The sequence below is a fragment of the Acidovorax sp. 35-64-16 genome (genome assembly GCF_002281195.1).
Lineage (GTDB): Bacteria > Pseudomonadota > Gammaproteobacteria > Burkholderiales > Burkholderiaceae_C > Acidovorax > Acidovorax defluvii.
Genome location: NZ_NCFM01000025.1, coordinates 1 through 43,893, shown reverse-complemented (window position 1 = coordinate 43,893; position 43,893 = coordinate 1). Strand labels below are relative to the sequence as shown.

Annotated in this window: 34 protein-coding genes; 23 read left to right on the top strand and 11 right to left on the bottom strand. The window is 59.8% G+C overall.

Translation table 11 applies throughout. The features are described from left to right. Positions 1–157 precede the first annotated feature (157 nt). The 16 genes from B7Y64_RS14135 to B7Y64_RS14060 all read left to right on the top strand — a co-directional run bounded on the left by B7Y64_RS14135 (position 158) and on the right by B7Y64_RS14060 (position 22,173). Entirely contained in the window at positions 158–1,408 is a 1,251-nt protein-coding gene (locus B7Y64_RS14135; protein WP_235516236.1) for a site-specific integrase, read from the top strand. After that, positions 1,405–2,406 (top strand): tyrosine-type recombinase/integrase, encoded by a 1,002-nt coding sequence (locus B7Y64_RS14130; RefSeq protein WP_092699375.1) that lies wholly within the window; start codon positions 1,405–1,407, stop codon positions 2,404–2,406. Before B7Y64_RS14135 ends, B7Y64_RS14130 begins: the two co-directional genes overlap by 4 nt. Beyond that, positions 2,399–3,409, top strand: a complete 1,011-nt coding sequence (locus B7Y64_RS14125) for a tyrosine-type recombinase/integrase (protein ID WP_291329194.1) — start codon at positions 2,399–2,401, stop codon at positions 3,407–3,409. The genes B7Y64_RS14130 and B7Y64_RS14125 overlap by 8 nt, the downstream gene beginning before the upstream one ends. 508 nt (positions 3,410–3,917) lie before the next feature. Beyond that, positions 3,918–5,450, top strand: coding sequence for an RNA repair transcriptional activator RtcR family protein (locus B7Y64_RS14120; RefSeq protein ID WP_114655577.1), 1,533 nt, complete (start codon positions 3,918–3,920; stop codon positions 5,448–5,450). Positions 5,451–5,865: 415 nt separating this feature from the next. Further along, the gene (locus B7Y64_RS14115; protein ID WP_114655578.1) at positions 5,866–6,363 is read left to right on the top strand and encodes a TIR domain-containing protein; all 498 of its coding nucleotides are present in this window, start codon (positions 5,866–5,868) and stop codon (positions 6,361–6,363) included. A 30-nt stretch (positions 6,364–6,393) separates the two neighbouring features. After that, a complete protein-coding gene (locus B7Y64_RS14110; RefSeq protein WP_114655579.1) occupies positions 6,394–7,836 on the top strand; it encodes an SIR2 family protein in 1,443 nt (480 codons plus the stop codon). Positions 7,837–8,010: 174 nt separating this feature from the next. Beyond that, on the top strand, positions 8,011–8,805 hold the full coding sequence (locus B7Y64_RS14105) for a VWA domain-containing protein (protein ID WP_291324711.1): 795 nt from the start codon (positions 8,011–8,013) through the stop codon (positions 8,803–8,805). Next, positions 8,806–9,510, top strand: coding sequence for a PP2C family serine/threonine-protein phosphatase (locus B7Y64_RS14100; protein ID WP_114655581.1), 705 nt, complete (start codon positions 8,806–8,808; stop codon positions 9,508–9,510). A 1-nt stretch (position 9,511) separates the two neighbouring features. Further along, complete coding sequence (locus tag B7Y64_RS14095) at positions 9,512–10,942, top strand: lipopolysaccharide kinase InaA family protein (protein ID WP_291324712.1); 1,431 nt, start codon at positions 9,512–9,514, stop codon at positions 10,940–10,942. A 4-nt stretch (positions 10,943–10,946) separates the two neighbouring features. After that, positions 10,947–14,282, top strand: a complete 3,336-nt coding sequence (locus B7Y64_RS14090; protein ID WP_161555632.1) for an AAA domain-containing protein — start codon at positions 10,947–10,949, stop codon at positions 14,280–14,282. Beyond that, positions 14,275–15,696, top strand: coding sequence for a hypothetical protein (locus tag B7Y64_RS14085; RefSeq protein ID WP_147277639.1), 1,422 nt, complete (start codon positions 14,275–14,277; stop codon positions 15,694–15,696). The genes B7Y64_RS14090 and B7Y64_RS14085 overlap by 8 nt, the downstream gene beginning before the upstream one ends. Positions 15,697–15,706: 10 nt before the next feature. Further along, positions 15,707–18,124: an AAA family ATPase gene (locus tag B7Y64_RS14080; RefSeq protein WP_114655585.1), complete on the top strand. Its 2,418-nt coding sequence runs from the start codon at positions 15,707–15,709 to the stop codon at positions 18,122–18,124. Positions 18,125–18,459: 335 nt separating this feature from the next. Further along, on the top strand, positions 18,460–19,665 hold the full coding sequence (locus B7Y64_RS14075) for a hypothetical protein (RefSeq protein WP_291324713.1): 1,206 nt from the start codon (positions 18,460–18,462) through the stop codon (positions 19,663–19,665). Positions 19,666–19,706: 41 nt separating this feature from the next. Next, positions 19,707–20,150 carry a transposase gene (locus B7Y64_RS14070; protein WP_008903080.1) on the top strand — a complete coding sequence of 148 codons (444 nt, stop codon included), beginning with the start codon at positions 19,707–19,709 and terminating at the stop codon, positions 20,148–20,150. Then, positions 20,126–20,476 carry an IS66 family insertion sequence element accessory protein TnpB gene (gene tnpB / locus B7Y64_RS14065; RefSeq protein ID WP_008903079.1) on the top strand — a complete coding sequence of 117 codons (351 nt, stop codon included), beginning with the start codon at positions 20,126–20,128 and terminating at the stop codon, positions 20,474–20,476. Before B7Y64_RS14070 ends, tnpB begins: the two co-directional genes overlap by 25 nt. 101 nt (positions 20,477–20,577) lie before the next feature. Beyond that, the gene (locus B7Y64_RS14060) at positions 20,578–22,173 is read left to right on the top strand and encodes an IS66 family transposase (RefSeq protein WP_082759088.1); all 1,596 of its coding nucleotides are present in this window, start codon (positions 20,578–20,580) and stop codon (positions 22,171–22,173) included. A gap of 33 nt (positions 22,174–22,206) precedes the next feature. Here the strand turns inward: B7Y64_RS14060 and B7Y64_RS14055 are convergent, their stop codons facing one another. The 7 genes from B7Y64_RS14055 to B7Y64_RS14025 all read right to left on the bottom strand — a co-directional run bounded on the left by B7Y64_RS14055 (position 22,207) and on the right by B7Y64_RS14025 (position 31,471). Beyond that, positions 22,207–22,995 carry a UPF0149 family protein gene (locus B7Y64_RS14055; protein WP_008903077.1) on the bottom strand — a complete coding sequence of 263 codons (789 nt, stop codon included), beginning with the start codon at positions 22,993–22,995 and terminating at the stop codon, positions 22,207–22,209. 643 nt (positions 22,996–23,638) lie between these two features. After that, the gene (locus B7Y64_RS14050; protein ID WP_291329187.1) at positions 23,639–26,803 is read right to left on the bottom strand and encodes a DEAD/DEAH box helicase family protein; all 3,165 of its coding nucleotides are present in this window, start codon (positions 26,801–26,803) and stop codon (positions 23,639–23,641) included. Between the two features lie 83 nt (positions 26,804–26,886). After that, on the bottom strand, positions 26,887–27,417 hold the full coding sequence (locus B7Y64_RS14045) for a DUF6036 family nucleotidyltransferase (RefSeq protein ID WP_291329185.1): 531 nt from the start codon (positions 27,415–27,417) through the stop codon (positions 26,887–26,889). Then, a complete protein-coding gene (locus tag B7Y64_RS14040) occupies positions 27,414–27,713 on the bottom strand; it encodes a hypothetical protein (protein ID WP_139285382.1) in 300 nt (99 codons plus the stop codon). The genes B7Y64_RS14045 and B7Y64_RS14040 overlap by 4 nt, the downstream gene beginning before the upstream one ends. A gap of 362 nt (positions 27,714–28,075) precedes the next feature. After that, positions 28,076–29,293 (bottom strand): restriction endonuclease subunit S, encoded by a 1,218-nt coding sequence (locus B7Y64_RS14035; protein ID WP_291329183.1) that lies wholly within the window; start codon positions 29,291–29,293, stop codon positions 28,076–28,078. A 152-nt stretch (positions 29,294–29,445) separates the two neighbouring features. Further along, complete coding sequence (locus B7Y64_RS14030) at positions 29,446–31,188, bottom strand: class I SAM-dependent DNA methyltransferase (RefSeq protein WP_291329181.1); 1,743 nt, start codon at positions 31,186–31,188, stop codon at positions 29,446–29,448. A 61-nt stretch (positions 31,189–31,249) separates the two neighbouring features. Continuing rightward, a complete protein-coding gene (locus B7Y64_RS14025; protein WP_086928568.1) occupies positions 31,250–31,471 on the bottom strand; it encodes a helix-turn-helix transcriptional regulator in 222 nt (73 codons plus the stop codon). A 148-nt stretch (positions 31,472–31,619) separates the two neighbouring features. Between B7Y64_RS14025 and B7Y64_RS14020 the strand changes: the two genes are divergently transcribed. The 7 genes from B7Y64_RS14020 (at position 31,620) to B7Y64_RS13990 (ending at position 35,984) form a co-directional block, all read left to right on the top strand. Further along, the gene (locus B7Y64_RS14020) at positions 31,620–31,859 is read left to right on the top strand and encodes a hypothetical protein (RefSeq protein ID WP_026437435.1); all 240 of its coding nucleotides are present in this window, start codon (positions 31,620–31,622) and stop codon (positions 31,857–31,859) included. Next, positions 31,852–33,123: a site-specific integrase gene (locus tag B7Y64_RS14015; protein WP_086926343.1), complete on the top strand. Its 1,272-nt coding sequence runs from the start codon at positions 31,852–31,854 to the stop codon at positions 33,121–33,123. The genes B7Y64_RS14020 and B7Y64_RS14015 overlap by 8 nt, the downstream gene beginning before the upstream one ends. A gap of 122 nt (positions 33,124–33,245) precedes the next feature. Beyond that, a complete protein-coding gene (locus B7Y64_RS14010; protein ID WP_139285381.1) occupies positions 33,246–33,863 on the top strand; it encodes a hypothetical protein in 618 nt (205 codons plus the stop codon). Between the two features lie 21 nt (positions 33,864–33,884). Beyond that, positions 33,885–34,139, top strand: coding sequence for a hypothetical protein (locus B7Y64_RS14005; RefSeq protein ID WP_139285380.1), 255 nt, complete (start codon positions 33,885–33,887; stop codon positions 34,137–34,139). Between the two features lie 13 nt (positions 34,140–34,152). Continuing rightward, complete coding sequence (locus B7Y64_RS14000) at positions 34,153–34,827, top strand: hypothetical protein (protein WP_232476454.1); 675 nt, start codon at positions 34,153–34,155, stop codon at positions 34,825–34,827. Between the two features lie 61 nt (positions 34,828–34,888). Further along, entirely contained in the window at positions 34,889–35,260 is a 372-nt protein-coding gene (locus B7Y64_RS13995) for a hypothetical protein (RefSeq protein ID WP_232476455.1), read from the top strand. A gap of 502 nt (positions 35,261–35,762) precedes the next feature. Continuing rightward, the gene (locus B7Y64_RS13990; RefSeq protein ID WP_066785945.1) at positions 35,763–35,984 is read left to right on the top strand and encodes a type II toxin-antitoxin system HicB family antitoxin; all 222 of its coding nucleotides are present in this window, start codon (positions 35,763–35,765) and stop codon (positions 35,982–35,984) included. A 47-nt stretch (positions 35,985–36,031) separates the two neighbouring features. On the opposite strand, the gene B7Y64_RS13985 is transcribed toward B7Y64_RS13990, so the two are convergent. From B7Y64_RS13985 to B7Y64_RS13970, 4 genes are all read right to left on the bottom strand, one after another. Next, positions 36,032–36,808: a hypothetical protein gene (locus B7Y64_RS13985; RefSeq protein WP_086926340.1), complete on the bottom strand. Its 777-nt coding sequence runs from the start codon at positions 36,806–36,808 to the stop codon at positions 36,032–36,034. Next, the gene (locus tag B7Y64_RS13980; protein ID WP_139285379.1) at positions 36,801–39,527 is read right to left on the bottom strand and encodes a site-specific integrase; all 2,727 of its coding nucleotides are present in this window, start codon (positions 39,525–39,527) and stop codon (positions 36,801–36,803) included. Before B7Y64_RS13980 ends, B7Y64_RS13985 begins: the two co-directional genes overlap by 8 nt. Beyond that, entirely contained in the window at positions 39,524–41,554 is a 2,031-nt protein-coding gene (locus tag B7Y64_RS13975; RefSeq protein ID WP_086926338.1) for a hypothetical protein, read from the bottom strand. The genes B7Y64_RS13980 and B7Y64_RS13975 overlap by 4 nt, the downstream gene beginning before the upstream one ends. Before the next feature lie 624 nt (positions 41,555–42,178). Continuing rightward, on the bottom strand, positions 42,179–43,363 hold the full coding sequence (locus B7Y64_RS13970) for an ATPase (protein WP_066785869.1): 1,185 nt from the start codon (positions 43,361–43,363) through the stop codon (positions 42,179–42,181). Between the last annotated feature and the right edge of the window lie 530 nt (positions 43,364–43,893).

Here is a 43,893-nt window from a genome sequence, read left to right as displayed (position 1 = left end):
GCAGCGTTATGCACAGCACGCAGTTATGGACAGTTGGCCAGTCTGAACGCGCCAGAGGCTGTGATCGCCCTGGTAGATCGCAAGGAGGCGGTGCCGTTGAACTGGACATAAGTTCGCAGTCGGCGCATGAATGGTGATCTCACAACTGGAGATCACCATGGACTTGATTCTTTCGATGCACCCGATGGCCAGGGCATGGCTGCTCGATGGCCCGCTGTCTTCATACGTCGGGGCGTTCCAGGCATTGCTGGAGCGCGGCCGGTACGCCGAAGGCAGCTCGGAGACTGCCCTTCGTGCCTGGTCGCACTTTGCCCACTGGATGGCGAAGTGCCAGGTATCTGCCGAACAGATCGACGAAGCCCTCGTCGAGCAGTTTCTGGATTCGCATCTGCCGCGCTGCGACTGCCATCCCGCGGCTCTGCGTACACGCAGCGGCTTGAGCGCCAGTCTCGGACACCTGCTCGCCTTGTTGCGGGAACAGCATGTCATCGTGGAACTGCCAGGCCCCAGCGGTCCCATTGCAGAAGAACTGAACCGTTACAACGTCCACATGCGCGACGCCCGCGGCCTGGCGATAGGCACGCGCGAGGATCGGCTGGTACTCGTAGGTCGTCTGCTGCAATGCAAGTTCGCGGGCAAGGCCATCGCCATCGGCGAGTTGCAGCCGGAAGACGTTCGCGGCTTCATCGCAACCGAGCTCACGCGGGTCAGCAGCGGGTCGCATTCCAGCGCGGTCACTGCTGCGCTGCGGGCCTACTTCCGATACCGCGGGACCTGCGGTGACGCAGTGAACAGCCTGCTCGGCGCTATCTCGTCGCCGGTGCGATGGAGCCAAGCATCGTTGCCGCGCGCGCTGACGACCGAGGAGGTCCAGCGCCTCGAAGCGCATTGCGCCGAGGCCAAGCGGGCTCCGCTGCGCCTGCTGGCCATGGTGCGCCTGGCCTTGGATCTCGGACTGCGCGTGGGCGAGATCGCCAAGCTGGAGATCGGCGACTTCGATTGGCGTGCCGGAACGGTGACCTTGAAGCGAACAAAGTCCCAGCGCCAGGATGTCCTACCGCTGCCGGTGCTCACCGGGCAGGCTCTGGCGGAGTACATGAGACACGAGCGGCCCGCAACCACGCTGCCATCGCTGTTCGTCCGTCGGTTGGCGCCACACGACAAGCCCATCGGCGTCGATGCAGTGAGCCAGGCAATCGGGCGTGCCCTGCGAGGTGCCGGCATCTCACGCGGTTGCCATTCGTTGCGTCACACGCTGGCCTGTCGCCTGGTCAACAGCGGCAGTTCGATCAAGGAGGTCGCCGATGTGCTTCGGCATCGATCGCTGGACACCTCGTTGATCTACGCCAAGCTCGACTTGCAACTGCTTGCCGAGGTCGCTCTGCCTTGGCCTGGGAGTGCATCATGAGCGCCGCAGCATCGGCGAACATCGACCTCACCGCCAAGGTGGAGCAATACCTGGCTGAACGCCTGCGCCTCGGGTTCAAGCCGTGCTCCTCTGATCTCGCTGTGCGCAGCTTCACTCGCTTCATGGTCGGAGAGGGACGCGACATCGCGTTGACGGTAGACGTGATGGTCCAGTGGGCGCACCAGGTACAGCCTCGGTATCTCGTGGGCGGCCGGGCCAATGTCGACACGGCAGCGCGCCGACTGGCAACGCTGCGCCCCTTCATGCGCTGGCTCCAGCAGTTCGATCCGACTGTCGAAGTTCCTGACGATTCCAGCTTCGGTCCGATCCCGCGCCGCGTGGCGCCTCACATCTACAGCGAAGCCGAGATCGCGGCATTGATCGTCGCTGCCCGCCGACTCGGCCCCTCGGATGGCCTTCGTGCCACCACCTATGCAACGCTGTTCGGTCTGATCGCATCGGCCGGGCTTCGGGTCTCTGAAGCGATCAACCTGGCCGACTCGGATGCAGATCTGGACGGCGGCATCCTGACCATACAGCAGACCAAGTTTGGCAAGTCCCGCATGGTGCCGCTGCACCCCAGCGTGATCGGTCCGATGGCAGCCTACCGGGCCTTGCGCCGCCAGTACGTGCCTGCGAAGCCGCAGATGACATTCTTCGTGGGCTCGCGTGGCGTGCACCGGGGTGAACCGCTGGGAGATCGGCAGGTGCATCGAGTGTTCTGTCAGCTGCGCGAGCAATTGGGTTGGATCGATCGCGGCGGCCATGGCCGACCGCGGGTGCATGACCTGCGCCATAGCTTCGCCGTGAGACGGATGATCCTGTGGCACCAGCAGGGAGCGAACCTTGACCAACGAATGCTGGCCCTGTCCACGTACATGGGCCACATCAATATCTCCAGCACGTACTGGTACCTGAGCGGCGTGCCGGAGTTGATGGCGTTGGCCGGCGCTCGATTCGAACGCTTCGCCGACGTCGCGGAGAACGACGATGAGTAGTTCTGAACACCGCAAGCCCGCTCCGCCGAGCTTCGCGACGCTGGTCCAGTCCTTCTTCGCCGAGCACCTGACGCAGCAGCGCGCGTTGAGCCCGCAGACCGTTGCGGCCTATCGGGACGCGTTCGTGCTGTTCCTGGACTTCGCCCAGGCGCAACTGCACAAGACGCCCACGACGCTGTCGCTCGCCGACCTGACGCCCGCGCTGATCCTGGACTTCCTCGATCATCTCGAACGCGATCGGCACAACACCGTTCGCAGCCGCAATGCGCGACTGGCCGCGCTGCGCTCGTTCCTGAAGTTCGCGGCCCGGCGAGACGTGACGGCACTTCAGGTCGTCGAGCAGGCGCTCGGCGTGCCGATGAAGCGCTTCGAGCGGCCGATGTTCGAGTTCCTGACACGCGAGGAGATGCTGGCCGTGATCGGCGCGCCAGGAGCGGATTGGATGGGCCAGCGAGACAAGCTGCTGCTGGCCCTGCTGTACAACACCGGTGCCCGCGTGTCGGAGGCAATCGGCGTAAAAGTGGGCGACGTCGTGCTGGCACCCGCCGCCTGCGTGCATCTGCATGGCAAGGGACGCAAGCAGCGGTCGGTGCCGCTCTGGCGATCGACGGTCAAGGTGATCCGCGCCTGGCTGAAGTTCAACCCGGACCTGACTCCCACGTCGGCGCTGCTGCCCAACCGTGGCGGACAGGCGATGACGCGGTCCAACGTGACGCAGCGCCTGGCATTGGCCGTCAAGAAAGCCGCGCTCACGACCCCGAGCCTGGCCGGGAGAACGATCTCTCCACACTGCCTGCGTCACTCGACCGCTATGCACCTTCTGCAGTCGGGCGTGGACATCAGCGTGATCGCTCTGTGGCTCGGACACGAGAGTCCGGCGACAACGCATCAGTACATAGAGGCCGATCTCGCCATGAAGGAAAAGGCACTGGCCAGGCTTCAGGATCCCAATGTGGTCCCACAGCGGTTCCGGGCAGAAGACGATCTGTTGAAGTTCCCGTGAAGTTCAAAGACGCGACCGCAGCCCTCTTGCGAGGGCGGCGACGCCGCGCTGCCGGACCAACTGTGCATAACTGCGTGCTGTGCATAACGCTGCTTATGGAGAGCTCTCCATAAGCAGCGAAAGCCGTCATCGACTCCTCGTTCTTGGGTGCGCACTAACGGACAGAAAGCAGACGCTCGAATAAATAGCGCGCGCTGTTGGTGGCGATATGCTCCTTCTATGGCGTGCTCGAGAACGTGGCAGTGCGTCAGGTTTGACAGGGAGAATCGGACTCTTCTCGGCAGAGCCGGCCGCCCCGCATCTTCAAGAGGGCGCGGAAAACAGCTTGCTTGGTGCAAACCTTGCGCTTACCTGACTCAGGCCGAATCGGGTCGGTTTGCTTTGTGAAATGCGATCTTCCCTCCGAGATGCTGGCGGTAAAGTACGTACTAGGGATGTTTGTGCAGATCCCTTGGATGCATGTCTGCAATATTTTTTGCGGAAATGTTGAAATGTTTATCATCGCTTAGTGACTTACAAGCGATGGCTCATTTCCTGGATCGGCAACGCGGACCACGTAGCTGCGGAAGCTGGGTCCGCAGCCGGCTTTGGCCCAGTTGCGACGGCCTTGTTGAGCTCAGAGAAGTTTGATCGAGTCTACCTGCTTACCAACTACGGGCATGAACGCAGCTCCGCCTACTGCGCGTGGCTTGAGCAACGATGCGGTTACGAGGGTGCCGACGTCGATCTTCAGGAGATCGACCTTCGCAGTCCAATCGACTACGCGTCGATCTACAACGAGGTAAGCAAGCACCTCAAGGACCTTGGCTTGCCTCGGCAAGACGTAGAACTCACATTGCACTTGAGCCCCGGTACCCCTGCCATGGCTGCGATCTGGATCATGCTGGCGAAGACTCGCTTCCCGGCCAAGTTGATCCAGACATCGAAGGAGCATGGTCTGGAATCGGTTGATTTCCCGTTCGATCTGGCGAGTGACTTCCTTCCCGAGTTCCTGCAGCGCAGTGCGGACCGGATCGAGCGCCTGGCCCAAGGGCCGACGGAGGGCGCACCGCAGTTCAGCAAGATCCTGCACTGCAGCGACTCTGTGCGCCGACAGGTACAGCTTGCCCGCCGTATCGCAGCCCACGATGTTCCAGTCCTGGTCCTAGGCGAGACTGGCACTGGCAAGGAACTCTTTGCAGAAGCCATTTGCGCGGCTAGCGAGCGGGCTGGGAAGCCCTTCGTTGCGGTGAACTGCGGAGCCATCGCGCCCGAGCTGGCTAACTCCGAGCTCTTCGGTCATGTGAAGGGGGCTTTCACAGGGGCGGTTGTTGCTCGCAAAGGGCATTTCCAGGAGGCCCATGGCGGGACCTTGTTCCTCGATGAGGTTGGCGACCTCCCCCTCGAAACTCAAGTGCGGCTTCTCCGCGCTTTGCAGGCAAAAGAGGTCATGCCGCTTGGAGACTCAAAAGCAGTCAAGGTTGATGTGCGTATCATCGCCGCGACACACCGTGACTTGGCGGCGGATGTCACCACGGGCCGCTTCCGAGAAGATCTGTTCCACCGGCTGGCCGTGGGGATTCTTCGCCTTCCGCCACTTCGGGAACGCGATGGCGATATTGACTTGCTCGCAGACGCATTCCTGGCCCAGATCAATGCGGACGCGCGCGGCAAGCCGGAAACACAAGAGAAGAAAATTTCCGCGAGTGCAAAAAAGCTTCTTGTCCTTCATCCTTGGCCGGGAAACATCCGCGAGCTATATCACACCCTACTGCGGGCCGCGATCTGGTCTCCTGGGCCAGTTATTCAGGCCGAGGACATAACGGGCGCCTTGCTCCAAGTCCAGCCGGCCGACCAAAGCCCCTTCAGCAGGCCGTTGACGCAAGACTTTGATTTGCAAGGACTTTTGGACGAAGTCTCGCGCAGCTACATTACCAAAGCACTTAAACAATCGGGTGACCGCAAGATCGCTGCATCCAAGATGTTGGGGTTCGCCAATCATCAAACGCTGGGCAACTGGATTAAGCGCCTGGGACTCGAAGCGCAGGAACAACAAGACTAGAGGAGGCTGGCACGGCTTTCGTAGAACAAGAGGCATGAATGCCACGAGAGCCAGCCAGATGTCGATGCAAGACATCAAATCGCTGAACTTCGAACCGATGCGCGCGGCATATCCGGAACTTGCCAACATGGTCGGGTATTTCTTCGGCACGACGGGCGATTGAATGGCAACTCCTCGTGGATCGCTGATGCCCATGCGCCAAAGAAAAGAGCGGTAAGAATTTTTTCGTGAATGCAATATTTATTATTGAAGTCTCATATTTCCAGGTTGGTTTTCTCTCTAAGTTGTTGATTTATAAAGGGTCTTGTAGGTGGCACGGTGTTCGCAGTATGTGAAGTGAAGGCGGTCCCGCGGTGGGGCTGCCGAGATCAACGTGATCAACTAGGTGGTCGCGTACACCCCCAAAGGAACAGCCATGGCACGCAAAGTTTTCTACAGCTTTCACTACAACCCGGATAACTGGCGCGCGTCCCAAGTGCGCAATATCGGCGCAATCGAGGGCAACCAGCCCGCGAAGGACAACGACTGGGAAACCATCACGAAGGGTGGCGACAAAGCCATCGAGAAGTGGATTGCCGACCAGATGAGTGGTCGCAGCTGCGTCGTGGTTCTCATCGGTGCGGGAACCGCTAACCGGAAGTGGATCAACCACGAGATCGCCAAGGGCTGGAACGACGGCAAGGGCGTGTTGGGAATTTACGTCCACAACCTCAAGAACAGCGAGGGCAAGACGAGTTCGAAAGGTTCGAACCCATTCGATCACGTCACGCTCAAGGCAAGTGGTGCAAAGTTGTCGACGATCGTGCAGGCCTATGACCCGCCGAGCTCCAGCAGCACGGATGTCTACGCCCACATCAAAAATAACCTGGAATCCTGGATCGAGGCGGCGATCGCGATCAGGGCGAAGTATTGAGTGGCAGTGAAGACTCGGGAGGATGAATAGATGGCCGTCGTAACGATCGAGAAGTTCATTGAGGACTTCACCAAAGAACTGCGCGAGAGAAACGTCGCCATCTTGGCCGGTGCCGGCATGTCAGTCGACGCCGGATTCGTTAACTGGAAAGGCCTGCTGAAGCCACTTGCCGATGAGCTCAAGCTGGACTTGGAGCGGGAGCACGACCTCGTCAAGATTGCGCAGTACCACGTGAACCATCACGGGAGCAATCGAAACGACCTCACGAACGCCATCCTGAACGGCTTCTCCAGCAAACAGACCAAGGTCACGGAAAACCACCGCATCTTGGCGCGACTGCCTATCGAGACGTATTGGACGACCAACTACGACACCACTATCGAGGACGCCTTGCGGGCGTCGGGCAAAAGTCCTGATGTGAAGCACGATCCAAAGCAGTTGCTGCAGACGCTGCACGGCAGGAGTGCCATTGTCTACAAGATGCATGGCGACGTGGCGCATGCGAACGATGCGGTACTGTGCAAGGCTGACTACGAGACCTACCATCTCTCGCGCGCAGACTTCCTCACGGCTTTGGCTGGGGACCTGCTTTCCAAGATGTTTCTGTTCATCGGGTTCAGCTTCTCGGACCCGAACCTGGACTATGTTCTGGGCCGCCTCCACACCCGACATGGGAACCACTTGCGCAAGCACTACTGCTTTGTACGCAGAGAGAAAAGAGAGACCACCGACAAGGAGGGCGACTTCGAGTACCGCAATGCGAAGCAGGAATACTTCATCTGCGACCTCCAGCGGTACAACATCAGAGCGGTGCTCGTTGATGAGTATGCCGAGATACCTACCGTCCTACGTCGGGTGGAAGCTCGGTATAAGTCCAAGACGATCTTTGTTTCGGGTGCTGCCCACACTTACGGCGAAAAGATCACCAGCGATCAGGCTCTCGGTTTCGTTCACAAGCTCAGTAAGAGCCTGGTGAAGGAGAAGTTCCGCCTCGTGACAGGCCTGGGGCTCGGAATTGGCAGCACCGTCGTGGACGGTGCTCTGCAACAGATCTACTGGGAGGAACGACGCACCATTGCCGATGAGCTTGTCATCCGCCCATTTCCGCAATCGAGCGAGGGGCAAAAGCTGTGGCGAGCGTACCGGGAAGATCTGCTTGAGTTCGCGGGACTCGCCGTGTTCATGTTCGGCAACAAGATCGCTGGCAATCCACTTGCGGTGGTTCCGTCCAATGGCATGGTGGAGGAGTTCAACATTGCCGTGAGCAAAGGCCTGCGAGTGTTGCCGCTCGGCTTCACGGGCTTTGTCGCCATGGATCTGTGGAAGCAAGTCAAAGCTGACTTTGGCCGCTTCTATCCGGGCGCAAGTACCCGATTCAAGGCCTTGTTCGAGCAGCTTGGCGACGACGAAATCGACCTTGAGCTTCAGGCGAGCGCCGTGGTTGAGGCACTGCAGATCCTGCAACAGATGTAGCGGTGCACCACTATGCGTATGGCACGACTCGTCGAACTCAATCCGAAAGTCCAACAGCATGCCTGCCGCAACGTCATGCTGTTCGGTCACAAGATGCCTCGAAGGACCATTCATCTCGTCGCACGATCAGCGCCGAGTGCAGACTGACAAACACCAAACAAGGGAGTTGAAAACATGGCACTTGCCAAATTTCGCGAAGACATCGTGTCTCGCTTCCACCAGGCCACTGTGATTCGTGCGAAGGAGCATGATGCATTGCTGACGCCTGAAGCTGAACCCAAGGGGGCGCCCACCAAGCTGAAAGGTTTTGCCGCGCCGCAATCGCGTCCGCTGCCGGTTATCGTGCTGGCCGACATTAGCGGCAGCATGTCGGTCAACGGCAAGATCGATGCATTGAACGAGGCGCTCAAGACCATGATCTTGAGCTTTGGTCGGGAGAGTCGCCTGCGTGCGGAGATCCAAGTGGGCCTGATCACGTTCGGGGGCGATGCCGCTAAAGCGCATGTGCCTTTGGTAGGCGCCCACCGAATTGAGGGTGTGGAGGTCTTGGTCGCACAAGGTCGCACCCCCATGGGCTCAGCGTTCGCCATGGCGCGCCAATGGCTGGAAGACAAGGAATTGGTGCCATCCCGGGCCTACAGGCCAGTCTTGGTGCTTGTATCCGACGGAGAGCCCACGGACGACTGGCAAGAGCCTTTGGCGGCCCTGAAGGCCAGCGAACGGGGCCAGAAGGCCACACGTTTCGCGATGGCGATCGGTGCAGACGCTGACCGAGCCATGTTGCGCCAGTTCACCAACGATCTTGAAGCGCCAGTGTTTGAGGCCGATGGCGTGCGGGACATCGTCAAGTTCTTCCGGGCGGTCACGATGAGCGTAATGGCACGGTCCACCAGTGGATCGCCCAATACGGCACAACCCCTCGGTATGAGTGATGACCTTGAGGACGACCTCGATCTGGACGCACTCTGAATGCTGAGCGCCGTCGGTACGTCGGTGATCGGTCCGTCCCATGCCGAAGCCGGAGAGCAGTGCCAAGATGCCAGCGGGGTCAGGGGCTGGCGTGGCGGGTGGATCGCGTGCGTAGCCGACGGCTTGGGTAGTCGTATCCAAAGTGGCAAGGGCGCACATTGCGCGGTTCGCATCGCCATGGACCTGCTTTGGAATGAGCTGGACCACCAACAGGAGATGCGAGACCTGGCGACGCGCATCTACCGCGCTTGGCTGCAGGCGGTTGGTCGGGATCGTGCAGACGAGGCGGCCACGACGCTGTTGATGGCCGCGTGCAACGCAAACGGCCATGTGCGCACCTGGCAGTTGGGCGACGGCATGGTGTTGATCCGATCCCACGGACAGGTGCGAGTCTTGACCCCCCCGAGGAGTGGCTTCGGCAATGAGACGCGTGCTTTGGGCATCGACCGGGCGTGGAGCGCTTGGTCGACGCATGAGTTTGAGCTGTCTCGGCCGGGGGATCAGGTGATCCTCATGACCGACGGGATTGCAGACGATCTGGACGGACGAGCACTGCATGCGTTTCCAGAGGCGCTGTACCGCCGTATTTCAGGCCTGAGCCGCAAGAGGTCGCGGCGCTGGCTGACACACGAACTGACCCACTGGGCCACGCCCGGCCACTCTGACGACAAGAGCCTGGCGCTGATATTAAAGAAGGGGAGATGACATGGCAAACGCTGAGCGTGAACCGCCTCAAGTGCGGACGGCGCGCGAACAAAAAGTCTTCGATGACCGCGGAGGAGAGTACACCTTAGGCGAGCGCCTCTCAAGGGGAGGACAGGGGACCGTCGTCCGCATCAAGGGCAACGCTCGGCAGATCGTGAAGTTGGCGAATGCCAAGGCCGACGACCAAGCAACGGTGGCGTGGGCCCGTCAACTGGATCGGATCCGCTACCTGCCGATCCAGGACATGGGTCTTCCCGTGGTGATGCCATTGGCGTACATCAGCAAGCCAAGGCCGGGATACGTCATGGAGCTGATGGATGGTTTGGTTCCCCTCGAGTCGATCATGACGGAGTTCGACGAGGCCATGCGTGAAGGGCGTGAGCTGCAAGGCTTCGTTCAGTCTGGAGGGCTGGCGCGGCGCCTCGCCCTGCTGGCGCGGCTGGCCAGGGTGCTTGCAGCACTGCATGGGCTGGGTATCGCGCATGGCGATCTTTCGCCCAGGAACGTGTTTGTTTCTAGCACCCACGCCCATTCGCAGGTATGGCTCATCGACGTGGACAATCTTAGCTACGCAGTGCGCGACAGCAGCCTGCAGATTTACACGCCTGACTACGGCGCCCCCGAGCTATTGCGTGGTGACTTGGGTGTCAGCACCTACACGGACATCTGGAGTTTTGCGGTTATTGCCTTCCAGCTGCTGACCCACTTGCATCCCATCAAGAGCGGGATGCTTGTCGATGGCGATGCCGAGCTGGAAGCCGATGCGTTGAAGGGCGCGCATCCATGGATCGATCACTCCGACGACGATCAGAATCGGGCAGAGTCCGGTTTGGACCGCGAGTTGGTGTGCACGCCGGAATTACGGCGCTTGTTTGATCAGTGCTTCCGCCAAGGGCTGAACGAGCCGGGTGAACGCCCGGTTATGGCGGAGTGGGCAGAAGCCTTCGAGTCGGCAGCAGCGATACAGGTGCGGTGCGACCACGACGAACGCTGCTGTGGCGGTTCTTTCTATTGGAACTCTGCGCGTCACTGCCCCTTCTGTGAACAGATTGCGCCAGAAGACCATCAGCTCCTGCTGCGGCACTTCGTCGTGGCCGCCAAAGACGATCTGCCCGACAACGCGAAACCGGCGGACCGACTGATTGAGTCTGGCTGGCGCCAGGTGCTCAATGTCGGGCGTGGTGAGCTGCGACTGGCACCGCCGGGCAGTTCACGTCACTCCGACGCGGTTCCGTTCCTCGGACTCGGCCTTGCAGGACGGCAACTCTCTCTGATTCCCATCGGCAACCTGCCCCTTTCGCTCCAGTGGCGTGGTGCTCGACTGGCTGAGCCGCTGCGCGCGCGTCATGATCTTCCGCGCAGTGGGCGGACATACCTTATCCATGTGGGCGACCGTCGCGCAACGCATGACGCATGGCGCTTCGAGTGGTGATCCGATGAAGCTGAACGAATCACCATTTCTATCCTCCGAAGTCCTGACCGCAAAGGTCAACGACGGTTCGACACTCAGCACGTCCTGGGTGAGGGGGGGGGGCGTTCTGTTGAGCTCGGAAGCCGATGCCTGGATCCTGACGCAGGGACAAAACCTGACGTACCTGGAGCTTACTTCCGGCTCGAAGGACCTGGATCAACGTGCCACCAATCCCGAGATCCGATGGGTGTTGCAGGACGCTCGACCGGGGCGGGTCAGTCTTCGTTACTTCACACCGCAAAAGACGCTGGCGCTCCCCCAGTTGGACATCCTCATCGATACCCGTGCCGTCGACCAGATGCGGCAGTCCGGTCGCATCGATACGGATGACATCACCATTGCAGCAGCCTGGCTGCGCGAGGAATTCGTCTGCGACGATCCTACGGACAACTCGTCCATGGTTTTCCTTGCGATCTACGGAGCGGACCGGAAGGGGCAAGTCCAGCTCGTTGGTCGTCGAATGGCTTTGGATCTTCGCGAGGACGACCAAGGAGCGCTCTGGTTCGAGCGGCTAGCGCGACGTCCCAGGGCCGTGGAGCAACCTTTCACGTTGATGCTGGGAGACATACGCATCTTGGACGCTGCAGCCAATGTGAAGCCTGTAGGCGTCGGCCAGACCGATAAGTTGCGGGCTGCGGCCACGACGCCAGGCGGCTACCTGGACCTGTGGCGCCTCTACGGCCAGCGTGAGTGGGAGCGGACGCTTCGAAAGGGCGCACAAGTCCAAGCGCTGCAGTACACGCGTGTTACACCTGTCAGTGCCGAGGGGGGCGGTTGGATCCTTCAGGGAGATCCGATCGCATTGCAGGAGTTCATGAAGCGATGGCTCGAGGAAACCGATGGCTCGGAGCTGGCGGAAGTTGGCGCAACGCCGCCGGACTGGAGCGCCGAGCGTGATCTGGAAGCACCTGTGGCCAGAGGGCGAGCGGCGATCAAGGGAGGTATCTACCAGGGCACTGATGGACTCGTTCTCAAGACCGACGACCGCGAGCCACCTTGCCCTGGCTACGTGTATCTTTCCTTGGCAGGGCACCGCACGCAGCATCTCCGGCGGATTCGTGCACGTCAAAGCATTGAAGGCGGATATGGGGTACCAGGTCTGAGCGCGCTGCTCCTGGATATTCCTCTTCCTCGCGTCCGAGCTTCGCGCCTGCCGCCGCTCACACGCCATGTTCGTGAGACCTTTTATCGGGGGAGCCCGACTGATCGACAGATTGAAGCCTTGGACGTGGCCTTGAACACGCCCGATGTGGCGTTGATCATCGGCCCACCGGGGACTGGCAAGACCCAGGTGATTGCAGCTTTAGAGCAGCGTCTGTCAGAGTTGAACGAAGGACAGGTGATCGCCCAGGAAGTGCTGATCTCAAGCTTTCAGCACGACGCCGTTGAAAACGCGCTTGGAAGAACCCGAGTCTATGGGCTGCCGGCGATCAAGATCGGTGGACGGCGAGATCAATCTGGGGAGGATCCTCTGGGTGCGTGGATGCACGAACACGAGACCCGGGTCAGCGGAGTCTTGTCTGAGCTGAAGGCGGCGCACCCAAAATACCAGGCCTTCTCTGACTCACAGACCCTTACGCGCAACCTGCTCATGCTCGGTTCCCCTCCAGAGCGTCGCAAGCAGGATCTGGACACTTTGATCGAACGGCTGGACGAGGTGGAGCGGCATGGCCATGTTCGCGTCGGCTTCCAATGGCGACAACGGTGGAGCAGCGTGCGAAATGCCGGGTATGGATCTGGTGGCGCTTCGATCGTCCCCCCTGAGAGGCGCCTAGGGCTACGCCGTACGGTGCGCTCGCTGAGAACCGAGGCCGTGTCCTTCCTAGATGATGGACCCGAGCGCGCGTCGAGCTTGCTCAACAGGGTGTCTGGATATCAAGGCTGGCTACAGCCCGAGGACCAGGAAACGCTGGAAAGAGCTGAGCTCGCGAATGAACCCGACGAGACGCTGCTGCTTGCGCTGGAACAGCTGCAAATGCGGTTGCTCGACCGACTGAGTGAAGAGCGAAGGTCGTTGGCTCAGCGCAACCGGCTTCCGGACGATATGCGCGACTTGTTGAGGGAGCTTCAAACACTGCTTGCGGAAGCGGTGGTCAACTCCGAGTGGGGCTCGATCGTAGCCGTTGAACGGTACCAGGAAGCCTTTGAAGTCCAGGAGCGCCGTGTTCGGCAAGCGGTGGAGACCTACAGCAGCGTCGTCGGTGCAACCTGCCAGCAGGCGGTGAGCCGCCAGATGGCGCTGCTCAAGGATGGCAGCGAGGATGCCATCGCTGGCCTCCGCTTCGGGAGTGTGGTTGTTGACGAAGCTGCTCGTGCCAATCCACTGGATTTGTTCATCCCTATGGCGCTGGCCCGGCGTCGCATCGTGCTGGTTGGCGATCCAAGGCAGCTCCCACATCTGTTGGACCCCGAGATTGAGGACGAGATTCGCTCAGAACGTGGTGAACAGGTAGCAAGTTCAACCTACCAACAAAGCCTCTTCGAGAGACTGTGGCGGCAGTTCGAGCGCCGTAAGGCCATTGATGGGATCAACCGCGTGGTGATGCTGGATCAGCAGTTTCGCATGCACCCTCGCCTGGGCGATTTTGTCAGCAAGCACTTCTATGAGAAGGCCGGGCTCGGGCGAGTCCATTCCGGAAGGGCCGAGGCGGACTTCACACTTTCCATTCCAGGCTTCGGGAATGCCGTGGCTGCATGGGTGGATGTCCCCGCGAAAGATGGTCCGGAAGGTCGCCCACACCCTGGGAGTCGCACACGTGTTCGGGATGCTGAAGCCAAGCGGATTACGCTACTGGTAAAGATCCTAATCGACCAATTACCTGCAGATGCCAGCATCGGGGTAATCACCTTCTATTCAGGTCAGCGTGATGCCATTTGCAAAGCCCTGGGCAGTGGCCAGCAGCCGGTGATGGAGCTGGTGGATGGTGCCTGGCGCGCCCGTGAACCCTTTGCCCAACTCCCGGGCGGCGGCGAGCGACTTCGTGTCGGCACTGTCGATGCGTTTCAGGGCAAAGAGTTTGATGTCGTATTGCTCTCGGCCGTCCGTTCGAACGAGCGACAAGTCGAGATTCCTGCGTCTGAAGCCGAGGGTTCTGAGCGCGACCGTTTCGAGGTCCAGGCCAGTGGTCGATATGGCCACCTTCGGACTTCGAACCGACTCAATGTGGCTATGAGTCGCCAGAAGCGAATTCTCATCGCGGTGGGCGACCGGGCCATGTTCGAGGGGCACATCGCTGAGGCATGCGTTCCAGAGATGCACGCGTTTCTGGCGTTCTGTGGCGAGGAGGCGCGTCGTGGCTGAAACCTACCTTTGCTGGGGGCGTCGGGCCGGAGCGCGACGTGCGGATCTACTCTGGCCGGTTGAAATTCACGCTGTCCAAGTGCCTGCCTTCGGGTTGGAGGTCAACCTGTTCCAGGAGGTGGTGCTTCGATTGCTGCAGACGGGTGTCAAGGATCTTGATGCCATTGCCAAGCTTTCGGCCTTGGATCGGCAATTGGTTGCGTTCATCTTGGCAAAGGAGCTGCAGCCGAGGCGTTGGGTCGATCAGCGGTTCGAACTGACAAAGGATGGCGTTGCCGCTTTGGAGGGCCGGGCCTCTTCTACTGGCGCAGAGCGGGTGATGTTCGCGTTCTGGGATCTGGTGTCTGCTCGCTGGATGCCATTCTTGAGCGAAAGGCCTCCTGAGGTGTTCCCGATTGACGAGAGTTCTCCGCGTCCGCGCTTTTTGGTAGATCGTGACTCCGGGCGACAAGTTTCCCCGTTCATTCTGCGCCGACCAAAGGGTGAGATTACAGCTCAGAGAGAAACGCTTGCCCCAGCGCTGAAACAGTTCCAGCGCGAGCGTGCGCGTGCTGAGGACGACGAAACACCAGGTGATTTTGCGACGCTTCAGTTCCTCGACGATGCCCCACAGTTTGGGCGCGTGTGGTTGCAGGCATTCGCTGTCGATGGCGACCTTCACCCTTGGCTGGTTTCGAATCCGTTCCGACCTGATCGCCCCGATAGGACGATGCGCGAGGCGCTGACACGGTTGGTGCAAGCAGATTCCAGGTTGGAGGATTGGCTGAGCCAGCGACTCTTTCTTCGGCCAGATACTGCATGCGAACAGGATGAGGCGCTGTCGGCAACCTTGCGCTTGGAGGCTGAAGTGTCAGAGCTCATCCCGCCGAGCCACGACCCCGCGGTGGAACTGGTAAGGGAGTACACGGCACGGGTCTTGAGGCTGGCGCAGCGTTTGCGGAACGATGCAGTTCCTCTGCCCGAAGACCTGTCCAGCGCAGTGGTTCACAGCGGCAGTTGCCTTGAGGCCTTGCTGCAATGGATGTTGCTGAGGTGGCCGGCGGATGCTGCACAGTGGCCAGAGCGATGGGGGCGGAGGGAACTGAAAGCCTGGTTCGCAGACTTGCCGCTTGCTGAACCACTGAGCACATCCTGTGTTCGCGCGCTGGAGGCGCAGTCGAGCAAAACGGTTCTGCAAGCGGCTTCCGAGCGCAATCAGCCGATGAAGGCTTTGCTGGTCGCAGCACTTTTGTCCACCCATGAGCACGAGTCACACCCGCTGCGGCTGGCCCCGATCAATGCCCTGGATTGGACATTGATCGGCCAGCGCAACAAGGGAGGGCACGCCACGACGTTCCGCCTCCGGCGTGACCCAGTACTAGATTTCGCAGAGATGGCCCTTCGCTGGGTCGCACTCTTCAACAGTCACTATTGATTTCAACAAGATGGCGAAGAAACAAAAAAATATCTCCCAAGGACGACTGGGGACACCAGTTGTGTCGGCACCAAGTGGTGTGCTTGCGCGCTTGTTGGCAACGCAGCAGGGTGCCAGCACCGCGCTGGGAGACCAGGCCGTGGCCTGGAATGAGGCTGAAGTTTCGGCACTCCGCGATTTGCTTACTCCGGAACATCGGGCACGCTTCGACTCCGTCATCGAGACCCAGCTGTGCGCGCTGGGCGCGGCGATGCATAAGGCACGTGAGGCAGCGTCGGCTCGCGAGGCACAAGCAGCTACGAAGCTGCAGGACTTGGACCAACGAGATCGTGATCAGAGTGCTGCACTGGATGCTGAAAGAGCCATGCTGGCTGGGGAGAAGGAGTCTCTGGAAGCAAGCCGGGTGGAGATCGATCGACTCCAGGCGAGCTTGCAGCTTCGTGAGCAGCAGGTCGAGGAAAAGGAGCGTGCGCTCGCGAAATTGCAACTTCGACTCGCCGAACAAGAGGATCTGATTCGCAAAGGGTTGGTGCAAGAGGAAATTGCCATGCTCCGATCGGCCAAGGAGCAGTTGGCGTCATTGCGCGATGAGCGGGACAGATTGCAACTGTCCAACGAGGACGAACGTGCACAGCTGATGGAGGCCGCTCGCCGTGAATCCGCGCTGATTGTCGATCAGGGACTTTCGCTGAAGGCTCACTGGGAGGGGCTAATCGCTGCAGTTGGTGCGCGGGACGCGGAGCTGGAGAAAAAAGAGTCGCTCATGACGGAGCGCGAGAAGCGCTTACAAGCCCGGCGCCAGTCGCTTACGAGCGAGGTCCAGGAGCGCGTTGACGAGATGGTGTCGGCCAGTCACGTAGACAAGAATCGGCTGCAAGGCCAGATCGATCAGGCTGGTGCAGAGATCCAGCGTTTGGAATCCGAATTGAGCGATGTTCGAGACGCACAACGACGCGCAGGAGGAGACCCGACCCGCCTTGCGAACGAGGTGCGAAGTCTGCAGGCCCAACTGGATCAGCGTGACGAAGAGTTGCAGCAGCTACGCGCATCGCTTGAGCGCGGGGATCCCGCGGCGCTGAAGAAGCGCGTCGAAGAACTGGAAGGGCGTTTGGCCCAAAGGCAAAGCCTGCTCACCGTGCTTGAGGCTGAGAAGCATCGTTGGGAGCTTTCTGTAGGTGAGCGGCAGACATGGGAGCGTACCCGCTTGGTGATGGAGAGCAGTCGCCGCCTATTGGACGAGCAAGTTCAGCAGCTTCAAAGCCAGGTCAATGACCTGACCAATCGACAACAGGCGGCATCAATCTTTCCTGAACTGGATCGCATGGATCGGGAATTCACTGTTCCTGTCCACACGGAGCCCGTTCGTGATCTGAAGAAATTTACCGTTGACCTGCGCAATGCGATGTCGCACGCGGGTGAGCGCGGGGTGCTGAAGTTCCGCGAAAGAGACATTCAACTCTTCGTCGGAGGGTTGGCTATGAGCCAGCTGCACATCCTTCAGGGCATCAGCGGTACCGGCAAGACAAGCCTAGCGACAGCCTTCGCAAAGGCTATTGGCGCCGAGTTGACGGTGATTGCCGTTCAGGCTGGTTGGCGTGAGCGCGCGGACTTGCTTGGCTACTTCAACGCCTTCGATCGAAAGTTCTATGAGCTCAAGACGCTGCAAGCGGTGTACCGGGCACAAACCCAGCAAGACAAGAATAGGCTGCACGTCGTGCTTCTGGATGAGATGAATCTGTCCAGACCCGAACAGTACTTCGCCGACTTCCTATCCGCGCTGGAGGGGGAAGGCGTGGCGCGAAACATCCGGCTCGTGGACAACCGCATTGAGAACGCTCCTCGGGCTTTGATCGATGGTCGTGACTTGGCGCTGCCGCAGAATGTATGGTTCATTGGAACGGCCAATCAGGATGAAACCACGAATGCCTTTGCGGACAAGACCTACGACAGGTCATTCGTAATGGAAGTCCATCGACCTGGTAGCGATATCGCTGATGCGGTGCAACCGTCAAAAAGTAGGACTGTGTCTGTCGGCAGCCTACTGGACGCGTTTGACGAGGCTGCGCGGGCGGGAGAGAAGCACACACACGGCCAGCTAGAGAAGCTCAACCAGAGCAGCCTCGCTCGAACCTTGGCGAACGAGTTCGCGGCTGGATGGGGATCGCGTCTGGAACGTCAGTGGCAGCGTTTTGTTCCCGTTGTCATCGCGGCCGGCGGTGATGAGGAGATGGCCGTTGATCATCTACTGCTCACTCGTGTGATCCGTGATGGCAAGGTGACCGGCCGGCATAACGTCACCGCGCGACAACTCCATCAGGTTGAAGACGACTTGAAAGAGTTGTGGCTGGAGTTGGGGCTGGCTAGAGAGCCTAGGAACTGTCTGGATGCGCTGCAGCGGGACAAGCGGCGTCTGGAGAGTGGTGGGTGAAAGTCTACGATCTGGTCACGGGGGAGAAGGTAGATCTACCTTCGACTGGGATCCAAAGTGGACGCTACCGATTGACCCAGAATTGCGTCCTAAATGGAGAGGTGAAACTCTCTCGGGGCACGGTCCTCTGGCGATCCGGGGAAGGCTCTGCTTCGCTGACATCAGAAGACCAACCTGACATCAGGGTGCCTGTCCGATTTACCTACTCGCCTTTGAAGTCAGTGTCGCGCAGCGTTGTGGATCTGTCCATTGCGGCGGTGGTCGATGGGTGGTCTGTTGACGGAAATTTACGCGACCTGCCCTCTCCGATACTGCCTTCAGTGCTCCGAGAGCACATGGAGATGATGCGTCCCGAGCCTGATCTGGAGCAGGCTCTAGCTTCGGGACAGTGGGACGAAGTATCTGTCCGGCCAAGGCTCGATATGCACTATGTGCCCGAGACACTTCCGGTGGCGCGTGCCAAGCGGGTACAGGCGTCAGCGGTGGAACACCTTTCCCAGCACTCAGAACTCTGGGCAAGACGCAGCATCAGCGGCGTCATTCCCGCCAAGGTGTTGGCGAGGGTTTCCGAGGATGACCATGCTATCTACGAGAACATCGTTTTTGCGCGCCTGCTGGATGGTTGTGCGCGCTGGTTGGACGGACGCATCTCAGAGGTTCGCGCGATCAAAGATGGTCAGCGCATCGCCATGCAGTTGGAAAAGGGCGATGAAAGGCACCGACTCCTTACAAGTCGCATTTGTGCACTGTGGGGCAGGGCGTGGTTCAGCGAGGCCGAAGACAGCCATGCGACGCTTGACACCCTTGACCGGCTGGAGCGGATGAGAGCCCACGTTGAGCGGCTTCGGCGTTCGGGGGTCTATACGCGCATTCCCCGCTCGGCCAGAGTGCCGATTGCGCTGCGGCCCACCAACATATTCCAGTATGACAAGCGATACAGAGAGCTGCGGCCGTTTTGGGATGCGCTGGTTAACGCTAGGGCGAGGGAGAAGATCAGCGAGTCTGTGCGTTATGAGGTTCTCGCGGCGAGGCAGGCCGCCTTCCTTCGCTATGTGCTCCTTCTGATTTTGTACGCGCTTCGCGATATGGGGGCCACCGAGGTCGGCAGTTCCGGCCGGCAACACCGCGTTGGCCCATGGGATCTTGAGATCGACGCCGAGCGCCCTGGCGAGGTCCGGATCATGATTCGTTCTCGCGGAAAGTTGCTGCAGGAAAGAGCGCTGGTCCTGCTTCTGACCAAGGAGGACGAGGTGGTGTGTCGCGACCCGAATCGTTCGCTGTTCTATGCAGAGGACTTAATGGCTGGGGGCTCGATCACAGACGAAGATCAAGATCCAAGAGTCTTAAATCCGTTCAAGTTCTTCGCTGTTGAACGCGTCCGGCAGGTCTTGGAGCATGACTTCTGCCGCATCTTTTTGGCTCAGTACCCGTCTGCTGCCGACCGGGTGCCAGCCGGTATTCGCGACAAGTTGAGCGGTTTGGCCGGATTCGTTTTCAAACGTAAGCGATCCGCCAACTACGTCTTCCCACAGAGCGTCTGAGAGGGGAAGCTACGTGTCCATGTAGAACAAGGTGGACACGTATGTCAGAGATCGATGCAGAGGTGGTGAGGCGCCTGGTCACGGGGCGCAAGAACGATGGACGTGCCGTGTACGACCCGCAGGCCAAGGCCGAGGTGGTGCGGGCGTGCCTGCAGCCGGATGTGTCGGTGGCGCGCATGGCGCTGCAATGCGGCATCAACGCCAACTTGCTGCGCCGCTGGATCACCCAGAGCATGGGCTCGGACCTGAAGGCAAGTCGTGCCAACCTGCCGACCGTGGCCATGGCCAGCACCAGTGCTTTTGTGCCGTTGCGGCTGGCGGCCCCCGAGGCATCTCCCGTCACCGCCGCTGAGGTCAAGACACGCCTGCACGCCCGACTGCCCAATGGGGTGGAGATCGACCTCAGCGATGCAGACCCGGGTGGGTTGCTGCCCGTCCTTGAACTTCTGGGGCGCCTGCCATGTTCCGGCTCGACGACACGCTGACGGTGTACCTGCACCGCCCGGCCATCGACTTCCGAATGGGCATCAACGGTTTGGCCATCCTGGTGGAGCAAGCCCTGGGCATGAACCCGTTCGCGGCGGCGGTGTATGTGTTCAGCAACCGCCAGCGCAACCGGGTGAAGATCCTGGTCTGGGAGCGCAACGGCTTCTGGTTGTTGATGAAGCGCCTGGAGCAAGACCGCTTCATCTGGCCGGACGAGGCGGTGGTGCCGACGCTGACGGTGGAACAACTGCACTGGTTGCTTGATGGCATTGATCTGGCGGTCACACAGCGACACCCACAGCGGTTCTACGAGCGCGTTGCGTGAGGCTGGTGCTGCCGAAATGAGCAATGCCACTGCTGAGAATATTTGCCGCAAAATCCCCAGCACAAGGAACCGCCTGAGCGACAAGCAGATCGAAGCAGGCGATGGTTCACATGCCCACCGCCGAAGAATTTGCAGCCTTGCAAAAGGCGCTGGCCCAGGCCAGCCAGACCAGCGAATCACTCGCTGGTGAGCTGCGCATCACGCGCGCCGAGCGCGACCTGCTCAAGGAGCAGCTCAACAAATTCAAGCGCCAGTTGTTCGCCGCCAAGAGCGAGGCCAGCGCAGGCCACCAGAAGGACATGTTCTTCAACGAGGCCGAGGCGCTCGGCTCGGCAACCCAGCCGGCCCAGGAAGAAACCGAGGCCGACGACAACACTGTCGAGGTTCCCGCTCACAAACGGACCAAGCGCGGGCGCAAGCCGCTGGACCCAGCCCTGCCGCGCGAGGTGGTGCGCCACGAACTGCCCGAATCCGAGCGTGTCTGTCCTCACGACGGTGCCGTGCTGCGGGAGATTGGCGTGGAGGCCAGCGAGCAGCTCGACATCATTCCGCAACAAGTGCGCGTGATCCGCCACGAGCGGGTCAAGTACGCCTGCCCGTGCTGCGATGGCACGCTGCGCCTGGCGGCCAAGCCCGAGCAAGTCATCCCCAAGGGGCTGTTCAGCGAAGGCCTGCTGGCCTGGGTGATCACTTCCAAGTATGTGGACGGCCTGCCGCTGTACCGCCAGGCGGCCTTGCTGGGGCGCTTCGGAGGCCGCGACCTCTCGCGCAACACCATGGCCGCCAGCGTGGTGCGGGTGGGCCAGGCGGTGCAGCCCGTCATCAACCTGCTGCGCGACCGGGTGCTGGACGCCCCGCTGATCTTCGGTGACGAGACCGAGATTCAGGTGCTCAAGGAGGCCGGTCGCAGCGCCCAGTCCAAGAGCTACATGTGGGCGCAGATGACCGATGGTTCAGGCGCCAGCGGCACAGGTCCGCCCATACGCCTGTTCGCCTACTCACCCTCACGCAGCACAGAGGCGGCGCAGCTTCTGTACGTCGGTGCGCGCGAGGGCGGCGTGCTGATGACCGACGGCTACGAGGTCTACAACAAGATCGCCTTGGCGAACAAGCTCGTGCAAATCGGGTGTTGGGCACATTGCCGGCGTTACTTCAATGACGCGCTGCAGGCCTTGCCCAAAGCCAACCGGGGGGCTGAGCAATTGGCGGCCAGGTTCATCGCGCTGATCGGCAAGCTCTACCGCGTGGAGGCCCTGGCCAAAGAGCAAGGGCTGGATGCGAATGCGCTGCTGCATAGCCGCCAAGCCAACAGTGTGCCCGTGCTGCAAGAGATCCAGGCCTTGCTGCTGGCCAACGTTCATGCGGTGCTGCCAGGCAGTTTGCTGGGCAAGGCGCTGCACTACCTGTCCTCGCAGTGGGCCAAGCTGGAGCGCTTCGTCACCAGCGGCAACTACCCGATAGACAACAACGGCTGCGAGAATTCGATCCGCCCGTTTGTCATCGGAAGACGCAACTGGCTCTTCGCCGACACCGTGGCCGGCGCCAACGCGAGCGCCAACCTGTACTCGTTGCTGGAGACCTGCAAGGTCAACGGCGTTGATGGGTACCAGTACCTGCGCTCGCTGCTAGTGGCACTTCCACGGGCCAGGACCGTCGATGACTACGAGGCCTTGCTGCCCTGGCGACTGGCGCGGTGATCCACCGCCTGACAGTTCGAGGCGCGAGATGGCTCAGTGCAAATCGGCCGCAGCACCACAGCACTTCTTGAACTTCGCCCCGCTCCCACAAGGGCACGGATCATTGCGCCCCACCTTGGGCTGCATCGACTTGGCCACCTCCCGCTGATAGACAGCGAGCCGAAGTGGCAGCCAGTGAGCGTGCATGTCCAGAACAGCCGGCGGGATTTGTTGAGCCAGCTCCGATCGCATGGCCGGTGTTCGGGTGAGTTCGTCCTGATCCACGCAATAGTCGTCTTCGCCCAGCAGGGCAATGGGTCTGAACCAAACTTGCCCTTGGGGAGTGGACAGCAACGGTTGCCAGTCCTTCCAGCAAAGCCTCATCCCCTGGACAAAGCCGTACGCCCACGATTCTGCGTCGTCGTATTCACGCTCGTCACCGTCGTAGGCCATCGTTGACCAGCACGGGCTGATCTCCCGGGGGTCATCCCCCAGGCCGGCAATGATGGTGTTGAAGTGGCGCATGACCAAGCCCAGCATGTGGTTCAGCTCTTCGACGGAACCCATCGGAGGCATCATCTCCTTGGTACCCCAGATCTTGGGCAGCCATTGCTTGGGATGTACGGTCGTCGGCCCGACCGCAATGGCGTGCAAGAACCCATCGACCATGTCCATGGTCATGCCTTCTTCCGTGTCAACGCCGAACAGCAGAAAGTGGTCGAGTTCTTCGAACTCTTCCTCGGACAAGGGAGCAAATGGGTCTGTCATCAACTGAATGTGAAATGCGGCGTTGACCCAGATTCTCGCGCGTCGCAGACCGCACCACGCCGAGAGAACATTCATTGCCTCAACGGGCACCCGAGTGCAAGGGCGTGGTCAATAGAGCGCTTACTTTCAAACCGCATGGCGACAGGCTTTTGGTCTTGCCGAGTTCAAATATTTCAGTATCGAAATTGTACGGATGGGTCTCCGATGCATGTGTATCTCACCCTGAGGCTGACGCTCAGCTGCGGTATGCGATTGGGCTCGGTCAGTGGCTGGTGAGGTGTCGGTCTTGCGGCGTCAACGCAAGTGAGAAGGACATGTCGGCGGACGAGCTCGCCTTGCGCTTGGTCTGCCCCAAGTGCCGCCTGGAGACTACGGTCAAGACATTACCGGCCAGGAGCATGACGTCGCACTATGTAGGCGGGCGCTCTGGGTTCGAGTTTTGTGGTGGTGTGGAGGTGAAGCTGCCTGGCATCAGCGAGGAGTGAGCAGGGTTATCGGCTGTTGATTTCCACGCCGAACTGACTCGCTGGGGCTTTTGATCGACGAATGACCGCTCTAAGTGCTTGCGGTCATCCAGATCCTAGCCCTTGATGTCCGGGATCAGCCTGAAGCGGAAGTTCGCCCGTAAGACATGAAGCTTGCTCTTGGCCATCACCTGCCAGCCCCATAGAAATCAACTCCACTGAGCCTAGTAGCGTTTCACGAGCGCAAGACATGGCTACTGAGCATTGAATCTGTTGCCCCCCCGCTCCCTCAACACCTCATACAACTGCGCCGGCCCCAGCAAGATGGCCTTGAGCCCGGAGCGCACCCGCTCGCTGTCCAGCGCCTGTTTGCTCATGGTGGTGTAGGCATCAAAGGCGTCGATGATGGCGTCGGTCAGTGCGCTGTCCAGGTCGGGTGAGTTGTCGAACTGGCCCTTGCTGTTGTTGCTGGCCTGTTGCACCAGGATGTCGGACTCCAGCAGTTTGCCTTTGACGTGGTTCACATACACCAGCCGGTCGTCGTCGCTGAGTTCGCCGTCGAACAGGTCGTTCACCTTGGCAACGATCTCTGATAGCAGCACTTTCATCTTGTCCTGCACCGCGCCCGCGCCGGTGTCGGTCAGGGGCTGCAGCTTGTAGTCGCCGTCGGTGTCGTGCAGCGCCAGGCTGCGCTGGCCTTGCTCCTTCAGCCGGTGGTGGGTCAGCACCACCTTCGACAGGTCCACCCCTTCGCGCTCCCGGCCGAAGTCCAGCAGGGGCAGCAGGCGCTTGAAGAAGATGGCGCGCTTTTCGATGGCGGTGTTGCCGTAGTCGAATACTTGGCCCAGGAAGGCGTACACGCGCACGAAGGTGCCCAGGTCGCGCTTGAACAGGGTGAGGGCCGCCAGTTCATCCTTGGCGGCTTGTGCTGCCGGGCCGTCTGGGATAGTGCTGGCCTCTGCATCCTGCAGGTTCTGCCGCGCCGCCTTGTAGCGCTTGAGCAGCCGGTCGGCCACGGGCTCGATGGCGGCCACCAGCATGGCCTGCGTGGCCTTGGGGTTCATCTCGGCCAGCACCACGCGCTCGACCTCGAACTCGTCGTAATGGCCCGAGGCATCGAGCTTGGCGCGCAGGTCATAGACCAGATGCGGGTCGGTCACCCCGGCCAGCTCGGCGGTTTCGTAATAGGTCTTGAACGCTGCCAGAACATCGTCGGGCTCGTTCACAAAGTCGAGGATGTAGGTCGTGTCTTTGAGGCCGAATGGCCCGCTGTAGGCGCGGTTCAGGCGGCTCAGGGTCTGCACCGCCTGGATGCCGCCCAGGCGCTTGTCCACGTACATGCCGCACAAGAGCGGCTGGTCAAACCCGGTCTGGAACTTGTTGGCCACGAGCAGGATTTGGTATTCATCGGTGGCAAACGCCTCGCGCATGTCGCGGCCCTTGAGGTTCGGGTTCAGCGCGGTGCTGTTCTCCGACACCGGGTCAGGCAGGCTCTGCGGGTCGTTTACCTCGCCCGAGAAAGCCACCAGCGCGCCCAGTGGGTAGCCGTTGTCCTGGATGTAGTTCTGGATGGCCAGTTGCCAGCGCACCGCCTCTTGCCGGCTGCCCACCACCACCATGGCCTTGGCGTGGCCGTCGAGCAGGGGCTGCACGTTCTCGCGGAAGTGCTCCACCACCACCGCCACCTTCTGGCTGATGTTGTAGGGGTGCAGGCGCACCCAGCGCATCAAGCCCTTCATGGCCTCGTTGCGCTCAACCTCTTTCTCGTCCCACTCCTTGCCGTTGTTGGCCAGCTTGAAGGCCAGCTTGTAGGGCGTGTAGTTCTTCAGCACGTCGAGGATGAAGCCCTCCTCAATGGCCTGGCGCATGCTGTAGATGTGGAACGGCGCGGGCAGGTTGCCCGGCCCGGCGGGCTGATCCGGCTGCGGGCGGCGGCCAAACAGCTCCAGCGTCTTGGCCTTGGGCGTGGCGGTGAAGGCCACATAGGTGATGCCGGTGTCTGCTCTGCCGTTGCTCGCCCGGGTCGCCATCTGCGCCGCCAGCAGGTCTTCGGTGCCCACCTCGCCCCCATCGGCCAGGTCTTTCAGTTCTTCAGCGCTGAGCAGCTGCTTGAGCTTGGATGCGGCCTCGCCCGTCTGGCTGCTGTGCGCCTCGTCGGCAATCACGGCAAAGCGCTTGCCCTGCGTGGCGGCCAGCTCCTGCACGGCCTTGAGGGCGAATGGGAAGGTCTGGATGGTGCACACCACAATCTTCTTGCCGCCGCCCAGTGCCTCGGCCAGCTCGCCGCTCTTGCTGCCCGCGTCACCCTTGATGGTGGCCACCACGCCCTTGGTGCGCTCGAAGTCGAAGATGGCCTCTTGCAGCTGCGCATCGAGCACGTTGCGGTCGCTGACCACCAGCACGCTGTCGAACAGCTTATGGTTCTGCGCATCGTGCAGGTCGGCCAGAAAGTGCGCCGTCCAGGCAATCGAATTGGTCTTGCCGCTGCCCGCGCTGTGCTGGATCAGGTATTTATGCCCAGCCCCCTCGGCCAGCACGGCGGCCTGCAGCTTGCGCGTGGCATCGAGCTGGTGGTAGCGCGGGAAGATGAAGCCCGTCACCTTCTTCTTGCTGTCGCGCTGGGTGACGAGGTAGCGCCCCAATATCTCCAGCCAGCTATCGCGCTGCCACACCTGCTCCCACAGGTAGGCCGTGCGGTGGCCTGCGGGGTTGGGCGGGTTGCCCGCACCGCCGTGATCGCCCTGGTTGAAGGGCAGAAAGCGCGTGGCGGGGCCTTGCAGGCGCGTGGCCATCATCACTGTGCGGTTGCTCACGGCAAAGTGGACCAACGCACCACGCGGAAAGTCCAGCAATGGCTCGGCAAACGGCCGGCCCTTGGGTTTGGGGATGCGGTCAAAGCGGTACTGGTCCACCGCCGCGTTCATGTCCTGCGTGAAGTCGGTTTTGAGCTCCGCCGTGGCCACGGGGATGCCGTTCAAGAACAGCACCAGGTCGATCACGTCATCGTGCCCGGTGCGGCACTGGCGCACCACGCGCAGGCGGTTGGCGGCGTAGCGGGCCTGCAAATCCGGGTTCATGGCCAGCGCGGGCTTGAACTGCGCCAGCTTGAGCGGGCTCTTGAGCCCCAGCAGGTCGATGCCCACTCGCAGCACTTCGAGCGTGCCCCGGTCGTCCAGCGCCTTGCGCAGGCGGTCCAGCAGCATGGCCGGGGCCGCTGCGCCGTGGTTCTTGACCAGCGCCTCCCAGGCTTGCGGCTGCGTGGCCTGCACCCAGGCCAGCAGGTCGGCGGGGTACAGGGCGCGGGGGGTGTCGTAGCCGCTGGCGTCGCCCTCGGTGCCTGGTTCACCGTAGAGCCAGCCCTGCGCTGCTAGGTGGTTGCAGATGTCGGTCTCGAACGCGATTTCGTTGTGCAAGCTCATGGGCTGCAGGTTCCTTCCGATGCTGTTTGTCTCATTGGGACACCGTGACTGCACTCCATGCCTGGCCTTGGATGCAGCGGGGGTCAGGTGAGCTTCAATGCCTTGCGATGCCGCGCCATCCTTTTGCGGGCAGCGGGCAGCTCCCCTTCCAATGCCGGTGCGCTCGCAATCCGGCGTTCAATGGTGTCCATGTCGAGGAGCCCACTTTTCAGTCCAGCGAGCAGCCAACGCAGGTCGCGTTCTTCGCCGCGCATGTACTTGGAAACCGCCACATCGTCAGGCTGCACAAAAAAAGCCTTCACGTCACCGAAATCCAGCGGAATCAACCTCTCCTGCCAACCCTCCGGGAACGAGGGCAGGCTGGGGGATACCGGGTCCAGGTAATAACCGAATTCATCCTCGAAAGCAGAGCCCTGGCCCAGTGCCTGGGCCAGATCGTAGGTGCGCTGGGGGTCGTTCTTCAGATAGGTATCCACGTCAATGGACATCACCATCGTGCGGGGTGGGTCGCTGACGGCGCCCAGGATGGAGAGCGAGCCAACGATCACGAAGTCTGTGTGGTGAACGATGGCTTTGGCCTGCGTCAGCAGTGCATGAAGCTGTTCGCGGTTCAACGCAATTCCCGCAGCAAGAACGAAAAGGGCGTGTTCTGCATCATTCCCAGCGAGCGGCGCTCCGACGCTTCCAGCACTTTCTGCTTGTAAACAGCACTGTCGCCCGAGCTCACCACACCAGACCAAAACCGGATGTAGTAATCGCTGCACAGGCGGCCCTGTTTCCACAGCCCGATGCGCTGGCGCGCATGTTGCAGGATCTCATCCTTGCGGTCTGACTGCAGCTGCTCGTAGACATAGCGGTGCAAGGACCGCAGCGCTTCGTCCTGCGCTTGCTTGCCTTGGCGTGCTTGCATGTTGGGCGCTTGCATGAAAAACCTTGGGTGAGGGACCGTCTGGAAATGAGATGACTGAATGGTAGCAGGAGGGCTGTCAGAGGGCGTTTGCGTGGAGGCGCCTTGCTGGACAGCGCCCGCAGAACTTGGCGTCGGCGTTGCGCCCGAACAATCGGGGGGAATTTTCAGCGCCAGGGGATTTTTCTCAGAAATGCGGGGATGGGCGATTTATTTCTCAGTTTCCTGGCCGCCGGTTCACTACCCATCTGCCCATGCAAGGGCGCTATGGCGGTCCGTTCTGTTTGTTGCTCATAAGGCGACGATGGTTGCCTTGAAGGCTTCATGCGGCAAGGGGATAGGGTGGGTTTGAAGCAAAATTGGCCTCAAGCGCTTGCTGGATAAGCGCTGGCAGCTACTGAATCAGGAGCATTTGCGCTGCCCGCCAGCCCGCGCACGTCGATCTGGCCGGTGACGGCGGCGGAGATCAGGGCGGTGCGGCGTTCTTGCAGTAGGGCGATGGCGGTGCGGGCTTCGGCTTCAAGGTTACCAAGCCTCGTTGTTTCGCTTGTCAAAAACGAGGCCAATGCGTCTTGTTCTGCGCGGGGTGGCTGGGGAATAACGAATTCGACAGCGTGGTTGATATTGAACTGCTGTTGCGCCGCACCGTACTGAACGATCTCAACCTGATAGCGCACCACACGGCTGTTCATCACGAAGCACAGCCAATCGGAATTGAATTCTCCCTGTCGAACCAACATCACAGATGCGCAGTTGCCTCCTTCACACTCCGGCGGAACAACTGCGGTGATGCCTGGGGCTCCAACGCGGACCGTGATCAGGTCACCTGCCTTCAAACGAGTCTTCTCATTGCGCTGGCTGTCTTCAGGGGAAATCCTGCGAGAGGATATGTGATCAATTCGGCCCTCGGTTACGTTGCCGCCATAGATGAAAGGAAGTCCTTCGTCGCTAAGGTATTCAGAGGGATTCACCACGATGCCTACTGTTTGCTGAGGCGAAATTCTTTTTAGCGGTAGAACTTCCCAATGCGCCGGCACCTCCCCCAGCCACTCCACGCCCGAGTCCTTCATCGGCACGTTCGGGTCCAGCCCCTTGGTCACGGCGTGGGAGATGACGGCCTGGCGCTTTTCCTGCAGCAGGGCGATCAGCTTTTCCTGCTCGGCCACCAGCGCGTCGATCTTGGCGGTTTCGCGGTCGAGGAAGGTGGCGATGGCGGTTTGTTCCTCTATAGGTGGAAACGGTGCCCGAAACGAGCGCAAATCATCCATGTTCAGCACGCGCTGTGCAGAACCAACGCAGACAAGGTCAACGAACCGTGTGAAGTTGTCAGACGAGAAGACCCACACCAGCCACTGGGGTAGTAGATCTACATTTGGAAGCAGGCGTGCCAGCGCTCTCGATAAATTGATTCCGTCTAGAGCTTCAGGGATGACAAGTGCGGTCCCAATCGTTCCAACGACCGATAGAACAACGTCCCCGCGACGAACGATGGTGCGTTGGAACTCATCGGAAAGGCGTTCGCTGATCGTGGCGAGAGCTGACCTATCGGGAGTCCCATTCGCGAGGTCCATGATCTTGAGCATGGGCACGCCATCTGGATCAAAGTCTGGGACCAAAACTCCGTAGCAAGGAGGTGACTGGAGTCGATGGCCTGTCCCGCAGATGGTCCAATGCGACGGCACCTCCCCCAGCCACGCTACCCCGCTGTCCTTGTACTCCGGGTATCGCGGAAAGCTCATGCCGACAGCCCCTTGATCATGTCCAGGATGCGGTCGGTGGTCTGCTTCAGTTCTGCATCAATCTCGGCCAGCGGGCGCGGGGGCTTGAAGACGTAGAAATGCCGGTTGAACGGGATTTCGTAGCCCACCTTGGTTTTTTCGGGGTCGATCCAGGCGTCGGGGGCGTGGGGCAGCACTTCGCGCCGGAAGTATTCGCCCACGTCTTCGGTGTAGGGCACGTTTTCGGTGTCGCGCAGGCTGGCGTCGGGCTGGGGCTTGCCCTTTTGCTTGCCCTTGACGCCCAGTACCACGTTGCCCGCTTCATCGCGCAGCGGGCGCTCGACGGTGATGGCGTGGTAGCCAAAGGCTTCGTTGTCGAAGATGCGGCTGATGGGGGTGCCGTCGTGCTCGGCCTCGGCAAAGTCGCCAAACAGGCGGGTGATGCGCTCGATGTGGGCGTCGCTGAGTTCTTTGCGCTTGGAGCCGAGGCTCTTGCGCATCTTCTGCCACATGCCGCTGGCGTCGATCAGCTGCACCTTGCCCTTGCGGGCCTCGGGCTTGCGGTTGCTGATGATCCAGACGTAGGTGCTGATGCCGGTGTTGTAGAACATATCGGTGGGCAGACCCACGATGGCTTCACACAGATCGTTCTCCAGCACGTAGCGGCGGATTTCGCTCTCGCCACTGCCCGCGCCGCCCGTGAACAGCGGCGAGCCGTTGAGCACGATGCCGAAGCGGCTGCCGCCCTCTGATGTGGGGCGCATCTTGCTGAGCAGGTGCAGCAAAAACAGCATGGAGCCATCGGACACGCGGGGCAGGCCGGGGCCGAAGCGGCCGTTGTAGCCCTGGCTTTCGTGCTCTTTGCGCACTTCCTTCTCGACCTTCTTCCACTCCACGCCAAAGGGCGGGTTGGACAGCATGTAGTCGAATTTCTTGTTGCCATGGCCGTCGTCGCTGAGGGTGTTGCCAAAAGCGATGTTGCCCACGTCCTGGCCCTTGATCAGCATGTCGGCCTTGCAGATGGCGTAGGACTCGGGGTTGAGCTCCTGGCCAAAGACGGTGAGGCGCGCCTGGGGGTTGTGCTCGGCCAGGTATTCGCCCGCCACGCTGAGCATGCCGCCGGTGCCTGCTGTGGGGTCGTAAATGGTGCGCACCACGCCGGGCTTGCTGAGGATGGCGTCGTCTTCAATGAAGATGAGGTTGACCATGAGCCGGATGACTTCACGCGGGGTGAAGTGCTCCCCGGCGGTCTCGTTGCTGATTTCAGCGAACTTGCGGATCAGCTCTTCAAACACCAGGCCCATCTGCATGTTGCTGACCACCTCGGGGTGCAGGTCGATCTGGGCGAACTTTTCAGCCACCTGGTACAGCAGCCCGGCCTTGGCCAGGCGCTCGACCTGGGTGTGGAATTCAAAGCGCTCGAACACATCGCGCACCGCGGGCGAGAACGCCTGCACGTAGCTGAACAGGTTCTGCGCGATGTGGTCCGGGTCGCCCCGCAGCTTTTGGAGGTCGAGCGTGGAGGTGTTGTAGAAGCTCTGGCCCGCCTTGCGCAGCAGGAAGGGCTCGGGGTTGACGCCCTGTGCCTGCTTGGCGACCAGCTCGGTCAACACGGCGGGCTTGGTCGATTCGAGCACGCAGTCGAGGCGGCGCAGCACGGTGAAGGGCAGGATGACCTTGCCGTAGTCGGATTGCTTGTAGTCGCCGCGCAGCAGGTCGGCCACGGACCAGATGAAGGCGGAGAGGGTTTGTTGGTTCATTGATGGTGGTTATACGCAGATCTCTGAGGCAACTTCGTGTTGTGCCGCAGGGGACGGGTTGTCATTCTTGGTCCGACGTACTGTCTGGGACGTATTCGAACAATTCACCTACCGGAACGCTGAAGTAGCCACACAAGGTGTTGATCGCATCCAGATCAACTCGTGTAGCCGTCTCCTGGTAGAGCAGCGTGATGGTGTTCCTATGGAGACCAGTGTCCCGCGCAAGGTCGCTGATCTTGAGCTTTCGTTCTCCCATAAGCCTGGACAGGTGACACTTGATCAAGACATTCTCCATGTAGAAATATCGCTCAGAACGACAAAAAGTCATTGACAAGGGCGATTTCGCGCTCATAATGCCATCCAGGATGACAAAAAAACGCAGTGCGTGACTTTTTTGAATCCTGATTGTCCACCATTGCAAGGAGAGAGAAATGACATCGTGTACCTATCTGACCACTGACGAGTTGTCAGACCGCATCAAGTACGACGCACGGACCATCCGGGACAGGCTCAAGGACAGCGTCCTACTTGAGGGTCGGCATTACATCCGCCCTTTCGGTGGACGCAAAACTCTCTATATCTGGGAGCACATCGAAACAGACATGACTCAGTATTCGGCCGTATGTGCAGAGGGCATACCGCTGGCCAATGGAGGTGTGATTCATGGGTAGTATCCGCCGCCTGGAAAGTAAAGGGACGCTGTTCCTGGACTTCCGATATGCGGGGCAGCGGCTGCGGGAATACACCACGTTGCCCGACACCTCAGCCAACCGCAAGCGCTTACTGAAGGTGCTGGAGCGCATCGAAGGAGAAATCGCCCTGGGCGCCTTCGATTACCAAAAAACCTTCGGCAAACCCTTGCCTGCCGTGGAGACAGACCCCCCGCAGGAGCCCATGCTTGCCGGGCCTGCACCAGGCGCGTTGAAGCAGCCTCCCAGCACAACCCCGCTGTTTAGCGACTTCGCCGAGGTGTGGTTCGTAGAGGCCGAGGTGACATGGCGGCGCAGCTACAGCATCACGCAACGCGGTGCACTGGACAAATACCTGATCCCCTTTTTCGGGGACAAGGAGGTCGGCCAGATCACCAAGGCAGACGTACTGGCATTTCGGGCTTCACTCGCCAAAGTTCCCGCCCGAAAGTCCAGCAACACCCTATCCAACCGACGCATCAACTCCATCATGAAGCCTTTGCGACAGATCCTTAACGAAGCGGCCGACCGGTTCGAGTTTACGTCCGCCTTCCGCAATATCAAACCCTTGAAGATGAAGCGCAGCGATGTCATGCCCTTCACGCTGGAGGACGTGCAGCGCATCCTGTCCACCGCGAGGGCGGACTATCGCAACTACTTCACCGTGCGCTTTTTCACAGGAATGCGAACCGGAGAGGTGCATGGTCTCAAATGGAAGTACATCGATTTCGAGCGTCGGCTCATCCTGGTGCGTGAGTCGATCGTGCTCAACGAGGAAGACGAGCTCAAGACGGATGGCAGCATGCGCGACATCCAGATGAACGAGATGGTGTTCGATGCCCTGCAGGCGCAGTTCAAGACTCGGCACCCTGACTCGGAGTATGTATTCAGCTTGCGCAGTGGCAAGCCCATTGATAACCAGAACTTCCTCAACCGGGTCTGGGCGCCGCTGCTACGTCACCTGGGGTTGGAGCACCGCAGGGCCTACCAGATGCGGCATACGGCGGCAACGCTGTGGCTTGCTGCCGGGGAAGCGCCGGAATGGATTGCGCGACAGTTGGGTCACACCAGCACCGAAATGCTGTTCCGTGTCTACAGCCGGTATGTGCCCAACCTGACGCGCCGGGACGGCTCTGCCATGGAGCGCTTGCTCAAGCAGCACATCTCGTTAGCGCCCGTCACGGGGAACGTGACCCCCGTGATCCTGGCGCTTGAGGCTTCACCGGCAGTGGCAACCACTACCTAACCACATCGCTTTTTTGAACCTACGCCAAGTGCCCGACGCGCAGGGCAGGGCGGAGCCTTGCCTGCGCCCACCCTGTAAGCCCGATTGGCCGAATCTGCACTTCGAGTGCCAAGGAGTTTCATATGACCGCATCACTTCACTTGCATCGAAACCGTAACCGCATCTCCCTCCGCACGCTCATGTCGGAGCGCGTGCAGCAACATGACTGCGACGTGATCACGCAATATCGCGACGAGATCTACGCTCGTATGCCCGATGCTGCACAGGGCGCGCTGAACGCATTCATTCGCAATCTTTTTGGCGATGATGGCCTGGTGCGTGCCTATCTTCATCCCGTGGCAACTCCTGCGGGAGAGCCGGCGACCATGCCTCTGGACCTTTGCGAACGCGCCGCAAACCAAGCGAGCCGTTACCCGAGACTGTTGCACCGCCACGAAAGAGAGTTGGCAGCAGTCGCCGCCTTTGTGCAATCCTGTGGCTACTATTGGTGTGCCTACCAACAAGTCCTGGGGCGGCCTGCTGCCCAGAATGCCGAAACCATGCGCTTCTATCGCAGCCGCATAGCCTCGGCACACAAAGCGTTACTGGAAGAGCCCCTCAGGCAACTGCGACGCTGCCACGCGGATCTGGGATACACACTTGCTCAAGTGCTGGGGATGGAACATGACGACACGGCTGACCCGCAGCAGGTAGCGCGTATACAGGCTGCGCTTGGCAGTGTGATGATGCAGATGCCTTAGCTATCAATCAAGGTGCACAAAATGAGAGTTCATGAATTGATGTCGACACCGTTCGTCGCGGAACTCATTTGCGACCGCTGTGGAACGCAGGCGCGACACGATGAGGGCGATGGCCTGAACAACTTCCTGCAGCTGGGGTTCGACGCGGGCTGGGGATCGCCCCTGGGCGATGGAACGCGGGTGGATATCGATCTTTGCCACAGTTGTTTGAAGGAAACACTGGGTCCCTGGCTGCGCCTGTCGACGTCTGCCTGGGCCTTAGCACCCAAGGGTTGACCAAGGAATCCACATGAGAAATCCGCATTATGAGTATTTGGGTAGGCGCATGCGTGAGTATCACCGCATGCAACAGTGGCGTCTTTCAGATGGCGGTCTGTTCATCCCGCACGCCTACTGGAACATGGGGCCTGAAAGTCTGTCGTATTGGGATGACGTGGGTTTCATCCTCAACGGGCGGCGCATCATCGTCTGGTGGCATCACCCTCGACACATCTATGGGGAGGCTATTTCTTCCATGGCTTGGGACGAGGCGGGTGACGGCCCACGGGATGACTGGCTCTTTGAGGGCGGGACCAAAGGCTACAAGATGGTTGGCAAGTCGAGCAAGCGGAAAAAACTGAGCAGCTTCACCAGCCGCGCACCTTCCGAGGCCCAGACACAGCACTACGCAAAGCTTCAGAAAATTGAAGAACGGCTGACCCGGGATGGGATTGACTTGGAGGTTCGGCCCTCATGGAAATGGGAGCGTCTCAGTTGGGCGATGGGTGTCAGCCTTGTGGCACCGTTTGAAGTAAGAAATGAAAAGGAGCTGGCAGAAGTGGCGCACTTGGCCCGAGAACTCATCTTGCAGAAAACCACCTTGACCCAAGAGTTTCCGGACTTTGTATACGACAAAGCAAGCTGGCTGCGCGAGCGGGCCGTACTGGCTCCCGCCCACCACACTGCCCCTGAAGTGAAGGCCTGAAGAGGCTTGAATGGACAGGGCAGTACCGGCTGTATGGCGAAGTAGTACGCAAGGAATTGATATGACGATTGACCGTGCCAGCTATCCAGGCGTGCCGGATGATTTCCCGGTGACTGCGGTTCCCTCTGCCATTGGAGGCGCCCAGCCGAAGATGAGCCTCGTTGAGGAAGATGGAAAGTTCTATGCGCCAGGTACTTCGCCCTCAGAAGTCGTGGCAGCCTTTCAGATGTGTGACGACCTGGTCTCGCAGATGGTTCCGTACTGCCAGCGAAAGCTGCCCACCTTTGAAGGGGGCCAGGAAGCGACGGTGAAGACTGCGTTAAAAGGTCTTCTGGCCAAGCGATGGTGCACAGATGCGCAGTGCGTATGGATCATGCGCAGGGTTGCGCGAGAGCTGCAGTGGCCAGTGGACGAAAGCGCTTTGGGCGTCTGAACGCTTTGGCTCGTTACCCCGGCGCTGTTGATCGAAGACCATGTGTTGACGCAAGGTGCGCTTCGCGCTGGCACGCTCATGGGATTTACCGACGAAGTGCTCTCCAATGCCATTGGACTGTAGCTCAAGACGATTTTAAGGTTGGACGCAAGACTGCAGGATCTTTGTGCGGGCACTGCAAGTGGGCTCACTTGAAGTCGGCTGTGCAGCGGAGGACTAAACCGCTCGCGCGGTAGACCGCCGCGAAGGCCCTGACGCAAAGTACACATCGCGCCCCTGTCTATGTTGGCGAGTGAGGCAACCCATGCTGGTGCGCAGGCGTTGATCGGTATCGCATGAGATCTGCTTGGCAGTTCTCTACAAGATGAAAGGAATATGCGCCATGGTGGGCTTAATTACCCTATGCCTTATCGGCGGCGTGATTACCTGGTTCGGCATATATGTGGCCACGAGCCAAACGCAACCTTCTGGCCCCTGCGCCGCCAACTACACGTTGGAGTGCATGCGTGACAACGACGGACGGTTTCTGGCCGAGGTTGTCCCGGAGCTGCCGGGAGCACGTGCCTTGGGAGCCACGGCTGAAGATGCCATGGCGAAGGCCCAGGCCGTAGCGTTGCGCGTTCTGGCCGAGCGGTTGGAGCAAGGCGAGGTCACGCCGCGCGCCATCCGCATCGAACTCCGCGTACCCGCAATGACGGTGGATGCCCCTGCCACCCCAACGTAAACATTACCCGAAGGCAAAGGCACAGATTCGAGCGCTCCTCATGTATGTCAACAGTCATCGGGCGATTCAATCATCCTAAGAAAAGACAAATTAACGGTTTGGCCTATCCGATTGACATAGCGGCATGCGTCAACCTCAACGAGTGCTCGTGACTCCATGGATTCCAGGAGAATTTCATACAGAAATGGATGCTCCAGCGGAAGCCAGTGAAGCTGGATCTGCTTGCTCTTGGTCTTCAGTTGCGATCGATGTTCCTTGGTCGGCTCAATAACAGCTTTCTCGCGACCTACCATGTCTACACGAAAGCGAACGGAGACGGGGTCGGGAAGCATTGTTCTTCGCGATTGGTAGATTGGATCCACAGAGATAGTCACGCCATCGCTGGTCCGGAAGCTCGTGGTTTCTTCCCGGTCCGTAAGCAGGCGGATCAATGCTGGCGCAGTGGTGCGTATGGCATCAATGAAGTCATCAGGGCTCAAGCCCGTCGAGGTAGACAATGTTCTCAGGTGCTTCAATGCGTTAGTCGCTTGCATGACGGTTCCAGCGAGAAGCGGATCCTCGGTGGAGGATGCTGAGTAAGGCGCTTTTCTGTCCTCAAAGAGCCTGCGCTGAAGACTGTCACAGCAGGAAACCACTAACCACTGGTCAAGTTTGCCCGGGTCTACCTCCAGAGAGTAGTACAGGCGGTCCTGTTCAGACAGCTGCCCCAAGACCGTGTTCATCGTGTTCTGCACGAGCATGATCTCCCGCTGCTCCTTGGCGGGATCTCTGGCCTTTTGCACCGAGTTGATGAACACCCGAAATATTTCTTGGTCCTTACTCATGCGCATCCATTCCAATCATGCCGTGCCATACGGCCATGGAAAACATAAGGCCATGAAAAGATCCCATGCGCAATCTGGCGGAAGGGCAAGGCTTGGATGTTTTGGTGAAAGGCTTTCTTGAGATCAGCATGTAGGGAGGTTGTTCGAGTTTCCGTTGGCGAACCCCTTCAATCGTGACGGAGGTTCCGAAGTACTGTCCTAGCTGATCTTGCGCACTTCTGGCTGAATCACTGCGCACAGTCGTAGCGCGAGAATGAGGATCAGCAACATGCTTCATTGGAACTCGAAGGACAATGCAGCTGCCAGGAACGGAGCCGTCGCTCAGCCAACGCAAAAGGTCGTCGGCCGATCCATCGGGTCGCAATGCAATGCTTTGCCCATCGCGGCAGTGCATCCATGAGCGCACGGCATTGCGCTGTGCAAACGTAGGAGCAATGTTTTGAGGTGCCAACTTTTGCCAGGAAGGTTCATCGGTGACCGTCGGCCGAATATCGCAATCCATAAAGATCTGAAGTAGCCGTGCAAGTTTGATCACCCGCGTGGCATGTTCGAGGATCAGGCGGCGACCACGGACACTTCCCAAGACAAGAAGCTGGTTGGCGATCAATACAGCACGATCGATCACTTCCAAGACGGTGGCCAAAGGGACACTGCAGCGAGAAGCCACAGCCTCGACTGGTATGCCAGTGTGAAGATCGCAGAGGATCTTGCGTACATGCATCAGGCCGATTGACGCTATTGGTGGCGGCGGCAACGCCGCCAGCAGAGATGGGGGCGGCGCTTGGCGTACAGCCAGCCCAGTGGATGTCTCGAAGAGACAAGACCACAAGAATTCCGCTTTGTTCTCACTGCGTTGTTTAGCCTTTCGCAATGCGGCAGCGGAACGTCCGGTCCAGAAGGCTGCGACTTCAGCGGTAAGTGGCCTCGTCTGCCAATAGCTGTTCAGAGAGCAGCGCAAGGCCATGTCGGGTCGGTGGAAATAGTGCTGCAGGGTTGTCGGAACTTGGGCATGTCCCACCTCAGCGGCAACTTTTTGCAACCAGGAAACGGGGCTTGGACGAGAAGAAGGCTGATCCAGCTGATGGATGATGTTGCGGTTGACCCATGCGTGCCGCAGCGTATGGAAGGAAACTGATTTGTCGCCGCAGACTTGCTTAAGAGCGCGGTTGACCAGTCGGCTGCAGGCGGCAAACATGTAGGTGCGATGGCTGCTGTGGGGATCTCCAAACAGCAGAGCAGACTTGCCATGTCTGCCCTCTTCTTCACTCTTCCTGCGCTTGATCCAGCTGGCTACGCACGCCACCCACGCCGGCTCGCCGAAGCTGCGCATCCATCGCTTCGCGCTGTAGCTTTTACCTTGATGCTGCCCTCGCCGAGGGTGGTATCGGAGTTCGATGCCTTCTTCAGTGATGACGAAGTCCTCTAGGCGTAGGGCTTGTGCCTCGCCGATGCGCAGGGGAAAAATAGCGGCAAGAGCCAGCAGCGCTTGCACACTGGCGCAGATGCGTGCATCGCTGCTGGCAGTGAGGGCAAGTTCCAGGGCCCCGTGGATTTCTTGGGACCAGACCGTGTTGGCGTGCACTACCGTGGTGTTTCCGTCACCCGAAAAAAGTACCTGCGCCATCGGCGGGGCGCCAAATGTCTGGATGCAAAACTGATGGAAGGAGGCAAGGGCCGGGCGTTGTGGGTCGCTGTTAACGGCATGCTTCAGTGCATCGAAGAAGGCGATCCACTGTTCATCGTCCATGTGAACTGCAGAGCACGGGCATTGAGTGTAGTTTTCGGAGATGAGCCCCGCGGTAGCGCTGACGTAGCGAGAGATTGTTGCGACGGAAGGATTCTTCAGGCGCACGCTGCCAACGCTAAGCAGGTGGTGCACCCACAGCAGGACCAGCGCATCGCCTTCTGTGCCTTGGCGTGCAATCAAGTCGGCGGTCATGGCCAACCTGCTGTACAGGCTTGTTCGCCAACGCTGATCAGAAAGCCGGATGTCTGTTGCCTGGTTGGGTAGAGTAAACAGGTCTTGAATCTCCTTCAGGCACCGAGCGCGGCGGTTGATGGGCGCCTCCATCTCAAGGAGTATTTCCAATGCTCCGTCGTGGGAGGGACTGAGAGCATCATCATCTGCAGCATCCCGCGTTTCCCAGTGCACGTCCTTTTGTCGTAGGTTCCATCGCGTAAGCACATCGCGGGGCAGTGCCGTGATGGGAATACTGCCCGTGAGCATCCCCAGACAAAAATTGGGGATGTGCTGATGTAGCCAGGCCAGCGCGTCGTGGAAGATGAGATGCCAGAGGTCCTTGCCCATCTGGGATTGGGCCATTGGGTAGTTCTTCAGCAATACTTGATGGAAGGAGTCCAGGTCCTTCTTGGGCAACGTTCCACTGGGGACTCGGAACAATGCGATGCGCGTGCGTGGATCGAGCGCCCGGCTATGCAGACGGTCCTGTTCATCGGACCATTGGACGTAGTGGCCGTCACAGGTGGAGTGCGATGACACCAAGGCATGAAGGAAGTTCGATAGCTCTGCGGATGAGCCCATGCCTTCGTAGAGGATGGCGCACAAGATCAGGGCATGCGAAGGCGCGAGTTGGGTCACCAGCCGGTCGGCCGATCGAATAAAGCTGTCGAAGCGAGCGACCCCGCCGGGAGCGCTGAAGGCCGGAATCAGGACTGGATTTCGTTTTGTTGTTGTCCAGGGTTGTGACAGAGATGTCATGGAGCGATTTCCTTGCTCAGGCCGGACCTGGGTCGGATGTTCAGCTCCAGTAGCACTTGGTCGATGCCTGAAATAAGGCGTTCGGTGCTGTGGTACTTGACGCGGTTGGAATTCAGTTCGTGCGTTGAGATTCCCGGCGAGAAATGGCGGAGCCAGTCTTGGATATCCTCGAATGGCATGCCCGCATCCAGCAAAAGATCCGGCAGAGAATGGCGACCAAAGTCCCGGTTGAGCTGGCTGGCTGGGCCTGTGAAAAGGACATCTGAGCTCAAGGGGACGGGGGCGCCATGCGTGTCCAGCAAAAAAAGCATGGGCAAGTTCTGGAGTTCCCTGATCTGGCGGATGAGTTGAAAGGCGGCCGAAGAGCCGGGGGCTTGCAATTTCAATAGCCGCTTATCCAGCGCGGCGATGTGCGCGTGCCAAAGCTTGAGCTGCTCGGAGAGCGCTGCTGGGATGGGGATCGGTGTCGTGCCTCGCGTGGCACTCAAGGGCTTGTCTTCCATCAAGCCGAAGGTCGTGGTGCTGCTCCAAACGCTCGCACGAAAGTCGATAAGGCGGCGGTCGCGGCCTCCGACGACAAACTGCATCAAGAGGCCGACGTAACGCGCGCACGCGTTGTGGTGCTCGATCAATGATGGCAACGAGTACCTGCGACCACACTTTTTCGCGAGCAGTTCATCGCCAGCGCTTGCAAATACTTCTTTGATCCAATCCGCCGATGGTGTCAGGCGGGAGCCGATGCGGAGGTTGGAGTTGCCACCACTTTGCGGTACTGCTGGCCCCAGGCCGACGGCGTCATAGAAGTCGGAGCAGGCCTGCCAGATCTCGCGCTCGCGTGGGCAGACGTAATGGAGATCGGATTTGTTTACCAGTTCAAGGGCAAGAGTCGCGTAGGCAGAGATATCACGCCTGTCGGTGGTCGCTAATGAAATCGATCGCGCGGAGTTCATCAGTCCGGCCAACGAAGCGCTGTGATGAACCCCCGGCAACGAGATTTTTTTGCGGCTGGTTGGTTTGTTAATGCACAGATCGGCGAGCGTGCGCAACTGGCTGTTTTGCGTGTGGGCCTCTCGCAGCATGGTGGCAACACCCTGCGGCAGTGGGCGCTTCAGGATCAGCGTGGACGCTTGATGCCGCGGGCTTGAACGTTTACCAAGACCTGCCAGTGCGAATGACAAGTCCACGTATGTTGAGCCTGCAACCGGATCGATCCAGGCCATCCAGCCTTGTCCGCTTTCTCCGGAAACCAGTGGTATTCGCTTGCCGAGGTTTAGGCCGAGGCCAACGCATAGGCAGATGAGGGTGACCAGGTCATCAGAGTGACCCTGCTGTGCTTGGTCGAGAAGAAGGACGACGGTGCGTGTGAGCTCGCTGCGGCTGAGTGTTTGGCCGGTATCTACGGCCTGGCGCTCGGTTTGACGTAGGGAGCTCAGTCGATTGGAAAGGCAGGAGGTCACCGCTGCGTTAAATGACAGTTGCGCGCTGTTCGTGGAGCAGGAGTGCAACGCCAGCAACTGCAGGAGCTTTTGATGTGCTTGCCCTTCAAGCTTGGTGACCTCCGCTTCGAACTGCTGGTTTGTCAGGATCTCGTCGTGTGATTGTTTGATGAGCTTGCGCAGTTTTTGAACGAAGCTCTTTTCTATGGAGGCTTCTTTCAGGAGGGCCGCGACTAAATGCTTGCCGACCAAGCTCTGGAGTCGATGCGCGTAAGGAAAGCTCGCAGATACGAACCACGCCCAGGCTGGGTAATCGCTCGCGAGGCCGAGCATTGCATTGGGCTGAGCAATGCAGGCGCCTGAATCGTCGCTCAACTTGCCAAGCAACGAGATATGTTGCGCGAGATGAGATCCGGCAGCGGGAACTTCGATCAGCAGTGCCGTCAGGCAGGTCAAGGTATTTTTAGCGACTAAGCCGATGCCCGGTTGATGCGGTGGCGCCGGAATGATGCTCAAAAGCAGTCGCGCAGCATCAGGCCCCTCCACGGCAACGGAGGTGTGAGCGAAAACGAAGGACGCCGGAATAGTCATAGCAACTCCATAGAAAAAGCCGGGCCGAGAAAGGGGGGAAGGGCCATGTAGGCGCGCGCGGATGCACCTCGATCGGCGCCAGCCGAGGTGTCGGGCATCAAGGGGGGCGGCGTGACGCCGCTCGTGATGTGGCTGCGCCGGCCCGAACGTGGTACGCGTCAGGCGGGCAGCATTGAAGGGGCGCGCGTGAGCGCGCCGCATTGATAGCCCCTAATCAGGGCAACTTTTGGGGCTTGGCTTTGCTGGCCTAATTTCCGGACATCGGAGATCGTTCAGTCGAACGCCCTCCACTGAGGTACAGGACGACCTCAAAGAGACTTTTGGCAAAAAAGCCATCGCGAGCAAAAGCCCACGAAATTTATATCTGCGCAAGCAGAAATATCCGGCCTAGGGGCCTTTTGCTGGGATCGGGCCCAGCTTGTTCAGGGGCCCGCAAGTATTTTTGGTGCGGCGGGCTCACACCAGCAGGCCATAAAGCTAGCTCGCGCTAATCTAGCGGAGCTGATGGCTCTTTGTCAATGCCCATTGAGCGCGTCCGATCAGAAGCTGACTGCCCGGTAACTTTATGCATGTGATCAGCAACTGGTCGATGGGACAAGAGGGCTGTTCCCTTCTGCCCTGTATTCAATCATCATCAAGGGGCAGCACGCCCTGTGGCGGTGTGGGTGGCCACTTTCCTGCGCCGCCGCGCTTTTCAAACCAGCGGTGCATGGCCACGTCTTCTAGCGCGTATTCACCGCGGGCCGACTTCCATACCAACGCGGGCATACGCTGTCGCAAACCCTCCAGCGCCCGCTGAACTTGGGTAGCGTTTACTGGGTGGCCAGTTCTTTCCCGGTAAAAGCGCAGTGCTTCGGCATCGTAAGGGCGGTATCGTGAACCTTGCGTCAGCATGCGCCACAGCACGGCCTGCTCGGTGGGCTTCAGCCCCAGGTAGTCCGACTCCATCTGCGCTTCGTCGTGGGTTTGTTGTTGTTGAGCCGCATCCAGCAATGCCGATTCAAAGCGCCCGGTCAGGGCAGCGAGGGGACTGAGCACCTGGCCCAATGCGGCCATGAAAAATTGCGGACGGAAGCCGAACACTTCAAATGCCTGTTGCAGCAGGGTCTGATCCACCGGTTTGAGTTCGGGCCGCTGCGCCTCGATCAACGCTGCTATGTGGGCAATGAAGTCAGGCCCCAGGGGCGGCATGCGCTGAATCTGTGAGCCGTAAAACGGTGCACCGGCCGTGTTGACCAAGCGCAGCAATTTGTCGCGGTCTGAGCCTGACATCACCAGCATCAGGTTCACCACGCCGGGCTGATTGAGTTGGTCGCGGGCTGATTTCAAGGCAGTCATGGCTGCCTCGCCGGCTTCGCTGGTAAGGGCGTGCTGCGCTTCGTCGATGATCAGCGCGATCGGCTTGCCGGCGTGGTCATGCAGCAGGCGCAGCGCATCGGTCAGGGTGAGTCCATCGATCTTGCCGATCTTGCTGGTGTCCACCTCTAGCCCGCCCACCTTCACCTTGTCCAACCCCGCCTTGCGGGCGGTTCGGGCCACAATGCCCAATTGGGGTTCCAACGCGCGAGCAATGGCTTCGGCGATCAGTCCACCCGGGTCACGTCGCGTATCGGCCCACAGATCCACATACACCACGACCACATCGGCTGCTTCCAGCGCGGGTCGTAAGTCACCTTGCAAAAAGGTGGACTTGCCGGTGCGGCGGGGGGCGGCCAAGAACAGGCCGTTGTGGGCGTCTCCCAGCAGGGCTTTGCCTTGCAGGGCGGCGACTAACTCTTGGGCGAGTGCGGCGCGTGGGAAAGCGATCATGTCAATTATCGGAAATTATCTTGAAAAAGATATTTTATCGTATTTTCGATAAAATAGCATAATTAACGGTGTTCTTACAGTGGCTTTGTTGCACAAGCCCAATTGTGCGAACTGGTATCAGCGCACCGGCGAAGGGCGCAATGAGCGAGTGGCGCTTGCATTTGAAGGCTGCTTCAGGCTGATCCCAGTCACTGACGCTGCAGCATATGAACGACCGCTGCGACGCTTGGCGGACATTCAAGTGTCGTCATGTCGCTTAACGTCAGCACCTCACTCGGCAGTGGATCCTGCTCTTTCGGTTCGAGTGGCGTCTACCGCCCCTGCTAAGCAGCAGCGCATTGACTGTTTTCGAGAGATTCCTACACATCTTCTTTGGGCGGGTACTTTCACCGGTCGGCGGGTGAAAACACCCTGCTTTCGAAGAACGATAGATGGGGTCTCCTCGTTTTCAGTGCAATAAGTGACGGTACGCAAAGCTAGCACTGGCGCGGGGGTGGTCTGGGTAGACCGTTGATTTCATTGACTTTCCT

Excerpts from the sequence above, each read along its gene's own strand:
- B7Y64_RS14060 (WP_082759088.1), top strand. The coding sequence starts at position 20,578 with ATGGTTCACATGCCCACCGCCGAAGAATTTGCAGCCTTGCAAAAGGCG.
- B7Y64_RS14080 (WP_114655585.1), top strand. The coding sequence starts at position 15,707 with ATGGCGAAGAAACAAAAAAATATCTCCCAAGGACGACTGGGGACACCA.
- B7Y64_RS14000 (WP_232476454.1), top strand. The coding sequence starts at position 34,153 with ATGAGAAATCCGCATTATGAGTATTTGGGTAGGCGCATGCGTGAGTAT.
- B7Y64_RS14005 (WP_139285380.1), top strand. The coding sequence starts at position 33,885 with ATGAGAGTTCATGAATTGATGTCGACACCGTTCGTCGCGGAACTCATT.
- B7Y64_RS13995 (WP_232476455.1), top strand. The coding sequence starts at position 34,889 with ATGACGATTGACCGTGCCAGCTATCCAGGCGTGCCGGATGATTTCCCG.
- B7Y64_RS14020 (WP_026437435.1), top strand. The coding sequence starts at position 31,620 with ATGACATCGTGTACCTATCTGACCACTGACGAGTTGTCAGACCGCATC.
- B7Y64_RS14090 (WP_161555632.1), top strand. The coding sequence starts at position 10,947 with ATGAAGCTGAACGAATCACCATTTCTATCCTCCGAAGTCCTGACCGCA.
- B7Y64_RS14070 (WP_008903080.1), top strand. The coding sequence starts at position 19,707 with ATGTCAGAGATCGATGCAGAGGTGGTGAGGCGCCTGGTCACGGGGCGC.
- B7Y64_RS14130 (WP_092699375.1), top strand. The coding sequence starts at position 1,405 with ATGAGCGCCGCAGCATCGGCGAACATCGACCTCACCGCCAAGGTGGAG.
- B7Y64_RS14125 (WP_291329194.1), top strand. The coding sequence starts at position 2,399 with ATGAGTAGTTCTGAACACCGCAAGCCCGCTCCGCCGAGCTTCGCGACG.
- B7Y64_RS14115 (WP_114655578.1), top strand. The coding sequence starts at position 5,866 with ATGGCACGCAAAGTTTTCTACAGCTTTCACTACAACCCGGATAACTGG.
- B7Y64_RS14135 (WP_235516236.1), top strand. The coding sequence starts at position 158 with ATGGACTTGATTCTTTCGATGCACCCGATGGCCAGGGCATGGCTGCTC.
- B7Y64_RS13975 (WP_086926338.1), bottom strand. The coding sequence starts at position 41,554 with ATGACTATTCCGGCGTCCTTCGTTTTCGCTCACACCTCCGTTGCCGTG.
- B7Y64_RS14100 (WP_114655581.1), top strand. The coding sequence starts at position 8,806 with ATGCTGAGCGCCGTCGGTACGTCGGTGATCGGTCCGTCCCATGCCGAA.
- B7Y64_RS14015 (WP_086926343.1), top strand. The coding sequence starts at position 31,852 with ATGGGTAGTATCCGCCGCCTGGAAAGTAAAGGGACGCTGTTCCTGGAC.
- B7Y64_RS14105 (WP_291324711.1), top strand. The coding sequence starts at position 8,011 with ATGGCACTTGCCAAATTTCGCGAAGACATCGTGTCTCGCTTCCACCAG.
- tnpB (WP_008903079.1), top strand. The coding sequence starts at position 20,126 with ATGTTCCGGCTCGACGACACGCTGACGGTGTACCTGCACCGCCCGGCC.
- B7Y64_RS14040 (WP_139285382.1), bottom strand. The coding sequence starts at position 27,713 with ATGCAAGCACGCCAAGGCAAGCAAGCGCAGGACGAAGCGCTGCGGTCC.
- B7Y64_RS14095 (WP_291324712.1), top strand. The coding sequence starts at position 9,512 with ATGGCAAACGCTGAGCGTGAACCGCCTCAAGTGCGGACGGCGCGCGAA.
- B7Y64_RS13980 (WP_139285379.1), bottom strand. The coding sequence starts at position 39,527 with ATGACATCTCTGTCACAACCCTGGACAACAACAAAACGAAATCCAGTC.
- B7Y64_RS14055 (WP_008903077.1), bottom strand. The coding sequence starts at position 22,995 with ATGAATGTTCTCTCGGCGTGGTGCGGTCTGCGACGCGCGAGAATCTGG.
- B7Y64_RS14075 (WP_291324713.1), top strand. The coding sequence starts at position 18,460 with ATGGAGATGATGCGTCCCGAGCCTGATCTGGAGCAGGCTCTAGCTTCG.
- B7Y64_RS14110 (WP_114655579.1), top strand. The coding sequence starts at position 6,394 with ATGGCCGTCGTAACGATCGAGAAGTTCATTGAGGACTTCACCAAAGAA.
- B7Y64_RS14035 (WP_291329183.1), bottom strand. The coding sequence starts at position 29,293 with ATGCTCAAGATCATGGACCTCGCGAATGGGACTCCCGATAGGTCAGCT.
- B7Y64_RS13985 (WP_086926340.1), bottom strand. The coding sequence starts at position 36,808 with ATGAGTAAGGACCAAGAAATATTTCGGGTGTTCATCAACTCGGTGCAA.
- B7Y64_RS14010 (WP_139285381.1), top strand. The coding sequence starts at position 33,246 with ATGACCGCATCACTTCACTTGCATCGAAACCGTAACCGCATCTCCCTC.
- B7Y64_RS13970 (WP_066785869.1), bottom strand. The coding sequence starts at position 43,363 with ATGATCGCTTTCCCACGCGCCGCACTCGCCCAAGAGTTAGTCGCCGCC.
- B7Y64_RS14030 (WP_291329181.1), bottom strand. The coding sequence starts at position 31,188 with ATGAACCAACAAACCCTCTCCGCCTTCATCTGGTCCGTGGCCGACCTG.
- B7Y64_RS13990 (WP_066785945.1), top strand. The coding sequence starts at position 35,763 with ATGCGTGACAACGACGGACGGTTTCTGGCCGAGGTTGTCCCGGAGCTG.
- B7Y64_RS14050 (WP_291329187.1), bottom strand. The coding sequence starts at position 26,803 with ATGAGCTTGCACAACGAAATCGCGTTCGAGACCGACATCTGCAACCAC.